52 protein-coding genes, 1 pseudogene and 1 riboswitch are annotated in these 55,769 nt (G+C 71.5%); of the genes and pseudogenes, 27 read left to right on the plus strand and 26 right to left on the minus strand.

The features are described 5' to 3' along the window. Positions 1-39: 39 nt before the first annotated feature. The 3 genes from ACFE7H_RS03675 to ACFE7H_RS03685 are packed head-to-tail and all read right to left on the minus strand — an operon-like array spanning position 40 to position 3,845. A complete protein-coding gene (locus ACFE7H_RS03675; RefSeq protein ID WP_375399856.1) occupies positions 40-921 on the minus strand; it encodes a glycosyltransferase family A protein in 882 nt (293 codons plus the stop codon). Beyond that, positions 914-2,392: a D-glycero-beta-D-manno-heptose 1-phosphate adenylyltransferase gene (gene rfaE2 / locus ACFE7H_RS03680; RefSeq protein WP_375399857.1), complete on the minus strand. Its 1,479-nt coding sequence runs from the start codon at positions 2,390-2,392 to the stop codon at positions 914-916. Before rfaE2 ends, ACFE7H_RS03675 begins: the two co-directional genes overlap by 8 nt. 25 nt (positions 2,393-2,417) lie before the next feature. Further along, positions 2,418-3,845, minus strand: coding sequence for an aldehyde dehydrogenase family protein (locus ACFE7H_RS03685; RefSeq protein WP_375399858.1), 1,428 nt, complete (start codon positions 3,843-3,845; stop codon positions 2,418-2,420). A 188-nt stretch (positions 3,846-4,033) separates the two neighbouring features. Between ACFE7H_RS03685 and ACFE7H_RS03690 the strand changes: the two genes are divergently transcribed. Further along, positions 4,034-5,146: a glycosyltransferase family 9 protein gene (locus ACFE7H_RS03690; protein ID WP_375399859.1), complete on the plus strand. Its 1,113-nt coding sequence runs from the start codon at positions 4,034-4,036 to the stop codon at positions 5,144-5,146. A gap of 345 nt (positions 5,147-5,491) precedes the next feature. Here the strand turns inward: ACFE7H_RS03690 and ACFE7H_RS03695 are convergent, their stop codons facing one another. The 7 genes from ACFE7H_RS03695 to ACFE7H_RS03725 form a co-directional block, all read right to left on the minus strand. After that, a complete protein-coding gene (locus ACFE7H_RS03695; RefSeq protein WP_375399860.1) occupies positions 5,492-6,199 on the minus strand; it encodes an SDR family oxidoreductase in 708 nt (235 codons plus the stop codon). 62 nt (positions 6,200-6,261) lie between these two features. Next, complete coding sequence (locus ACFE7H_RS03700) at positions 6,262-7,626, minus strand: PfkB family carbohydrate kinase (RefSeq protein WP_375399861.1); 1,365 nt, start codon at positions 7,624-7,626, stop codon at positions 6,262-6,264. Beyond that, positions 7,623-8,270, minus strand: a complete 648-nt coding sequence (locus ACFE7H_RS03705) for an SIS domain-containing protein (RefSeq protein ID WP_375399862.1) — start codon at positions 8,268-8,270, stop codon at positions 7,623-7,625. Before ACFE7H_RS03705 ends, ACFE7H_RS03700 begins: the two co-directional genes overlap by 4 nt. 17 nt (positions 8,271-8,287) lie before the next feature. Further along, entirely contained in the window at positions 8,288-9,535 is a 1,248-nt protein-coding gene (locus ACFE7H_RS03710; protein WP_375399863.1) for a glycosyltransferase, read from the minus strand. Between the two features lie 28 nt (positions 9,536-9,563). Continuing rightward, positions 9,564-10,568: a glycosyltransferase gene (locus ACFE7H_RS03715; protein ID WP_375399864.1), complete on the minus strand. Its 1,005-nt coding sequence runs from the start codon at positions 10,566-10,568 to the stop codon at positions 9,564-9,566. Next, positions 10,565-11,659, minus strand: coding sequence for a glycosyltransferase family 9 protein (locus tag ACFE7H_RS03720; protein WP_375399865.1), 1,095 nt, complete (start codon positions 11,657-11,659; stop codon positions 10,565-10,567). The genes ACFE7H_RS03715 and ACFE7H_RS03720 overlap by 4 nt, the downstream gene beginning before the upstream one ends. Continuing rightward, positions 11,656-12,207, minus strand: a complete 552-nt coding sequence (locus ACFE7H_RS03725) for a D-glycero-alpha-D-manno-heptose-1,7-bisphosphate 7-phosphatase (RefSeq protein ID WP_375399866.1) — start codon at positions 12,205-12,207, stop codon at positions 11,656-11,658. The genes ACFE7H_RS03720 and ACFE7H_RS03725 overlap by 4 nt, the downstream gene beginning before the upstream one ends. Positions 12,208-13,140: 933 nt before the next feature. Between ACFE7H_RS03725 and ACFE7H_RS03730 the strand changes: the two genes are divergently transcribed. Together ACFE7H_RS03730 and ACFE7H_RS03735 are read left to right on the plus strand one after the other, a co-directional pair. Next, the gene (locus ACFE7H_RS03730; RefSeq protein ID WP_375399867.1) at positions 13,141-13,539 is read left to right on the plus strand and encodes a hypothetical protein; all 399 of its coding nucleotides are present in this window, start codon (positions 13,141-13,143) and stop codon (positions 13,537-13,539) included. An 868-nt stretch (positions 13,540-14,407) separates the two neighbouring features. Further along, positions 14,408-15,385: a glycosyltransferase family 9 protein gene (locus ACFE7H_RS03735; protein ID WP_375399868.1), complete on the plus strand. Its 978-nt coding sequence runs from the start codon at positions 14,408-14,410 to the stop codon at positions 15,383-15,385. Positions 15,386-15,513: 128 nt separating this feature from the next. Here ACFE7H_RS03735 and ACFE7H_RS03740 read toward each other — a convergent pair whose 3' ends face one another. Next, on the minus strand, positions 15,514-16,839 hold the full coding sequence (locus tag ACFE7H_RS03740; RefSeq protein WP_375399869.1) for a winged helix-turn-helix domain-containing protein: 1,326 nt from the start codon (positions 16,837-16,839) through the stop codon (positions 15,514-15,516). Between the two features lie 95 nt (positions 16,840-16,934). On the opposite strand from ACFE7H_RS03740, the gene ACFE7H_RS03745 reads away from it, so the two are divergent. Next, entirely contained in the window at positions 16,935-18,119 is a 1,185-nt protein-coding gene (locus ACFE7H_RS03745) for an AI-2E family transporter (protein WP_375399870.1), read from the plus strand. Positions 18,120-18,225: 106 nt separating this feature from the next. Continuing rightward, the gene (gene ilvA / locus ACFE7H_RS03750) at positions 18,226-19,476 is read left to right on the plus strand and encodes a threonine ammonia-lyase (RefSeq protein ID WP_375399943.1); all 1,251 of its coding nucleotides are present in this window, start codon (positions 18,226-18,228) and stop codon (positions 19,474-19,476) included. Between the two features lie 141 nt (positions 19,477-19,617). On the opposite strand, the gene greA is transcribed toward ilvA, so the two are convergent. Together greA and ACFE7H_RS03760 are read right to left on the minus strand one after the other, a co-directional pair. After that, positions 19,618-20,109: a transcription elongation factor GreA gene (greA, locus tag ACFE7H_RS03755; protein WP_375399871.1), complete on the minus strand. Its 492-nt coding sequence runs from the start codon at positions 20,107-20,109 to the stop codon at positions 19,618-19,620. Between the two features lie 126 nt (positions 20,110-20,235). Continuing rightward, positions 20,236-20,697 carry a DUF4307 domain-containing protein gene (locus ACFE7H_RS03760; RefSeq protein WP_375399872.1) on the minus strand — a complete coding sequence of 154 codons (462 nt, stop codon included), beginning with the start codon at positions 20,695-20,697 and terminating at the stop codon, positions 20,236-20,238. Between the two features lie 95 nt (positions 20,698-20,792). Here ACFE7H_RS03760 and ACFE7H_RS03765 point away from each other — a divergent pair, with 95 nt between their 5' ends. Continuing rightward, a complete protein-coding gene (locus tag ACFE7H_RS03765; RefSeq protein ID WP_375399873.1) occupies positions 20,793-21,068 on the plus strand; it encodes a hypothetical protein in 276 nt (91 codons plus the stop codon). Between the two features lie 30 nt (positions 21,069-21,098). Here ACFE7H_RS03765 and ACFE7H_RS03770 read toward each other — a convergent pair whose 3' ends face one another. Next, complete coding sequence (locus ACFE7H_RS03770) at positions 21,099-21,821, minus strand: hemolysin III family protein (RefSeq protein WP_375399874.1); 723 nt, start codon at positions 21,819-21,821, stop codon at positions 21,099-21,101. 200 nt (positions 21,822-22,021) lie between these two features. Between ACFE7H_RS03770 and ACFE7H_RS03775 the strand changes: the two genes are divergently transcribed. The 6 genes from ACFE7H_RS03775 (at position 22,022) to ACFE7H_RS03800 (ending at position 27,400) form a co-directional block, all read left to right on the plus strand. Beyond that, on the plus strand, positions 22,022-22,783 hold the full coding sequence (locus ACFE7H_RS03775) for an isoprenyl transferase (protein WP_375399944.1): 762 nt from the start codon (positions 22,022-22,024) through the stop codon (positions 22,781-22,783). Between the two features lie 154 nt (positions 22,784-22,937). Beyond that, positions 22,938-24,068: an aminotransferase class V-fold PLP-dependent enzyme gene (locus ACFE7H_RS03780; protein WP_375399875.1), complete on the plus strand. Its 1,131-nt coding sequence runs from the start codon at positions 22,938-22,940 to the stop codon at positions 24,066-24,068. Positions 24,069-24,576: 508 nt separating this feature from the next. Then, entirely contained in the window at positions 24,577-25,917 is a 1,341-nt protein-coding gene (locus ACFE7H_RS03785) for a PhoH family protein (RefSeq protein ID WP_375399945.1), read from the plus strand. 72 nt (positions 25,918-25,989) lie between these two features. Beyond that, positions 25,990-26,517: a hypothetical protein gene (locus ACFE7H_RS03790; RefSeq protein WP_375399876.1), complete on the plus strand. Its 528-nt coding sequence runs from the start codon at positions 25,990-25,992 to the stop codon at positions 26,515-26,517. Positions 26,518-26,622: 105 nt separating this feature from the next. Next, positions 26,623-26,772, plus strand: coding sequence for a hypothetical protein (locus ACFE7H_RS03795; protein WP_375399877.1), 150 nt, complete (start codon positions 26,623-26,625; stop codon positions 26,770-26,772). A 55-nt stretch (positions 26,773-26,827) separates the two neighbouring features. Continuing rightward, positions 26,828-27,400: a prepilin peptidase gene (locus ACFE7H_RS03800; protein WP_375399878.1), complete on the plus strand. Its 573-nt coding sequence runs from the start codon at positions 26,828-26,830 to the stop codon at positions 27,398-27,400. A 47-nt stretch (positions 27,401-27,447) separates the two neighbouring features. On the opposite strand, the gene ACFE7H_RS03805 is transcribed toward ACFE7H_RS03800, so the two are convergent. From ACFE7H_RS03805 to xseA, 4 genes are all read right to left on the minus strand, one after another. Continuing rightward, positions 27,448-28,857, minus strand: coding sequence for a class II fumarate hydratase (locus ACFE7H_RS03805; RefSeq protein WP_375399946.1), 1,410 nt, complete (start codon positions 28,855-28,857; stop codon positions 27,448-27,450). A 221-nt stretch (positions 28,858-29,078) separates the two neighbouring features. Further along, on the minus strand, positions 29,079-29,768 hold the full coding sequence (locus ACFE7H_RS03810; RefSeq protein WP_375399879.1) for a DUF4245 family protein: 690 nt from the start codon (positions 29,766-29,768) through the stop codon (positions 29,079-29,081). A 31-nt stretch (positions 29,769-29,799) separates the two neighbouring features. Beyond that, positions 29,800-30,033 carry an exodeoxyribonuclease VII small subunit gene (locus tag ACFE7H_RS03815; protein ID WP_375399880.1) on the minus strand — a complete coding sequence of 78 codons (234 nt, stop codon included), beginning with the start codon at positions 30,031-30,033 and terminating at the stop codon, positions 29,800-29,802. A gap of 69 nt (positions 30,034-30,102) precedes the next feature. Then, positions 30,103-31,440: an exodeoxyribonuclease VII large subunit gene (gene xseA / locus ACFE7H_RS03820; protein ID WP_375399881.1), complete on the minus strand. Its 1,338-nt coding sequence runs from the start codon at positions 31,438-31,440 to the stop codon at positions 30,103-30,105. Between the two features lie 25 nt (positions 31,441-31,465). Between xseA and ACFE7H_RS03825 the strand changes: the two genes are divergently transcribed. Beyond that, positions 31,466-32,539 carry a 4-hydroxy-3-methylbut-2-enyl diphosphate reductase gene (locus tag ACFE7H_RS03825; RefSeq protein WP_375399882.1) on the plus strand — a complete coding sequence of 358 codons (1,074 nt, stop codon included), beginning with the start codon at positions 31,466-31,468 and terminating at the stop codon, positions 32,537-32,539. Further along, positions 32,467-32,937, plus strand: a pseudogene (locus tag ACFE7H_RS03830) (DUF6264 family protein); the annotation flags it as partial. The gene ACFE7H_RS03825 and the pseudogene ACFE7H_RS03830, both read left to right, overlap by 73 nt. Positions 32,938-33,047: 110 nt before the next feature. Here ACFE7H_RS03830 and fbaA read toward each other — a convergent pair. The 3 genes from fbaA to ACFE7H_RS03845 form a co-directional block, all read right to left on the minus strand. After that, positions 33,048-34,073 carry a class II fructose-bisphosphate aldolase gene (fbaA, locus tag ACFE7H_RS03835; protein WP_375399883.1) on the minus strand — a complete coding sequence of 342 codons (1,026 nt, stop codon included), beginning with the start codon at positions 34,071-34,073 and terminating at the stop codon, positions 33,048-33,050. A 52-nt stretch (positions 34,074-34,125) separates the two neighbouring features. After that, positions 34,126-35,466 carry a DNA recombination protein RmuC gene (locus tag ACFE7H_RS03840; RefSeq protein ID WP_375399884.1) on the minus strand — a complete coding sequence of 447 codons (1,341 nt, stop codon included), beginning with the start codon at positions 35,464-35,466 and terminating at the stop codon, positions 34,126-34,128. Between the two features lie 203 nt (positions 35,467-35,669). Further along, positions 35,670-36,305 (minus strand): exonuclease domain-containing protein, encoded by a 636-nt coding sequence (locus ACFE7H_RS03845; protein ID WP_375399885.1) that lies wholly within the window; start codon positions 36,303-36,305, stop codon positions 35,670-35,672. Positions 36,306-36,579: 274 nt separating this feature from the next. On the opposite strand from ACFE7H_RS03845, the gene ychF reads away from it, so the two are divergent. Then, complete coding sequence (ychF, locus tag ACFE7H_RS03850) at positions 36,580-37,650, plus strand: redox-regulated ATPase YchF (RefSeq protein ID WP_375399886.1); 1,071 nt, start codon at positions 36,580-36,582, stop codon at positions 37,648-37,650. Between the two features lie 108 nt (positions 37,651-37,758). On the opposite strand, the gene ACFE7H_RS03855 is transcribed toward ychF, so the two are convergent. Together ACFE7H_RS03855 and ACFE7H_RS03860 are read right to left on the minus strand one after the other, a co-directional pair. Further along, positions 37,759-37,992: a hypothetical protein gene (locus tag ACFE7H_RS03855; protein ID WP_375399887.1), complete on the minus strand. Its 234-nt coding sequence runs from the start codon at positions 37,990-37,992 to the stop codon at positions 37,759-37,761. Between the two features lie 256 nt (positions 37,993-38,248). After that, positions 38,249-40,357 carry a PQQ-dependent sugar dehydrogenase gene (locus ACFE7H_RS03860; RefSeq protein WP_375399888.1) on the minus strand — a complete coding sequence of 703 codons (2,109 nt, stop codon included), beginning with the start codon at positions 40,355-40,357 and terminating at the stop codon, positions 38,249-38,251. Positions 40,358-40,649: 292 nt separating this feature from the next. Here ACFE7H_RS03860 and ACFE7H_RS03865 point away from each other — a divergent pair, with 292 nt between their 5' ends. The 10 genes from ACFE7H_RS03865 (at position 40,650) to ACFE7H_RS03910 (ending at position 52,903) form a co-directional block, all read left to right on the plus strand. Next, a complete protein-coding gene (locus ACFE7H_RS03865) occupies positions 40,650-41,246 on the plus strand; it encodes an LON peptidase substrate-binding domain-containing protein (RefSeq protein ID WP_375399889.1) in 597 nt (198 codons plus the stop codon). A 110-nt stretch (positions 41,247-41,356) separates the two neighbouring features. Continuing rightward, positions 41,357-41,444: riboswitch (glycine riboswitch) on the plus strand. Positions 41,445-41,549: 105 nt separating this feature from the next. Continuing rightward, a complete protein-coding gene (gene gcvT, locus ACFE7H_RS03870) occupies positions 41,550-42,773 on the plus strand; it encodes a glycine cleavage system aminomethyltransferase GcvT (RefSeq protein ID WP_375399890.1) in 1,224 nt (407 codons plus the stop codon). A 2-nt stretch (positions 42,774-42,775) separates the two neighbouring features. Next, complete coding sequence (gene gcvH / locus ACFE7H_RS03875) at positions 42,776-43,159, plus strand: glycine cleavage system protein GcvH (RefSeq protein WP_375399891.1); 384 nt, start codon at positions 42,776-42,778, stop codon at positions 43,157-43,159. A 114-nt stretch (positions 43,160-43,273) separates the two neighbouring features. Next, complete coding sequence (gene gcvP, locus ACFE7H_RS03880; protein ID WP_375399947.1) at positions 43,274-46,228, plus strand: aminomethyl-transferring glycine dehydrogenase; 2,955 nt, start codon at positions 43,274-43,276, stop codon at positions 46,226-46,228. Positions 46,229-46,372: 144 nt separating this feature from the next. Further along, the gene (locus tag ACFE7H_RS03885) at positions 46,373-46,843 is read left to right on the plus strand and encodes an AtaL-like protein (RefSeq protein WP_375399892.1); all 471 of its coding nucleotides are present in this window, start codon (positions 46,373-46,375) and stop codon (positions 46,841-46,843) included. After that, complete coding sequence (locus ACFE7H_RS03890; RefSeq protein ID WP_375399893.1) at positions 46,840-47,295, plus strand: pyridoxamine 5'-phosphate oxidase family protein; 456 nt, start codon at positions 46,840-46,842, stop codon at positions 47,293-47,295. Before ACFE7H_RS03885 ends, ACFE7H_RS03890 begins: the two co-directional genes overlap by 4 nt. 31 nt (positions 47,296-47,326) lie before the next feature. Beyond that, positions 47,327-48,565, plus strand: a complete 1,239-nt coding sequence (locus ACFE7H_RS03895) for an acyl-CoA dehydrogenase family protein (protein ID WP_375399894.1) — start codon at positions 47,327-47,329, stop codon at positions 48,563-48,565. A 35-nt stretch (positions 48,566-48,600) separates the two neighbouring features. After that, positions 48,601-51,309, plus strand: coding sequence for a LuxR C-terminal-related transcriptional regulator (locus ACFE7H_RS03900; RefSeq protein WP_375399895.1), 2,709 nt, complete (start codon positions 48,601-48,603; stop codon positions 51,307-51,309). A gap of 83 nt (positions 51,310-51,392) precedes the next feature. Next, positions 51,393-52,292, plus strand: coding sequence for an NAD-dependent epimerase/dehydratase family protein (locus ACFE7H_RS03905; RefSeq protein ID WP_375399896.1), 900 nt, complete (start codon positions 51,393-51,395; stop codon positions 52,290-52,292). Further along, complete coding sequence (locus tag ACFE7H_RS03910; RefSeq protein ID WP_375399897.1) at positions 52,289-52,903, plus strand: flavin reductase family protein; 615 nt, start codon at positions 52,289-52,291, stop codon at positions 52,901-52,903. The genes ACFE7H_RS03905 and ACFE7H_RS03910 overlap by 4 nt, the downstream gene beginning before the upstream one ends. Before the next feature lie 117 nt (positions 52,904-53,020). On the opposite strand, the gene ACFE7H_RS03915 is transcribed toward ACFE7H_RS03910, so the two are convergent. Continuing rightward, on the minus strand, positions 53,021-53,611 hold the full coding sequence (locus tag ACFE7H_RS03915) for a 2'-5' RNA ligase family protein (protein WP_375399898.1): 591 nt from the start codon (positions 53,609-53,611) through the stop codon (positions 53,021-53,023). A 14-nt stretch (positions 53,612-53,625) separates the two neighbouring features. Next, positions 53,626-54,114, minus strand: coding sequence for a peroxiredoxin (locus ACFE7H_RS03920; protein ID WP_375399899.1), 489 nt, complete (start codon positions 54,112-54,114; stop codon positions 53,626-53,628). A 70-nt stretch (positions 54,115-54,184) separates the two neighbouring features. Here ACFE7H_RS03920 and ACFE7H_RS03925 point away from each other — a divergent pair, with 70 nt between their 5' ends. Both ACFE7H_RS03925 and ACFE7H_RS03930 read left to right on the plus strand, forming a co-directional pair. Further along, complete coding sequence (locus ACFE7H_RS03925; protein WP_375399900.1) at positions 54,185-54,445, plus strand: type II toxin-antitoxin system prevent-host-death family antitoxin; 261 nt, start codon at positions 54,185-54,187, stop codon at positions 54,443-54,445. After that, the gene (locus tag ACFE7H_RS03930; RefSeq protein ID WP_375399901.1) at positions 54,439-54,843 is read left to right on the plus strand and encodes a type II toxin-antitoxin system VapC family toxin; all 405 of its coding nucleotides are present in this window, start codon (positions 54,439-54,441) and stop codon (positions 54,841-54,843) included. Before ACFE7H_RS03925 ends, ACFE7H_RS03930 begins: the two co-directional genes overlap by 7 nt. A gap of 14 nt (positions 54,844-54,857) precedes the next feature. On the opposite strand, the gene ACFE7H_RS03935 is transcribed toward ACFE7H_RS03930, so the two are convergent. Further along, complete coding sequence (locus tag ACFE7H_RS03935) at positions 54,858-55,661, minus strand: CPBP family intramembrane glutamic endopeptidase (RefSeq protein ID WP_375399902.1); 804 nt, start codon at positions 55,659-55,661, stop codon at positions 54,858-54,860. Positions 55,662-55,769 lie beyond the last annotated feature (108 nt).

Consider the following 55,769-nt stretch of genomic DNA (forward strand, 5'->3'; position numbering starts at 1 on the left):
GTGCTGGTCTTAGTTCGCCTCGTCGGCGCGGTGCTGGTCTTAGTTCGCCTCGTCGGCGAACACCACACCGGGGGCGTCCACGGTGCGGTCGGGGATCGTGGTCGGGGTCTCCAGATGCACGGCGCCGCTCGGCAGCAGGCCCGCGCCGCCGAAGCGCTCCATCACCCGCCACTGGGCGGCCACGTCCTCGCCGGCGTGCTCGGGCGGCAGGTCGCGCCAGAAGTCGAAGCCGCCCGCCTGCAGCAGCGCCTCGCGCCGGTACAGCACGCAGCCCGCCACCCACGCGACGCGGTATGCCAGCCAGTCGTTCGGCTGCAGGTCGCTGTCCGCGGCGATGTGCACCAGGTTCGCGGCGTTGTGCAGGGTCCAGCGCTCGGTACCCGGCGTGCCGAGGCGCAACCGCTCGGGATGCACGCCGTCCACCCACGGCTGGAACGGGCGCTGCTCCTCAGGCCGCCGGTCGCGCAGGTAGGACAGGCCCTGCTGAGCGGCGCCGACGAAGCCGCAGTCGAGTTGCTCGATCGCCTCGGTGAGCGCCTGCAGGGTGCCCGGTTCCAGCCAGACGTCGTCGTCCAGGAACAGCACGTACTCGGCCGTCGCGCGTCGCAGTAGCCAGTCGCGGTGCTCGGCCAGGCCCCGCCTCGGCAGGTGCCGCACCACCTCCGGCGTCCGGCCCTGCACCGCGAGCACCCGCAGCATCGCCTGCACCGTCGGATCGTCGGCGAGGGCGTGCCCGTCGGACTGGTCGCTGACCGTGACGTGGAAGGCGGGGTCGTCCTGAGCGGCCAGTCCCGCCAGCACCGCGGCCAGCTCGGTGATGCGGCCGGAGGTCGGGACGAGCACGTCGATCACCGGCTCCCGCGGGCGCTCGTCCTCGCGCGCCCACTCGACCGCGCCGCGACGGCTGCGCGGTTCAGTCATCCGTCAGCTGCTCCGCGAGCGCCGACCGGGCGATGATGCGGCTGGTGGAGTGCGGGCTGACGTAGTCGACGATGCGCACCGTGCCGCCGTATCCGCGCACCACGTCGGTCTCCTGCAGCATCTCCGCCGTGTAATCGCCGCCCTTCGCGTAGATATCCGGCTGGATGCGCTGCAGCAGCGGGATGGGCGTGTCGCTATCGAACACCGTGACGTAGTCGACGGCGGGCAACTCCGCCAGCAGGTCGGCCCGATCGGCGGCGATGTTGATCGGGCGCCCCGGACCCTTCAGCCGCCGCACGGAGTCGTCGTCGTTGACCGCGACGACCAGCACGTCACCCAGCAGCTTCGCCTGCTTCAGATAGGCGGTGTGGCCCAGGTGCAGCACGTCGAAGCAGCCGTTCGTGAAGACGATGCGCTTGCCGGAGGCATGCTCCTCGGCTAGGCGGGCGACCAGTGCATCGGCATCGAGCAGGCGGGTTCCGGCCGTGGACACCGAGCGGAGCATCGCGGCCGTGCAGACGCTCGTGCCGGGCTGCCGCACCACCACGTCGGCGGCCGCCTGCGCGAAGCGGGCCGCGTCGGCCAGCGCCTCGCCGACCGCGAGGGCCAGGGTCAGCGCCGCGGCGAAGGTGTCGCCGGCGCCGCTGGCGTTCGCCTCCGACGCCGGCGCGGTGGTCGTGCGGGTGGTCCCGGTCGCGTCATGCACCACGGTGCCGTCGCGGTCCAGGGTGACGACGACGCCCGTCGCTCCGGAGGCGGCCAGCAGCACGTCCCGCGACTCCTGCGCGACGCGCACCCGATGTGCACCCGAACCGAGGCTGACGCCCAGCAGGCGCTCCGCTTCGGCCGAGTTCGGCGTGACGACGGTCGGCTCCAGCACGGCCCAGCCGGCCAGGTCGTGGGCATCGACGACGGAGACCGCGGGGCGGTTCTCGCGGCTGGCGAGCGCCTGGCGGACGGAACCGGTGCCGGCGCCCGCGCCGTAGTCGCAGATCAGCTCGGCCGCGGCGGACCCGGTCGCGGTCAGGGCGGCTTCAGTAAGGCGGTCCCTGCCGCCGTCGTCCAGCACGTCGCCCTCGTCCAGCCGGACCAGCACCTGCCCACCGCCGGCCACCCGGGTCTTCACCTGGGTCGCATACCCGGGCAGGCATACGAGGGCGTCGGTGTCGACCTGGGCGGTCGTCAGCAGGGTGGCGAGCCGCCGCCCTGCGTCGTCGTCGCCGACGGCTGCGGCGACGCGCACCGTCGCGCCGAGCGCCGCCAGGTTGACCGCGGCGTTGGCGGCGCCGCCCGGGGCGTCCACCCGGTCGGTCAGGCGCACGACGGGCGCCGGCGCCTCCCGGCTGATGCGCTCGGCGGTGCCGGTCCACCAGCGGTCCAGGATCACGTCGCCGACGACGGCGACCACCGGTGTCTGCGCCGCAACGGCGTCGAGGACCCGACGGATCAGCTGCGCGTCCTCGTCATTCATGCGCTGTGGTTCATGCACAGGCCGGTCATGCGCCCGCGCCGCCGGGCAATCCCAGGTGGACGACGGTGGTCGTGGTCATCTCGTTCAGCAGTTCGGGGCCGTAGCCGAACCCGGCGCCGCTGGCGCCGCGTGGCTGCGCGCTGCCGCCGGGAGCGCCGCCGAAGACGCCGTTCACCTTGATCGTGCCGACCGGCAGCACGGCGGCAGCGCGGTGCGCGTGCGCCATGTCGGTCGTCAAGACGCTGGCGGCCAGGCCATAACGGTCGGCGGCGGCCAGGGCGAGAGCCGTGTCGAAGTCGTCGACCACCCGCACGGGTGCGACCGGGCCGAACGTCTCCTCCGCCATGACGATCGCGTTGTCGGGAACGTCGGTGAGCACGGTGGCCGGGTAGAAGATGCCCGGACCGGTTGGCACAGCGCCGCCGGTGTGCAGCGTCGCGCCGGCGGCGACGGCCTGGCCGACCTGATCGTGCACGGCTCGCCGCATCCGCTCGTCCACCAGCGGGCCCAGTCGCTCCGTCCACGCCTGCGCCTCTGCGGTCAGCGCCGCCAGGAAGGGTTCGGCGACCGCTCGGTGCACGTAGATGCGCTCGACGGAGGTGCAGATCTGGCCGGTGTTCGCGAATGCGCCGAGCGCGGCCTGCCCGGCCGCCCAGACGGGGTCGACGCCCGCGTCCACGATGAGTGCGTCGTTGCCGCCGTTCTCGCGGATCACGTGGGCGCCGGTGGCGGCACCCACCAGCGCGAGTTGGCGGCCGGTGGCGGTGGAGCCGACGTGGGCGATCACCGCGACCCGGTCGTCTTCGGCGAGGGCCGCGCCGGTCGCTCCGCCGCCGGTCACGCTCACCAGCACGCCGTCGGGCAGCGCGCCGGCGAGGATCTCGTTCAGCAGCGCGCCGGTGTGCGGGCAGCGCTCGCTGGCCTTGTGAACCACGGTGTTGCCGCTGACGATCGCGGCGCCGACCAGGCCGGCCGCCACGGCGACGGGGTCGTTCCACGGCGTGAGCGCGACGACGACGCCCCTGGGATGCGGCAGGGCGTAGTCGACGGCCAGGCGGTCGCCGCGCAGCGCCTTGCCGCGGTGCAGTGGACCGAGCTCGGCGTACTGCAGCAGGGTGCCGACCGCGGCCTGCACGCCGCCGGCCGCGTCGCCGGCGGTCTTGCCGGTCTCGCGGGTGTTCAGTGCGGCCAGCTCGTCAGCCTGAGCGGCGAGCGCGGCTGCCGCGGCGCGCAGCAGTTCGCCCCGCACCGCCGGTGCCGTCGCTGCCCAGCCGGGGAAGGCGGCGTGGGCCGCAGCGACCGCGGAGGCGCACTCGGCGGCTCCGGCCGGGGTGAGCGATCCCACCGACTCGCCCGTGGCGGGGTCGGTGATGACGAGCTCGTGCTCGGCGGTCACGTCGCTGATGTCTGCATGGACATCGGCATGGACGGCGGCGGCGGCGGGCAGGGTCATGGGTGGTGTCTCTCAGTGCACATCTCAGTGCGTATCTCTCGGCGGGCATCTCGGTGCGCATCTCGCAGGCGAACCGCCGCAGGGCGGAACACGGGTGGCGCAAATCGTCAGCGTACGGAGCGCTGACTGTCAGGCGACTGGGCAGGAGCTGGACGGGTCGGCCTCGATCGTACTGCCAGAATAGGCCCGTGACCAGGCTGTCCATCGGTGCGCTCCCGCCACGTTTCGATGGCGTACGGCGCATCGCGGTGCTGCGGGCCGGTGGGCTCGGCGACCTGATCTTCGCCCTGCCGGCGATCGAGTCCCTCGCCGTGGCGTACCCGGACGCGACGATCACGCTGCTCGGGATGCCGGCGCACGCCGCGCTGCTCGACGGCCGGCCCGGGGTGCCGATCCACGACGTCGAGGTCGTCCCGGCTTCTCCGGGTGTGCGCAACGGCGACTCCGACCCCGGCGAGGTCCAGGCCTTCGCCGAGCGGATGCGGCACCGGCGGTTCGATCTGGCCGTGCAGGCGCACGGCGGTGGCCGCAACTCCAACCCGTTCGTGCTGCGGCTCGGCGCACGCTTGACCGTGGGGACCGCGACACCCGACGCGGCGGCGCTGACCCGCACGCTCGCGTACGACGTGCAGCAGCACGAGGTGCTGCGGTGGCTGGAGGTGGCCGGCCTGGCGGGCGCGCCCGCCGTGCAACTGGAGGCGACGCTCGCGGCGCGAGATAGCGAGGTGTTGCAGGCGCGGCGCCGGCTGCCTGCGGGGGAGCGACACCTGGTGATCCATCCGAGCGCCTCCGATCCCCGGCGTCGGTGGCCGCCGGAGCGCTTCGCGGCCGTCGCGGCGGCGGTCGTCCGCGAGGGTGCGCGGGTGCACGTCGTCGGTGACGCGGCCGACGTGCCGCTGGCGGACTCGGTGGTGGCGGCGGCCCGCGAGCTGCTGCCGCAGTCCCGCCGGGAGCGGGTCGGCTCGCTGGCGGGCGCCCTCTCGATGAGCGAGCTGGTCGGCGTGCTAGCGGTCGCGGATCTGCTGCTCGGCAACGACAGCGGTCCCCGTCACCTGGCGCAGGCGCTCGGGACACCCACGGTCGGCCTGTTCTGGGCGGGGAACGCGTTGAACGCCGCGCCCCTGTCGCGGTCGGCGCATCGCATGCTGATCGGCTGGATCACGCACTGCCCGATCTGCGGCGCCGACGTCACCCGTCCCGGCTGGAAGTCGCCGCGCTGCGAGCACGACCCCTCCTACCTGGCCGACATCGAGACCGACGACGTACTGGACGCGGTCCGCTCCCTCCTCCCGCCGTCCTGACGCCCGCCGCTCCCGCCCCTCCTCCTGCCCTGCCTGCGTTCCGAGGAATTCAGGAGATTTCGAGAAGTTGGCGCCCTGCGGCCACCGAATCGCCTGAATACCTCGATTTCTCCTGAATTCTTCGGCGCTGGCCCGGGCGAATCGGCGAGGCTGGGACGCCGGCCCACCTGCGACGACCGCCCGCTGGGGCCCTCTATCCAGTCGTCTCCGGCTGTCTGAGTCCCGAGGAATTCAGGAGATTTCGAGAAGTCGGCGGCCTGCGGGGCCCGGATTGCCTGAATTCGTCGAGTTCTCCTGAATTCCTCGCGGTGGAGGCGGAGGTGGCGGCGGAGGCGGAGGGCCGGGTCAGGGCCAGGAGGGCTCCTCCTCGTGCATCACCGAGATCTCGCGCACCTCGCTGCCCCGCGGCGACGTGAGGGCGAACACGACGGCGTTCGCGACGTTGGTGGGGTCGTTCAGGTTCGCGTCCTCGCCCGGCGCGTACTGGGCGGTGCGTCCGTCGAAGAAGCGCGTCTTCATACCCGCCGGGATCAGGGTCGTCACGCCGATCTGGCCCCGCGTCTCCGCCGCGAGCGCGCGGCTGAAGCCGATCACGCCGAACTTGGAGGCGGAGTAGGCGGTCGCGTCCGACACGGCGCGCACGCCGAGCGACGACGAGACCGTCACGACGCGGCCGTGCGACTCGATCAGCGCGGGCAGCGCGGCCCGCACCACGGCGGCGGTCCCGAACAGGTTGACGGCCACGACCCGCTCCCAGTCCTCGCCGCTGATGTCGGTGAGCCGCCCGGGGCGGTCGATTCCGGCCGCGGTGACGACGGCGTCCAGGCCGCCCTGCTCCTGCACGATGCGGGCGACCAGCTGCTCCACCTCCCGCGTCTTCGTCACGTCGCCGAGGTAGGCGGGGTACCCGGCGGCGGACGGTTCGCGGTCCAGCACGATCGGCGTGCCGCCCCCCACGGCGATCGCCTCGGCGACGGCGGCTCCGAGACCGGAGGCGCCCCCGGTGATCAGGGTGCGGCCGAGCGGCGTCGCGGTGGTCTCTGCGGTGGGCATGGTGCTCCTTCAGATGGTGCGGTGCGTGGTGCGGGCGCGGGTGCTGCGGTGGGTTCGGCTGCTCAGCCGACCCGGGCGAGCGCGGAGGCGAGGGAGGTGGTCGAGCGTCCCGGATAGAACGGCACGGTCATCGCGCGGCCGCCCCACTCCGCGATCACGGCCGCCTCGGGCAGCTCGGCGGTGACGTAGTCGCCGCCCTTGACCCAGATGTCGGGCTCGATGCGGCGGATCGCCTCGACCGGGGTGTCCTCGCCGAAGACGAGTACCGCGTCGACGCACTCCAGCGCGAGCAGCAGGTCGACGCGGTCGTCGGCGGGGATGATCGGCCGCTCCGGACCCTTCAGCCGCGTCACGGAGGCGTCGGAGTTCAGGCACACGATCAGGCAGTCGCCGAGCGCCCGCGCCGCGGACAGCGTGCGGGCGTGGCCGGCATGCAGCAGGTCGAAGCAGCCGCCGGTCGCGACGACCGTGCCGCCGGCCGCCCGGGTCGCCTTCGCGACCGCGATCGCATCCAGGTCGCTGCCGGGCAGCGCCCGGGCGTTCGGCGGCGAGGTCAGGGTCGCGACGCCGCCGGCCGCCAGGAAGGCGCCGGTCTCGGCGACCGCGGCCACCACCGCGTCGGGCAGGTTGGCGCCCGCGCCGACCGCCGCTGCGACGCTGGAGGCGAACCGGTCGCCCGCCCCGTTGGAGTCGGCGTTCGGGATGGCGTCCGCGTTCGCGACGAACGGCAGCCCGGAGCCGAACGACAGCAGCGCCCCGCGCTCACCGAGCGTCACGACGACCGCCTGTGCGGACCAGGCCGTCACGAGCGTCGACGCGGCTCGGTCCGCCACCGCGACGCCGGAGCCGGTCAGGTCGGCGGCCGCGCGCGCCTCCGCCAGGTTCGGGGTGACCAGCCGCACGCCGGGCACGGGTATCGAGCCGCGCGGATGCGGATCCCAGATCACCGGGATGCGCGCGGCGGCCTCGGTCAGCGCGGCACGCAGCGACTCGTCCTCGGTCAGCCGGCGCCCGTAGTCCGAGACGAGCACCACCTGCGCCTCGCGCACCGCGGCCAGCATCTCGGCCGTGACCTGCGGCACCGGCGGCGTGCCGCTGCCCTCGTCCAGGCGGGCGATCGGATGGGAGGGGGTGCGCAGGCGGGTCTTCACCGGCGTCGGCGCTCCGGAGCGGCCGGCGATCAGCCGCATGCCGGTCAGCCCGGCGCGCAGCCGGCCCGCCGCGTCGTCGTCGCCGAGGGCGGTCACCAGGGTGACGTCCTGCCCATCGCGGCGCAGCAGCACCGCCACGAGGCCCGCACCGCCCGGCCGTCGCTCCGGCTCGCCGATCTCGACCACCGGCACCGGCGCATCCGGGCTCAGGCGGTCGATGGAACCGGTCAGGTCTTGGTCGAGCAGCACATCGCCGACGACGGTGATGCGGGTCATCGCACGGCCTCGCGACCGTGCGCCGCAACGACGCGGGCGTCGAAGACGCGGCAGAGCGCGTGGACGGCGACCAGCTGCGCCTCCTGCACGTTGGCGCCGACACCCGGCAGGATCAGGGCGTCGTCGCAGGCCTCGGTGAGCGGATTGGGGCCCGGGCCGGTCATCGCCCAGGTGGTCGCGCCGGCAGCGCGAGCGGCCTGGGCGGCGCGCACCAGGTTGCGGCTGGCGCCGCTGGTCGACAGCAGCACGAGCACGTCGCCGGGAGCGGCGTGCGCGGTGACCTGCCGGGCGAACACCTCGTCCCAGCCGTAGTCGTTGGCGATCGCGGTGACGCTGGAGGTGTCGCCGTGCAGGCAGATCGCTGAGAACGCCCGCCGGTCGCCGTCGAATCGCCCCACCAGTTCGGCGGTCAGGTGCTGCGCCTCCGCGGCCGAACCGCCGTTGCCGGCAGCGAGCAGCCGCCCGCCGTCCAGCAGCCGCTCCGCCAGGTGCTCGCCCCAGGCCGCCAGCCGCGCGCCCTGGTCGCGCAACGCGGCGACGACCGGCAGCACGGCGGCGATGTGGTCGTCGACGATCGTGTCGGCGGCCCGCACCGGCTGCTCCGAACGGACGGCTGCGCCTGCACTGATGGGCTCTGTACTCACGGTCACCTCGCTCACGGTCACCTCCGACTCCATCGTGAGGCATCCACGTCGTCCATGCGCACGCGGTCGTATACCTGGGCGGTCTCGGCGGCGACGCGCGCCCAGGAGTAGCGGGTCTCGGCCCGCGCGCGGCCGGCCGCGCCGTATCGGGACCGGCGCTCCGGATCCGCCAGCAGACCGGCCAGCGCCGCGGCCAACGCGTCGGGGTCGCGGGTGGGCACGTGCAGGCCGTTGACGTCCTCCACCACGGTGTCGAGCAGCCCGCCGACCGCGGAGGCGACGACGGGCACGCCGCAAGCCATCGCCTCCAGCGGCACGATGCCGAAGGGTTCGTACCAGGGCGCGCACACCACCACGTCGGCCGATCGCAGCACGGCGGGCAGGGCGTCGTGGTCCACCCGCCCGGCCAGCACGACGCGGTCCTCGACCCCCTCCGCCCGGATCACCTCGCGCAGTCGCGCGACCTCGGGGTCGGCGTCCAGGTGGGTGGAGTCGCCTGCGCCGCCGACCACGACCAACTCGGCGTCGACGCCGGAGCGCACGAGGCGGGCCAGCGCCTCGATGGCGATGCCCACGCCCTTGCGCCGCACGAGGCGGCTGACCGTCATGATGCGCAGGCGCTCGCCACGGGGAGCGACGGGCCCGGTCGGCGTGAAGTGCTGCACGTCGACGCCGCAGGGGACCACCGCGATGCGGTTGGAGGGCACGCCGAACGCCTTCAGCTCGAACGCCTCATCGGAGCAGGTGGCGAGCACGGTGTCCACGCGGCGCGCGACATCGGGCTCCAGCCACGATCGCTCCGCGGGCGAGGTGTCGCGCAGCCCCTGCTGGCGCCGCTTCACGACGCCCAGGGCGTGGAACGTGTGCACGACCGGCAGGTGGCCGCCGAGTTCCATGTCCACGCGGTGCGCCGCGTCGAGCGTGGCGAGGGCGGACATCCAGAAGTGGCTGTGCACGACGTCGGGGGCCGCGGCGGTCCACTCCAGGGCGAGGGCGTCGGCGAAGGCGCCCATGTGCGGCAGCAGGTGGTCCTTGGGCAGGCGGGTCGGCGGTCCGGCGTCGACGTGCACCACCTCGACGCCGTCGCAGAAGACCATCCGCTCGTCCAGCGCGTCGTCGTCGCGTCGGGTGTAGACGGTGACCTCGTGATCGAGGGCCGCGAGCGACTGCGCGAGCGCGGCGACGTGCACGTTCTGCCCGCCGGCATCCACTCCGCCGAGCACCGCAAGCGGGCTGGCGTGCTCCGAGACCAGGGCGACTTTCATCGCGGCATACTTTCGGGGCGGCGGTCCCTCACGCAAGCCTCCGTTCGCGGGCCCGTCCGGTGCTGACGCCGGCGGCGCTGCCGGGGTGCTTGCCGGTGGTGTTCGTCAGCAGGGCGTCCCAATCGGCCAGGAACCGGTTCAGGGAGTATCGCGCCAGCGCCGCGGTGCGCGCCGCCCGGCCGCGTTCGAGCGCCTCGGCCGGATCGGCGATCAGCCGGGCGGCGACGCGGATCAGTTCGTCGACGTCGGCGGAGACGACACCCGCCTCGGGCGGCACCGCTCGGGCGGCGTCCGTCATCGCCAGGGCGACCACGGGCATCCCCAGGTGCATCGCCTCGATGAGCGACAGGCCGAGCGAGGTCCAACGCATGGGATGCAGATAGAGCCGCCGCTTCGCCATCGCCTCGCGCAGTGCCTCCGTGCTCAGGTCGCCGCCGGCTGCGATGCGCCCGCCCTCCGTCGGCAGCCGCTCGGTCCCCATGCCGTACACGTCGAGCGGAGCGACGGCGGCGAACCGCGGCAGCAGGTCGGTGCCGGTGACCCGCCCTCGGCGCACCGGTTCGTTAATGACGGCCGCGATGCGGGGGAGCGTCCCGGAGTACCGGTAGCCGGGATCGACCACGCCGTGCTCGATGACCGTCGTCGGCGCGGCTCCGCAATCCCACAGCAGATCGTTCACGTGCGTGACGTGCACCACGGTGATGTCGTCGCGGTCAGCGAGCGGATGCACGGTGTTCGGCACCTGCTCGCGCGGGGTGTTGTGCTCCACGTAGATCGCGGGGACGTCGCGGCCGGGGCGTCGGCCGAGCAGCCGCTCCGCCTCCGCCAGCTCGGCCGGCCGCTGCAGCACGACCACGTCGACGTCGGTGTCGCGCAGCGCCGCCGGATCGATTTCGACGGCCGGCCAATCGCGGCCGCCGCGGCCCAGGCCCCAGCCGTCGCGCGCCGGCGTGGTCGGCAGCAGGTACTCGTGGCCGCCGCGTACCAACGCGTCCGTCCAGCCGCCGTGCACGTGCCAGAGCAGGATCCTCATGCCAGCACCGCCCCGGGCAGTCGCGTTCCGGCGAGCAGCCGCTCGCAGGCGGCGACGACCTGATCGGGAGTCACGGAGGCGAGGCACGGGTGACCCGGCACGGGGCAGACGCGGGCGCGGGTGCCGGCGCACGCCGCGTGCTGGTCGCCGAGCAGCTCGACCGGCACCCCGTACGGCGCCCAGCGCGCGGCCGGTACCACCGGGGCGAACAGGCTGACGACCGGCGTGCGCACGGCGGCGGCCAGGTGCGCCGGCCCCGTGTTGCCGCTGATCAGCACTGCCGCGTCGCGGATGAGTGCGGCCAGCTGGGGCAGGGAGAGCCGCCCGCCCAGGTCGAGGGCGTCCGTGCCGGCGACGCGTGCGGTGAGCGCACGTTCGCCCGCGCCGCCCGTGACGACCACGCGGTGCCCGGCCGCGGTGAGCGCCGTGACCGCGGCGGTGGCCTGCTCCGGCGGCCAGGCGCGCGAGGGCACCGCGGCGCCCGGATGCACGACGACGTATGGAGTAGGCAGAGCGGGAGTAAGCAGAGCGGGAGTAAGCGGAGCAGGAGTAGGTACGTCGGGAGTGCTCGGTCGCTCCGCGCCGGACAGGCGGACCGCCAACCCTCCGTCGTCCTCGTCCGGCAGCACGAATCCGGCGGCGGCGGCGATGGTGCGGGCGCGCTCGGGTTCGGGCAGGTCCTCCGAGAAGTCCTCGCCCGGGATCAGGCGGGTGTCGAGCAGGCCGCCGGCCGCGTCGACGGAGGCGCCGGTGATGCGCGGCACGCCGGCGAGGCGCAGCAGCAGGGCCAGCGGCAGCGGCGACTGGTGGAACGAGGTCAGGATCACGGCTTCGTCCGGCGCGCACTCCCGCACCACGGCGGCGAGTTCGGCGGTCAACGTCTCGTCCACGGGGCGGTCGGAGTCGGTCGCCCACGGCGCCGTCCATACCCGGACCTGGCGCACGCCCGGCAGCAGTTCGGCCGCTGCCGCGCCCTGCGGTCCGCAGAGCAGCCACACCTCGGCCTTGGCGGCGATCGCCCGGATCGCCGGTCCCGAGACGAGTACATCGCCCATGCTGTCCAGCCGGGCGACGAGGATCCGGCGGGTCATGCCCGGTTCGCCGTTCGGTCCAGCACCAGCCGCACCGCGTCGAGCAGGGTCGGGGCGGTGACGTCGGCGTCCTCGACCTCCTGCGCACGGGTCGCGTCGGTGGGGACGAGCACCGACCCGGCGCCGGCGGCACGCGCGGCACCCACATCCGCGCCGATGTCGCCGATCACCACGGTGTCGGCCACGCGGACGCCGAGCGCGGCGGCCGCCTGCAGCACCAGGCCGGGAGCGGGTTTGCGGCAGACGCAATGGTCGTCCGGGCCGTGGGCGCACACGCACCAGGCGTCGAAGGCGCCGAACAACTCGTCCACGCGGGCGTTCACGCTGGCGACCTGCTCCGCGGTCAGCAGCCCTCGGGCGACTCCGGACTGGTTGGAGACGACGGCGGTCGGAATGCCCGCCGCACGCACGGCGGCCACCGCCTCGAGCGCGGTCGGCATCGGCTGCACCAGGTCGGGGTCGCCGTTGTACGGCACGTCGCGCACCAGCGTGCCGTCGCGGTCGAAGAGGATCGCGGCGGGCAGACGGGTGCCACCGAGTCCACTCACAGCAGACACTCTGGCGCAGAAAAGCTGCGAATTCGACATCCGACCTGCGAATCGGTGCGCACTCCCCGGGTGTCGGCCGGGGCTGGAGTCGCGCTGCACCCGGACCTCGACGTGGTACTCGACCATCCGGAGACGGCCAGGTCGCTACCATAGGTTCGTAATTGTCGTAGAACGGCATGTGCGATATCAGTAACCTCCTCTCGTATCGTCTCCGTCTTCAGGACCCATTACCGCGATCCCTTGGACCAGTTCAGTTCGTCAGGCGTCGAAGAAGACCTCACCGCCGTTACCTCGAACCCGAGCGCGTTCGCTCCTGAGGTGGAGAAGAAGGTTCAGGGGATCGCTCCGTCAAGCCTAGGACTGGGCTCCGCGGATCAACGAGCCGCGGCTCGACATCGTCCGCGCATTATTGCGGTAGGTGGATTGAATGCACCTACCGACATTGCACTGCAGGAGACGCGCGCGCCGTAGGGCAGCAGGCTCGGAGCGCCGGGTATGACGCTCTAGGCCGATAACTCCGAGCTAACAACGAGGCAGGCTCGCGAGGTCGCGGCGACGATGCTCCGTCTCGCCGACATCGCGGACGAGATTCATGTCCCGGCGGTGGCGACCCCGAGGCGTACGAAGTCGGCGCCGACAAGAGGGCGACAGTGCGTTCTTCATCCACCGCAGGTCGCGGATGGGCGCACTCGGGCTGCAACTGCGGCTGAGTTGCAGTCCACGGCCGACGATCAAGCGCCGGCTCAACACTGACAATCTTCTGATGTGCAGGCTCTACAGACGTTGGAAGCTGTTAAGAATCTCACTCGAAGAGATCTCGGGCCTGACGGCGCGAGGCAGGTCCGGGCGACCGTTGATGGCGTCGCACGCTGAACCTTGCTGTAACTGGTTCTGGGGGTCGTAGTCCATGCATGTCCCGCATAACGTGATTGCATGACGGAAACAAGCACGAGAAGCTCGGGTTGGTACGACTTGGGCGGGAAACGTCAGTGGTGGGACGGCACGAGTTGGCAAAAGGTCCCGAAGAGCAGCGAAGCTCTACACGACAATCCCTATCTCCCGGGACTGGCCGTTGCGGGTTTCATTCTTTTTATCGTAGGCGGCGGCTTTCTTATTGCAGGATCAAACGCAACTTCCGATTCGGATAGCAGCATCGTCAACTTTCCTTCGATGTTCATGCTCGATGGAATTGGTATCTGTACGTGCATTCTCGGCGCAGCGTTCCTCATCGCGTGGTGCGTCGCAGGAGCAGTCGGTTGGTACTTGAAGCGCCTCACGGACGTCTTCAGCGTCGAAGCGACCGGTGGTCGACGTGCCGATGCACACAACTGAGGCTTCGACGCTGCCAACAGGCCTAGGCTCCGTTCGCTGGGCCCTTATTGCACTTCCGACTTGCTGCAAAGGCTGACAACTCTTTCGACGCACCGAGCTGCGTCGACGACGTCATGCTGCTCGACGCGGCTGGGACGACGGAGGACTCGTACCGGGAATGCAGAGTTTGTCCTCGATGAAGCATCGTCGTTGGAGTTCACTCTGTTGTGACCTCGCTTTTGGTGGTCTTACCTTCTCGGAGCACATGCCAGGCTGGACTAATGCTCATATGTTGTCATCGATTGCAACAACAGCTCCATGAGGCCGTTGAGGGGCGGGCTTGACATCGCGACTGCAGTACTTGCTCTCTCATGGTGGCTATTGCCGTAGTTATTTCCGGTTCTTCAACATCGCCTCGTCAGTACGCGTCGATCACTGCTCTGAGGGACGCATACATAGCTGGTGGAGGAGATTGCTCATCCTCGAATCTGTCAGACAGCGATGCCATCGACCTCGCCCAAAGGACGCGGAACTTGTGACGACAGCAAAGCTCTCGCTGTTTTCGCCTCCACGTCTGCGGTGGATCAGCAGGTCAAGAATACGCGCCGCAAGTACGGTACCGTGTTCGAGCTCAATTAGCTTGTCGATTACAACTCGGAAGTGATAGACGATATGAAGGTGCTGAACAAGTCGCAGAAGACCATGGGTGGCACTACCTACACGTTCGGCAAGGGTGTAAACGGGGTTCGGAAGAGCTGAATGCACGGGCGGTTCGTCGGTCGCTCGTGGTGACGTCCGCAGCCAGGACGAGGGACCCGATGGAGCAGGTGTGAGTCGCTCAGGTCCGCTTCTATCTGGCCGCGCAGGGGTAGTGAACGGGCTCGGCAGGATGGGCGCCGTGGACCAGCGCGACGGGCTTGATCAGGACCATCGGCCGGTGGCGGTCGCGCTGCGGGCGCTCGGGCTGGGTGATCTGCTGACCGCGGTCCCGGCGCTGAAGGCGCTCCGCACGGCGCTGCCGGAGCATCGGCTGTTGCTGGCGACCTCGGCGTGGCTGGCGCCCGTGGTCGCGTTGCTGCCGGGGGAGGTGCGGCTGCTGCCGACCGTCGGACTGGCCGGGCCGCTGCCGCTCGCGCGCGGCTCCGTCGACGTAGCGGTGAACCTGCACGGCAACGGGCCGCAGTCGCGGGCGATCGTCGACGCGCTCGGGGCGCGGCTCACGATCACCCACGCCCTGCCCGGCGAGGCGGGTACGGCGTGGCGGCCGGAGTCGTCCGAGCGCGAGCGGTGGGTGCGGCTGCTGCAGGAGGCCGGGATGCCCGGCGACCCCGACGACGTGCGCATCCAGGCGCCGGCCGAACCGCCCCAGGTCGCCGGCGCCGCGGTCGTGCACGTGGGGGCCGCATTCGGCTCGCGCCGCTGGCCGGTCGAGCGCTTCGCCGCGGTCGCCCGGGCGCTTGCAGGCGCGGGCCTGCCGGTCGTGTTCAGCGGCGGTGCGGAGGACATGTCGCGCGCCCGGCAGGCGGCGGTGCTCGCCGGGCTGCCGGAGGAGCGGGTGCTTGCCGGCCGGCAGCCGCTCGGGGCGTTCGCGGCGCTGGTGGCGGCCGCCCGGGTGGTGGTGAGCGCCGACACGGGCGCCGGCCACCTGGCCTCGGCGTTCGGCAGCCCCTCCGTGGTCCTCTTCGGGCCCGCCAGCCCCGAGCAGTGGGGGCCGCCGCCCGGACCGCACATCGCACTCACGGATGCCCGGGTGCGGGCCGGCGACATCTTCGGCGACGAGCCCGACCCGGCGCTGCTGGCGGTCAGCGTCGCCGACGTGCTCGCCGCCCTGGCCCGCCTCGGCGTGCTGCCGCCCAGCCCCTCTTGACCCCGCCCGCCGCCCCGCCCGCCCGCCCGCCGCCCCTCCGGCGCGGCGCGCTCCCTCCGCGCGGTACCTGTGGCCTTCCCGCGGTATGCGTGCCTACCGCGCGAAGGCACAGCTACCGCGCGGAGGGGTCAGCGGAGCGACGTGGCCAGCGCGGCGGCGAGTGCCGGCGCGAGGTCGCCGCGGCCCGCGACCTGCATCTCGGGCAGGCCCTGCCAGGCGGCCGCAGCGCGGATGACCGGAGCGAGCCGCTCGGCGGTCTCCGGCGGCGCATCCGGCTCCGCCCAGGCCGCCTGCACGCGCAGCACGCCCGCCTGCCGGTCGGACTTCAGGTCGATGCGGCCGACCAGGGCGTCGTCCACGAGCGCCGGCAGCACGTAGTAGCCGTGCTCGCGCTGCGCCTGCGGCGTGTAGATGGAGATGCGGTACCGGAAGCCGAACAACCGCTCGGTGCGGGCCCGCTCCCACACCACGGGGTCGAAGGGGGAGAGCAGGGCGGCCGCCTCGATGCGCCGCGGCACGCGTGCCGCCGCGTGCCGCCACACCGGCAGGGGGCGGCCGCCGCGGGACCAGCCCCGCACCGTGACCGGGATCAGCTCGCCCGCGTCCTGCAGCTCCAGCACCGCCGCGCGGGCGTCGGTGACCTTCAGTCGGTAGTAGTCGGCGAAGTCGGACAGGGTGCCGATGCCGAGCGCGGCCGCGCCCCGCCGCATCAGCTCGCGGATCGCGTCCGCCTGTGGCACCGCGGTGTCGGTCGACGTGCCGACCCCGCCTCCCAGTCCACTTCCGAGTCCCGCGGCGGCGGAGTCGCCGAGCACGTGCTGCGGCAGCCCGTACCGGCGTTCGAATCGCCGCCGTCCCGCGGTGACCAGGTCGCCCTGCAGCCACAGCAGTTCCAGCGCCGTCTTCACATCCGACCAGCCCCACCACGGCCCGGTGCGCTCGTTCGGCTGGCCCCGCACCTCGCTCGCGGTCAGCGGACCGCGGTCGGTCAGCTCGTCGCGCAGCAGCCTGACGGTCTTCTCGTGCTCGGCCATCCACTCCGCGTACTTCCGTCGGTAGAAGTCGGTGCGGAAGCCGAACAGCGGCAGGTCGGCCACCTTGATGAAGGCCGCCTGATGCGCCCAGTACTCGGTGTACCGGGGCTGTGCCGACCGGGGCTGTGCCGACCGGGGCCGTGCCGACCGGGACTCCGCTGACCACGCCTCGGTGGTCCGACTGTGCGTCCGCAGAGTGAGCGCGTCGAGCAGCGACCGGTCGTAGGCGCCCAGCCGGGCGAACGCGGGCAGGTAGTGGCTGCGCTCGAAGACGTTCACGGAGTCGATCTGCAGCAGGTGCAGGCGCTCGATCATCCCGTTCAGCTGCCGGGTGCCGACCGCGGCCGGATGCGGTCGGCAGAAGCCCTGCGCCGCCAGCGCGATGCGGCGCGCGGCCGCGATGCTGAGCTGCTCCGTCATCCCGCCTCCCATCCCGCCTCCGGTGCCGCACATTCCCGAGCGCCGTCCAGTGATCCCGACTCGGGCCCGTCGCGGCCGGCTTCTAGACTCGCGGAATGGCACGACACTCCGACCCGGAAGAAGCGGCGCCGGATCCGGTGACTGCGGCCCTGCCGTTCGCAGTGCGGCTGGCCGGCGCCTTCTCGTGGCGGATGCTGGTGGTGGCCGGTGCCGCGGCGGTCGTCGTCTACCTCGTGATCCTGCTGCACATCGTGGTCGTCCCGCTGCTGGTCGCCATCCTGCTGACCGGCCTGCTGATGCCGGTGCGCAATCGGCTGCGGCGCGTGATGCCCAAGGGGATCGCGGTCGCCATCACCTTCGTCGGCCTGCTCGTCGCGCTCGCGGCGCTGATCCTGCTCGTGGTCGTCACCATCCGCAGCGGTCTGGCGCAGTTCGAGTCGGAGGTGACCAAGAAGGTCGACGCCCTGCACGACGCGCTGTCGGCGTTCGGGATCAGCGATACCGACCTGCAGAACGCGATCGCCACGGTCACCAAAGAGGTGCAGTCCAGCTCCGGCGCCATCGCCAGCGGCGCGCTCGCGGGTGCATCCACAGTCGGGGACATCGTGATCGGGCTGCTGCTCGCGCTCTTCAGCACCCTGTTCTTCCTGATCGACGGCGAGGGCATCTGGCGCTGGGTCGTGCGGCTGGCGCCGCGTGGAGCGAGGGCGGCGGTCGACGGCGGGGGCCGGGCCGCGTGGCTCTCGATCGGGGAGTACGCCCGCGTGCAGGTGGTCGTTGCGCTGATCGACGCGATCGGCATCGGCCTCGGCGCGGCGATCCTGCATCTGCCGTTCTTCATCCCGATCGCGGTGCTGGTCTTTCTCGGCGCCTTCATCCCGTTCGTCGGTGCAGTCGTCACCGGTGGGCTGGCGGTGATCATCGCCCTGCTCTACATCAACCCGGTGACCGCGCTGATCATGCTGGGCATCGTGATCCTGGTGAATCAGTTGGAGAGCCACGTGCTGCAGCCCCTGCTGATGGGCGGCGCCGTTCGGCTGCATCCGATCGCGGTGGTCGTGGCCGTCGCCAGCGGGTCCGTGCTCGGCGGCATCACCGGCGCCGTCTTCGCCGTGCCCCTGGTCGCCGCAGCGAACTCCCTGATCAAGTACCTGGCCGGCGGGGCCTGGAAGTCCGCGGCGCCGCCCCCGGACGGCCCGGTGCCGCAGCAGCCGGAGGGCGGATCCCGACCACGCCGACGGCGCCATCCGAAGCCGCAGGATGTGACCACCGTTGCCTGACATCGACACCGATGTCGCCACCGCAGGCACTGCCACCGCCCGCGCCGCCGCGGACACCGCGGTGACCGAGACGACCATCGGCACGACCCCGCAGGCCGTCGAAGCGCTGCAGGGGCCGCCCGTCGACGCCCATGCCGTGCCGACGCTGCAGCAGATCGAGGCCGCCCGCGAGGTCGTGCAGCGCATCGCGGTGCACACGCCGATGGAGGGCTCCCGTTTCCTGGGCGCGGTCTCGGGCGTCCCCGTGCACCTGAAGTGCGAGAACCTGCAGCGCACCGGCTCGTACAAGATCCGGGGCGCCAGCTACCGCCTCTCCCGCCTGACTGCGGAGCAGCGGGCGCGCGGCGTCGTGGCGGCCTCCGCCGGCAACCACGCGCAGGGCGTCGCGCTCGCCGCCCGCGAGCTGGGCATCGCCGCCACGATCTTCATGCCGATCGGCGTGCCGCTGCCCAAGCTGGAGGCCACCCGCGACTACGGCGCGGACGTGCGACTGATCGGCCACGCGGTGGACGAGGCGCTGCTCGCGGCGGCGCAGTTCGCCGAGTCGACCGGTGCCGTGCTGGTACCGCCCTTCGACCACGAGGACGTGATCGCGGGCCAGGGCACGCTGGGCCTCGAGATCCTGGACGACGTGCCCGAGGTCGAGACGGTGATCATCCCCACCGGCGGGGGCGGACTGATCGCCGGAGTCGCGGCGGCGGTCAAGCAGCGCGCGGCGCAGCAGGGGCGCACCATCCGGGTGATCGGCGTGCAGGCCGAGAACGCCGCCGCCTATCCCGCATCGCTGCAGGCCGACGCGGTGACGACGATCGCGACCAGTCCGACGATCGCCGACGGCATCGCCGTGGCCACGCCGGGGCGCATCAACTTCGCGATCATCCGCGAGCTGGTCGACGAGGTCGTCACGGTCACGGACGACGAGACGGCCAGCGCGATGCTCGTGCTGCTGGAGCGGGCCAAGCTGGTGGTCGAGGCGGCGGGCGCCGTCGGGGTGGCGGCGCTGATGACCGGCCGCATCAAGCCGACCGGCAGCACCGTCGTCGTCCTCTCCGGCGGCAACATCGATCCGCTGATGATGGAGCGGGTGATCAGCCGCGGCCTGATCGCGAGCGACCGCTATCTGACCCTGCGCATCGGGCTGCCCGACAGACCTGGCCAGTTGGCCGCGATCTCGGCCCTGATCGCCGAAGCGAACGCCAACGTGGTCGAGGTGCTGCACACCCGGCATGGCGCCGGCACCCAGATCAGCGAGGTGCAGATCGACATCAGCGTCGAGACCAGGGGTGCTGCCCACCGCGACCTGGTGATCGAGACCCTGCAGGCCGCCGGCTACGAGCCCCGGCCGATCGCCGGCTGACCGCCCGCGTCACGCTGATGACGCACCGGCCGACGGTGTCTCTACAGCTCCGGGACTGCGGTCCTGGCCCCGGCATGCACTCCAGTCCCTCCGCTGCACGGATGCGGGGTCTGCGCGGACCCGGATTCGCGCGGCTGTGGCTCAGCCGGTGTAGGACTCGACCAGTTCGATGCGGACGCTGATCGCCCGGCCGTTGGGCGCGGTGTAGCTGACCGTGTCGCCGACGGAGGCGCCCAGGATCGCGGCACCCAGCGGGCTCTGCTCGCTGTAGACGTCGAGACCGGAGTCGCCCGCGATCTCGCGGCTGCCGAGCAGGAAACGGTTCTCGGCGCCCGCGATCGTCGCGGTCACCACGGTTCCCGCAGCGACGTGGCCGTCGGCCGCCGCCGCAGCGCCCACCTGCGCGTGCCGCAGCAGCAGGGTGAGCTGGCGAATGCGGGCCTCGATCTTGCCCTGCTCCTCCTTGGCCGCGTGGTAGCCGCCGTTCTCCTTCAGGTCGCCTTCCTCGCGGGCCTGCTCGATCTTCTTCGCGATCTCGGTGCGGCCGCTGCCGGTCAGCTGCTCGAGTTCGGCGGCGAGCCGGTCGTGCGCCTGCTGGGTGAGCCAGGTGACGGTGGGCGCTTCGGTGGCCATGGGAACACTCCAGTGGAACCGGGCCGCTTCGGCGCCGGTTCGTGTCTCGATCGGGGGTCGACCCGGAGCCGGTGGCGGCGGGCGGACGCGACGGACGCCTGTCGGCGCTCGCGTGAACAGGCGATGTTAGGCGCGGCGGCAGGACGAGATCAAGCCGGTGACCGCCGGGCGCACCACCTTCACGACGCTCGTGCCGGAGCGGACGGCACTGCCCGTGGGGCGCAGCCGGGCCGTCGTCACGCCGACCACGCCGTGGTCGGAGCCCTGCGCCTGGATCACGCAGTCGAGCGCCTCCGCGTCGCCGGATACCTGCCAGGTGACCGACACCGAGCGCGCCTCGATCCGGTAGGAGGTCGTCTGCAGGTCGAGGGTCGTGGCGGTCGTGCCGCCCAGTCCGCTCCACACCGCCCAGGCGATCGCCGCCACGCCGATCGCCGCGGCGAGCAGAATCACTCCGAGCCGGCTGCGTCCCCGACGCCGTACCGTGCGCCCGTAGCGGTCGTCCAGCCGATCGCCGTTCGGGGCTGCTCCGGCTACTGCGCCGCCGGGCGCCGACTCCCCGGGCGCGGTGCCGACAGCACGTGACACGGCGGCCTCCGGGAAGCGATCGGCTAGGTTTTCGCTGAAGGCCCTCAGGGTACCGGCGCGCCGCGGCGGCCGTCGGCGTCGGACGGAGGTGCACGGTGCGATTCACCGCCGCCCTGCCAACTCCGTCGCCGAGCGCTTCGGTGAACGCCGACCTGATCACGCCCGGCGTGCTGGGGTTCCTGGCCATCCTGTTCGTGACGGCGGTGACGGTGCTGCTGATCATCGACATGAACCGGCGCATTCGCCGCGTGCGCTATCGGGGCGAGTTGCGCGAGCGGCTGGAGCAGCGCGATCGACCTGGCCGCGATCGCCCGGGCCGTGATCGACCTGGGCGCGATCGACCCGGCGACGACCGTCGCCCCGGCGCCTGATCCGCTCCGCCGACCCGGCCCGCGGACCCGTCAGGCGACGGGATGCAGCGCGATCAGCAGGGTCGCGGTCCAGTGGCAGGCGAACGCCAGCACCGTGCAGGTGTGGAACACCTCGTGAAAGCCGAATCGGCCGGGGAACGGGTTCGGACGCTTCATCGCGTAGGCGAGCGCCCCGATCGTGTAGAGCACGCCGCCGACCGTGAACAGCACCATCATCGCCGGGTTCGCCGCGAACAGGGCGGGGAACTGGCTGACCGCGGTCCAGCTGAGGGCCAGGTAGGCGAACACGTAGAGCCAGCGGGGCGCGCCGATCCACAGGATGCGGAAGGCGATCCCGAGCACCGCGACGCTCCACACCACGATGATCAGCGGCACTCCGGTGGACCGCGGCAGCCCCAGCAGGGACAGCGGCGTGTAGGTGCCGGCGATGAGCAGAAAGATGTTGCTGTGGTCGATGCGCTTTAGCAGGCGCTTCACCTTGGGCGACCAGGCGAAGCGGTGATAGAGCGCCGAGTTGCCGAACAGCAGCAGGCTGGTCACCGCGAACACCGCGCTCGCCCACTTCGCCTGCGCGCCGTCCGCCAGGCAGATCAGCACGATGCCGGCGGCGACCGCGACCGGCGTCGTCCCGGCGTGCAGCCAACCGCGCCAGGTCGGCACGGGCTCCGTCTCGGTCGCCTCCAGCATTGGCAGGGGCGCCGGCTCGGCGTCGTCCGCCGGCGAGAACAGCGCATCTGGTCGCCGTGACGTCATCGCGATTCCGCCATCGGCCCAGGGTAGAGCAGCCCCGATCCGAGCGGGAGTGGCGGCCGGATGGTGCCGGGCGAGGGCCGAGAGGCGGCCGAACAGGACCGGAAGCGGCGCCGAGCACCGGGCGTAGCCTGGCCGTCGTGCAGGACGAGGGTTCGGACGCGCGCGCGCGCCGCTCGGTCGCCCTCCGGTCGCGACGTCGCCTGCGCCGCTCGCTGGAGGGCCTCTACCTGCGGCGGCTGCAGGCGTCGCTGGATCGCTCCGCGCTGCCGAAGCATGTGGCGATGATCATCGACGGCAACCGCCGGTGGGCCAGGCAGCTCGGCCACGACACCGCGGCGCACGGCCACCGGGCGGGGGCGGACCGCATCCGCGAGTTCGCCCGCTGGTGCGATGAACTCGGCATCCAGGTGGTGACGCTCTATCTGCTCTCCACCGACAACCTGCGCGGCCGTGACCAGGAGGAGTTGACGGCGCTGACCGACATCATCGCCGACCTGGCGACCGATCTCTCCGAGGTGCGCCGCTGGCGGGTGCAGCACGTCGGGTCGACGGCGGGGCTGCCCGACCAGCTGGTCGCCGCGCTCGCCGCCGCTCAGGAGCCGGGACGGGCGGGCTCGGGCCTGCACATCAATCTGGCCATCGGCTACGGCGGTCGCACCGAGATCGCGGACGCCATGCGCAGTATCGTGCGCGCCCACGCCGCGGGCGGCGGGGCGCTCGACGAGCTCGCCGAGGTGCTGACTCCGGAGCTGATCGGCGAGCACCTGTACACCGGTGGTCAGCCCGATCCCGACCTGGTCATCCGCACCTCGGGGGAGCAGCGACTGTCGGACTTCATGCTGTGGCAGAGCGCGCACAGCGAGTTCTACTTCGTGGAGGCGCTCGGTCCCGACCTGCGCGAGATCGACTTCCTGCGCGCGATGCGCGCCTACACGCAGCGCCACCGCCGCTTCGGCGGCTGACGCACGCCGCGGCTGCTGACCGCGGCCGCCGAAGAATTCAGGCGATCTCGAGGAATGCAGGCGATCCGGCCCCTTGCGGGACTGAATCCCTCGAGTGCTCCTGAATTCCTCGGAACTCAGGCGCCCGCGGCGCGCCGCTACGCTGACGACGCCCATGGACCGCCTGCTGACGTACCTCACCGGCTTCGACGAGGAGCCCGGGTACCTGGACGTCGCCGCCTTCGGACCGCTGTCGGCGCCGGTGCTGGCGGAGTGGGATGCGCACCGCGACCTGCTGGCCCGCGGCCGCTACGGCGCGCTGGGTCGCCTGACCGAGAACGTCGACCGCATGCGGGCGGCCGCTGCGACCCTGACCGGCTTCCGCGACGACCAGATCGTCTTCCAGCCGGGTGCCGTGGAGGGACTGACCCAGGCGGTCTTCGGCGTCACCGGCGGCATCCTGGTCTCGCCGGGGGAGCACCCGGGGCTGGCGGCTGCGGCCGTCCGCGCCTCCGAGGCGTTGAAGGCGACCGCGCCGATCTGGCTCGACACGGACCACGGCCGGGTCACCCCCGGGCAGATCAAGGAGCAGCTCACCAGCACGACCACCGCTGTGGCCGTGAGCCTGGTCGACCCGCGCACCGGCTACCTCGCCGACCTGGAGGGCATCCGGCAGGTGATCGGCGATCGACTGCTGCTGGTCGACGCCACCTACGGACTCGGCGCGGTCGACGCGCCGGTCGCGCAGGCGGACGTGTTGGCCTGCGGCGGCCACACCTGGCTGCGCGCCGGCTACGGGTGCGGGTTCCTCGCCGTCTCCGACCGGGCCGGCGCCAAGCTGACCCCGGTGCTCTCCGGCCCGCCCGGCTTCGCGGGCGGCGAGACCGTGTGGGACCAGGTGCCGGATCCGGCCGACGGAGCCGCCGGCCTGCAGCTGGGCGATCCCGATCCGGTCGCCGCCGCGCAACTGGCCGCCGCCATCGAGGACCTGAACCGCGCGGGTGTGCCCGCGGTCGCCGATCGCCTGCGGTCGGTGGTGACGGAGGTGATCGCGCTCGCGGACGAGTACGCGGTTCCGGTGGTCAGCCCCCGCAACGTCACTGAGCGCGCCGGCATCGTGGTGCTCGACCCCAGCGAGGATCAGTTGACCGCCCTGACGGCGGCGCTGTTCAACCACGGTGTCTCCGCGACCGTGCAGGCCGGCCGCGTGCGCCTCTCCGCCAGCGCGGGCACCACCTCCGACACCCTGGAGCTGCTGCGTGCCTCCCTGCTCTCGTTCGCGATGGCCGCCCGTACGGTGCACTGAGGGGCGAGACCCGGCCCGGGCAACCCTGCGCGACGACGGAGTGGCAGCCCAACTACGGAGCTACCTGCGCAACTACGGACGATTCGCCCGCGAACGCGGCGTGTCGGGCGGGACCTCCGTAGTTGGGGAGGATCTCCGTACTTGGGGAGGATCTCCGTAGTTGGGCTGGGTCGCGTCGAAGCGGTGATCGCCGGCCACGCGCCGCCCCGGATGACGGCGGCGTGACGGCCGCATGTCCGGCCGGAAACACCCTCGGTGTCAAGCCGTCCCGCTGTCGTATCGCTGGCCTAGATTGACGCCATCGGGTACCTCACCCGGTCGCGGGACGGCATCGCACGGCTCGAGACGAGGAGGCGCAGTCCCCGCGGGAACGTACGGATCCGCACGAAGTCCGGCAACGGGCTGGTGCGGGGTGGGAGGCAATGTGCCCGATTCAGTGCCGCAGTCCGAGCAGGTCGACCGAGGCGAGTCCGAGCAGATCGAGTCCGAGCAGATCGAGTCCACGCGGATGCAACCCCGGCGCAGGGAGTTCCGAGCGTCGGGCGGCGAGCCTCGCACGGGCGAGCGCACGTTCGTGCTCGACACCTCGGTGCTGCTGTCCGATCCGCGAGCCGTGTTCCGGTTCGCCGAGCACGCGGTCGTGCTGCCGGTCGTCGTCATCTCCGAGCTGGAGGCCAAGCGGCACGACCCCGAGATCGGCTACTTCGCCCGCGCGGCGCTCCGCAACCTCGACGATCTGCGGCTCGCGCACGAGCGGCTCGACTTCCCGGTGCCGGTCGGTGACGGCGGTTCGCTTCGGGTCGAGCTGAACCACTCCAACATGTCCGTGCTGCCGAACGGCCTGCAGCTCGGCGGCAACGACTCCCGCATCCTGGCGGTCGCGCAGAACCTGGCGAACGACGGCCTGGCCGTCACCGTCGTGTCCAAGGACCTGCCGATGCGGGTCAAGGCCGCCTCCATCGGCCTGACAGCGGAGGAGTACCGGGCCGAGCTGGCCGTCGACGACGGGTACACCGGCGTCGCCGAACTGGCCCTGTCCGCCGAGCAGATGAGCCGGCTGTACGGCGACGAGCGACTCAGCAGCCGGGCGGTCGCCGACCTGCCGATCAACACGGGCGTGGTCGTCACCTCCGAGCGCGGCTCCGCCCTCGCGCGGGTCGTCAGCCGCGGCGAGGTGCGCCTGGTCCGCGGCGACCGCGACGTGTTCGGGCTGCACGGCCGCAGCGCCGAGCAGCGGCTGGCCATCGATCTGCTGCTCGACCCCTCCGTCGGCATCGTCTCTCTGGGCGGCCGCGCCGGCACGGGCAAGAGCGCCCTCGCCCTGTGCGCCGCCCTGGAGGCGGTGTTGGAGCGCCAGCAGCATCGCAAGATCATGGTGTTCCGGCCGCTGTACGCGGTCGGCGGTCAGGACCTGGGCTACCTGCCGGGCGACGCCGCCGAGAAGATGAACCCCTGGGGGCAGGCCGTCTTCGACACCCTGGGCGCGGTCGTCTCGCCGAACGTGGTGGAGGAGGTGCTGGAGCGGGGCATCCTGGAGGTGCTGCCGCTCACCCACATCCGCGGCCGCTCGCTGCACGACGCGTTCGTAATCGTGGACGAGGCCCAGTCGCTGGAACGCAATGTGCTGCTGACGGTGCTGTCCCGCATCGGGCAGAACTCGCGGGTGGTGCTGACGCACGACGTGGCGCAGCGCGACAACCTGCGCGTCGGCCGCCACGACGGCGTCGCCAGCGTGATCGAGACGTTGAAGGGCCATCCGTTGTTCGCCCACGTCACCCTCACCCGATCCGAGCGCAGCGCGATCGCGGCCCTGGTCACCCAGATGCTGGAGTCCACCGAGGTTCCCTGACCAGCCTCCGCCGATCTGCACTGCCGGCGGCCGGAGCGACGCACGGGGCCCCGCGGTGGATACGCTGCGCCGGTGACTCGGAACATGATGAGCCGCCGGATCGTGGTGGCGACGGTCGGCGTGCTGCTGGCAGCCCTGCTGGTGCTGGGCACGATCGACACGTTCCTCTGGTTGCCGCAGTACCTCGCGCCGGGCATCCCGCTCAGCCGTATCTATGCCGCGCTCGCGGCATCGAGCGATCTGCCGTCCTGCATCCTCTCTCCGGTCATCTGGCTGGTGTTCTGGGGAGTGCTCGCGGCCGGATACGTCGCCGTGATGCTGCCGGTCCACGCCACCTTCGCACCGGTGACCGACGCTGCGCGCCTGCTCGGCACGACGGCCATCGGCGTCCTGCTGATCGGCGCCACCGGCTTCTTCCACTTCTGGAGCGCGTTCGCCATGGGGATGTCCGTGTCCGACGAGCTGCCGCCGGGTGCCGGAGGCACGACGCCGCTCGGCACCGTGATCGTCACCGGCGGAATGCTGGCCGGAGTCGCCGGGCTGCTGCTCGGCGTCGTCGCGCTGGTAACCAGGCGGAGGAGGTCGCCCGCCGCCGCGTGAGCACTTCGTGAGTCGGCTCAGATCGGACGGAGCGATGCGAGTCCGGACGCTCGCCCGCCGTGGGTCACGACGCTGTGGGCGGGCGGCGGCTTCGTCCTCGCCGGTGTGCTGCAGCTGCTCGGCGTGCTCGGTGTCGCGATCCCGATCACCGAGGAGTACATCTTCCCGTTCTCCAGCACGGTCCCGTATCGGGTGTCCATCGTCGTCCGGCCGATCGCCGCGTGCCTCGCGGCCATCGGTGTTCACGGTGACTAGTGCTGCCTGTGGACAGCGTGGGCGAGACGGAGTCCAGTCACGTACCGTCTCGCGAATGACCTCGCTCGCCCTGCCGTCGGTGCGCACACGACTCAGCCGGGCGCGCGCGGCAACGGCCCGTCTCGGTGCGGCGGAGTCGGCGGTCGTCGCGCTGCTGGTGCTCGGTGCGATCACGGTCGGCGGCGTGCGGCCCCTGACGGTCGGCCTGCTCTGGCTCGCCCTCGTGACTCCGCGCCTCATGGCGGTCGACATCGCTGAGCATCGCCTGCCGGACGCGATCGTGCTGCCCGGTTACCCGATCGTCCTGCTGGCCGTCGGCGCCGACGCGATCTGGGGGCGGACCGACCTGCGGGCCGCGTTGGTCGCCGGGATCGCGTACGGCGGCACGCTGCTCGTACTGCATGCCCTGGGCGGCATGGGACTGGGCGACGTGAAGCTGGCGCCCGTGCTCGGCCTGCTGCTCGGCGGGATCGGCCCGGTCGCCGCCGTGGTCGGTCCGCTCGCCGCCATGTTCGCCGGAGGCGCCGCAGCCGTGGTCGCGCTGATCCGGTTCGGGCCCCGCGCCCACATCCCCTTCGGGCCGCCGATGCTGCTCGGCGCCTGGGCCGCGCTGCTGCTGCCGGTCTGAGCCGCCCGACCAGCGGGGTCGCCGATCCGCGAGGGCGTTGCCGCCGGTCAGCCCGGGCGGGTCATCGAGAGCACGTCGAGCGCAGCATCCAGGTGCGCCTCGTCGACCTCGCCGCGCTCCACGAAGCCCAGATCGACGACCGCCTGTCGCACGGTCACGCCCTCGGCGACGGCGTGCTTCGCCACCTTCGCCGCGGCCTCGTAGCCGATCACCCGGTTCAGCGGCGTGACGATGGACGGCGACGACTCCGCCAGCGCCCGCGCTCGCTCGACGTTCGCCTGCAGCCCGTCGATCACCTTGTCGGCCAGCAGCCGGCTGACGTTCGACAGCAGACGGATCGACTCCAGCAGCGCGGTCCCCATCACCGGGATGCCGACGTTCAGTTCGAAGATGCCGGAGGCGCCTGCCCAGGTGATCGTCGCGTCGTTGCCGATCACCCGTGCGCAGACCATCAGGGTCGCCTCGGGGATGACTGGATTCACCTTGCCGGGCATGATCGACGAACCCGGCTGCAGGTCGGGAATGTGCAGTTCGCCGAGCCCCGTGTTCGGCCCGGAGCCCATCCAGCGGATGTCGTTGCAGATCTTGGTCAGGCTGACCGCGATCACCTTGAGCACCCCGGAGGCCTCGACCAGGCCGTCGCGGGCGCCCTGCGCCTCGAAGTGGTCCGCCGCCTCGGTCAGCGGCAGCCCGGTCGTCTCGGCGACGATCTGGATCACCCGCTCCGAGAACCCGGCGGGGGTGTTGATGCCGGTGCCGGTGGCGGTGCCGCCCAGCGGAACCTCGGCCAGCCGCGGCACCGCCGCGTGCAACCGCTCGATGCCGAGGCGGATCTGCCTGGCGTAGCCGCCGAATTCCTGACCGAAGGTGACCGGCGTCGCATCCATCAGGTGGGTGCGGCCGGGCTTCACGGTCTGCGCCCACAGCGCAGCCTTCGCCTGCAGCGACTCCGCCAGGTGCTCCAGCGCCGGCACCAGATCGTCCAGCACCGCCTGCGTTGCGGCGACGTGCACGGAGGTGGGGAAGACGTCGTTCGACGACTGCGACGCGTTCACGTGGTCGTTCGGGTGCACCCGGCCCCCGAGCGACGCCGAGGCGATCGCGCCGATCACCTCGTTCGCGTTCATGTTGGAGGAGGTGCCGCTGCCGGTCTGGTACAGGTCGATCGGGAACTGGTCCAGGTGCGAGCCGGCGATGATCTCGTCGGCGGCGGCAACGATCGCCGCCGCGATGTCGGAATCGATCACGCCCAGGTCGCCGTTCACGATCGCCGCCGCCCGCTTGATGCGCGCCAGGGCGACGATCTGCGCGTCCTCCAGCCCGACCCCCGAGATCGGAAAGTTCTCTACCGCGCGCTGCGTCTGCGCGGCCCAGAGCGCCGCGGCGGGCACCCGCACCTCGCCCATCGTGTCGTGCTCGATGCGGTACTCGGGTGCGGCGTCGGCCACGTCGGTCAGCTCCTTCAGGTGGTTGGCGCAGTGCGCCGGACGGATGCTCCACGGTACTGCCGGCCCCGCAGAGCGTCCGCCGAGTCCGCCTGCGCTGTATAGCTCCGCACCCCGTCCGTATCTCGCCGCACCTCGCGCGGTCGGTGAACCTGCGCGCGGTGTGCACACCTACCGCGCTCGGGCGTCGGTACCGCGCGAAGGCGGCCCCGGAGTGGGCTTGGGCGGGGCGCTCAGCCCGTGGGCGGGCCGCCCGGGGCGGCTGCGGTGCCGGTGATCCCCGACGCCTGTGCGCTGGCGACCAGGCGGGCCGCCAGTGACCGGATCGCCGACGGGTCGGTGGTGCCGTAGGTGACCAGGTACGTGGAGCCGATGCGGGTCGCGAGCGCGTACTGCGCGTTACCGGCCGCCTGCCCCTGGCTTCGCTGGTCGTAGACCCGCCAGGGGTGCCCGCCGATCGTGGTGACGCTGTCGCTGCGCGCGCCGTTCACCAGGTCGGACAACCACGTGTCGTTGGCGCGGAGACCCTGGTTGTAGCCGATATAGCCGCTGTCCGGAGTGACGAAGCCCACGTACCAGGAGGTGACGCGATCGCTCACCCGCAACTCGGCGGCGTTCGCGGTCCAGCCGGCCGGCACGGACGGCGCCAGTAGGGGATCGCTGACGGAATTCTGGGCCTGCGAGGCGAGCTGCCGGTAGTCGACCGCCGGAGCGGTGACGCCGGTGCCGCGCGGTACGACGGCCACGATCACGACGACCAGCCCCAGGCAGACCAGCAGCGAGTAGACCAGGTTGCGCCAGGTCTGCCGCACCCGGTGCAGCCGGCTGTTCTCGGCCCTGCGTGCTGCGGTTTCCTCCGGCGTCTCGGGGCGCCCCAGCTCCGCGACGACCCGCGGCGCTCTCGGCGGCTGAAGACCGCTCACGAGCCGGACTCCCTCACGAGCCGGACGCCCCTCACGAGCCGGACGCGGCGCCGCGGGCGGCGTCGAGTCGGGCCCGTGCACCGATCAGCCACGTCTCACAGCGTGCGGCCAGCGCTTCGCCGCGCTCCCAGAGTGCGAGGGACTGTTCCAGGGTGGTGCCGCCGCGCTCCAACTCGTCCACCACGGCGACCAGCGCGTCGCGCGCCTGCTCATAGGAGAGCGAGTCGATCTGGGGCTCGTCGACGGCAGCGCGGGGGTCGCTCATGGGCGCCAAGTGTACGAGCGGTCGGCGACACTGTTGCGGGAGGTGATGAGCCGCCTCGCTCGCGGCAGATCAGACCCCGGCCGGCTGGGGCTGGGCGCGGCGCCGCTCGGCCCCGGTGGGTAGCGGACCCCGGCTGACCGCCTCGACCGCGCCGTCCGCGACCCGCACCGTGAGGGCCGATCCGTCGGGAGCGTCGGCCGCGTGCCGCAGGGCGGCGCCGCGACTGTCCAGCACGATCGCGTAACCGCGGTCCAGAGTGCGCACCGGCGAGAGCGCACGCAGCTGGCCGCGCGCCTCGAGCAGGCGGCGCTCCGCGAGGTCGAGGCCCCGGTGCACCAGCTCCACGCCGCGGGCGGCCACCCGGGTCAGCTCGTCGGCGCGCACATCGACGATCCAGGCGGTGCCGGCCAGCGACGGGCGGGAGCGCAGCGCCTGCACACGGTCGATCTCGGTCGCGACCCGGTGTGTGACCCGGGCGGTGATGCGCGCCCGAGCCTGCGCCACCTGGTTCAGCTCCTCCGTCACGTCTGGCACGACGCGCTTCGCGGCGTCGGTGGGTGTGGAGGCACGCAGGTCGGCGACCTCGTCCAGCAGCGGCCGGTCCGCCTCATGGCCGATGGCGCTGACCACCGGAGTGGTCACGGCCGCGACCGCGCGCACCAGACGCTCGTCGCTGAAGCCGAGCAGGTTCTGAAAATCGCCGCCGCCGCGAGCGATGATGATGACCTGCACCCGCGGGTCGGCGTCGAGCACCCTGAGCGCGGCGAGCACCTCCGGCACCGTCCGATCGCCCTGCACCGCGGCGTACTCGATGCGGAAGTCGACTCCGGGCCAGCGCAGTTGCGCGTTGCGCAGCACGTCCTTCTCGGCGTCGGAGTCCTTGCCGGTGATCAGCCCGATTCGGCTGGGCAGGAACGGCAGGCGGCGCTTGCGGTCCTGCCGGAACAGGCCCTCGGCGTCCAGGGTGCCGCGCAGCCGCTCCAGCTTCTCCAACAGCTCGCCGAGCCCCACATGCCGCATCGCGTAGACCTGCATGGTGAGCGAGCCGGCCTTCAGCCAGTAGTCCGGCTTGACCAGGGCGATCACCCGGTCGCCCTGCTTCAGGTCGGCCGGCATCGTGGCGCGGGTGGAACCCCAGATGGAGAAGGAGACGGTCGCCTCGCGGTCGCAGTCCTTCAACTTGCCGTAGACGGTGCCGCCGCGATCGCTCCACTGCGTGATCTCACCCTCGACCCACACCTGGCCCAGGCGGTCGATGTAGGCGCGCAGCTTCTCCGCCAGCACGGCGACGCCCCAGGGCGCGTCGGTGGTGCCGCCGGCGCTCACAGCGCCCGCTGCGCTCGATCCGCCGACTGTGCTTGCCGCACCGCTCGTGCTCGCACCGACCGCTGCGCTCGCTCCGCTCATGCGCCCGCCTTCTACACTTGTCTGGATGACCACCACCGCGCCGGCCGCCGTGCCGCCCGCGGCGCGGTCCACGGTAACCGCTCACCCCGACACCGCGACCCCGCCCGGTCCGGTGGCGGCGGGTGCGAAGCGCGTGCTGCTGGCGGCTCCCCGCGGCTACTGCGCCGGCGTCGATCGTGCCGTCATCGCGGTGGAGAAGGCGCTGGAGCGCTACGGCGCTCCGGTGTACGTGCGCAAGCAGATCGTGCACAACCGACACGTGGTCGAGTCGCTGGAGGCGCGCGGCGCGATCTTCGTCGACGATGTGGCTGAGGTGCCGCGCGGCGAGCACGTGGTGTTCAGCGCGCACGGCGTCAGCCCCGCCGTGGTGCGCGCCGCCGCCGAGCGCGGCCTGCAGGCGATCGACGCCACCTGCCCGCTCGTCACCAAGGTGCATCGCGAGGCCGTGCGCTTCGCCCGGGACGACTTCCAGATCCTTCTCATCGGCCATCACGGCCATGAGGAGGTGGAGGGGACCGCCGGCGAGGCGCCCGACCGCGTCACCCTGATCGGCTCGCCCGACGAGGCCGACACCGTTGAGGTGCGCGATCCGACCAAGCTCGTCTGGCTCTCGCAGACCACCCTGTCCGTGGACGAGACCATGGAGACCGTGCGTCGCCTGCGTGCCCGATTCCCGCAGTTGGCCGATCCGCCGTCCGACGACATCTGCTACGCCACGCAGAACCGGCAGGTCGCCATCAAGCAGGTCGCTCCGCAGGCCGACCTGGTGCTCGTGGTCGGCAGCGCCAACTCCTCCAACACCGTCCGGCTGGTGCAGGTGGCGCTGGAGGCCGGCGCGGGTGCCGCGCACCGCATCGACGACGCGGGCGAGCTGGACCCCGCCTGGCTGGAGGGCGTCACCACGATCGGCGTGACGAGCGGAGCCAGCGTGCCGGAGGAGCTGGTGCAGCGCCTGCTCACCCGGCTCGAGCAGGCCGGCTTCCCCGTCGCCGACGAGGTGCGCACCGCGGAGGAGGACCTCGTCTTCTCGCTGCCGCGCGAACTTCGGCAGACCGCCGCAGGCGTGCGCGATCCGCGCGCTCTGGGCGGCCGGGCCTGACGCGTCCCGCGATGCCCGAGCAGCGGCAGGGCCCGCCCCGGGATGCGCCGATCACCGTCGCGCTGCTGGTCGGTGGACTGGTGACGGTGACGCAAGCGGTGGCCGCCGCTCGGATGCTGCCGGCGTCGCTCGACGAGTCCTACGCGAGCGCCGGGATCGGCCACTACACGAACGTCGCGCTGGCGACACCGGTCGGCTCGGCGATCGTCATCACGCAGATCGTGTCGCTGGTGATCGCGATCGCCGCGTCGGTGCACCGCCTGCGCCACCGACGCCGGTCGTTCTGGATCCCGCTGGTGGTCGCCGCCGGTTGCTGGCTCGTGACCGGAGCGCTGTACACCGTCGCCATCCTCGGCGATCCGGCGTTCGCGAAGGCCATGACGGCGATGTCTGGTTGAGCAGAGTCGGGTTGAGCGGAGCCGGGTGAGCGGGGCCGGGTTGAGCAGAGCCTGGTTGAGCAGAGCCTGGTTGAGCGGAGCCGGGTGAGCGGAGCTCCCGGGAGCCCTGATCAGGACTGCGAGTGTCCGAAGGAGCCGAGCTGCTTGGTGGCCGCCACGACGCGGGCGGCCATGTCGGTCTCGGCGATCTTGCCCCAGGCGCGGGGGTCGTAGATCTTCTTGTCGCCCACCTCGCCGTCGATCTTCAGCACGCCCTCGTAGTGGCTGAACATCGTCCCGGCGACGGAGCGGGTGAAGGCGTACTGCGTGTCGGTGTCCAGGTTCATCTTGACCACGCCGTTGCCGACCGCCTCCTGGATCTCGTCGTCGCTGGAGCCGGACCCGCCGTGGAAGACGAGGTCGAGCGGCTTCGGCCCGTGCCCGAACCGCTCCGCGAGGCCGGCCTGGATCTGGCCGAGCAGCTCGGGCCGCAGCTTCACGTTGCCGGGCTTGTAGACGCCGTGCACGTTGCCGAAGGTGAGCGCGGCCATGTAGCGGCCGTGCTCGCCGAGCCCGAGCGCCTCCACGGCGTGGGTGGCGTCGGCGAGGGACGTGTACAGCTGCTCGCCGCCCTCGCCGCTGACACCGTCCTCCTCGCCGCCGACGACGCCGATCTCCACCTCGAGGATCGCGTGGATGCCGGCGGTGCGCCTGATGATGTCCTTCGCGATCTCGAGGTTCTCGGCCAGCGGTACGGCCGAGCCGTCCCACATGTGCGACTGGAAGATGGGGTTGCGGCCGGCGCGCACCTCCTCCTCGGAGGCGGCGATGAGCGGCAGTACGAAGGTCTCCAGCGCGGGCTTGGGGCAGTGGTCAGTGTGCAGCGCGACGGTGACGGGGTAGTTGCGGGCCACCTCGGTGGCGAACTTGGCGAACGCGATGGCGCCGGTGGCCCTGGCCTTGACCGTGTGCCCGGCGAAGTAGTCCGCCCCTCCGGTGGTCACCTGCACGATGCCGTCGGAGCCGGCCTCGGTCAGCCCCTGCAGCACCGCGTTGATGGTCTGGGAGGACGAGACGTTGACGGCGGGGTAGGCGAACCCGCCCGCCTTGGCGCGGTCCAGCATCTCGGCGTACTGCTCAGGGGTCGCAACGGGCATGCGGCGCAGTCTATTCAGCGCGTCGGACGTCCCGCCGGGAGCCGGGTCCGGCTCAGGCGACCTCGACCACCCGCTGCGACTCGCCCACCCGCTCCAGCTCGGCGACCAGTTCGTATGCCGCCAGCTCCCGCCGCGGCTCCTCGATGGGCGGAGGCGCGCCGATCTGCTTGGCCGGGTCGAGGCCGGCCAGCTTGCGCGCCGACGGCAGCACCTGCCGTTCCAGGGAGCCGACGAACCCGTTGTACGACTTCACGCTGCCCTCGATCGCCCGGCCCAGCTTCTCGACGTGCGCGGCCATCGTGGCGAGCCGGCCGTGCAACTCGCGGGAGACGTCGAACAGGGCCTTCGCCTCCTCGGTCACGACGTCCTGCTGCCAGCTGAACGCGACGGTCTTCAGCACCGACCACAGCGTGACGGGGGATGCCAGCGCGACCCGCCTGCTGAAGGCGTACTCGATGATGCCCGGGTCGGTCTCGAGCGCGGACGACAGCAGCGACTCGCTGGGCACGAACGCGATCACCATCTCGGGACTGACGTCCAGGCCGTTCCAGTACGCCTTGCTGCCGAGCGCGGTGATGTGATCGCGCAGCGCCTTAACGTGCGACTTCATCAGCGTCGCCCGCCTGGCCTGGTCGTCGGCGGAGCCGGAGGCGGGCACGGCGACCGCCTCCAGGTACGAGTTGAAGGGCACCTTGGCGTCGACCGCCATGCACTTGCCACCGGGCAGTCGCACCACCATGTCGGGCCGGCCGATCCCTGCGTCGGACACGATCGACTGCTGCATGTCGAAGTCCACGTACTGCAGCAGACCGGCCGCCTCGACGACGCGGCGCAGCTGGGTCTCGCCCCACACCCCACGGGTGCTGTTGGAGTTGAGGGCCGAGGCGAGCGTCTCGGCGGTGCTGCGCAGCCGCTCCTCGGACTCCAGTGCGTGCCGGAGCTGGGAGGCGAGCTGCCCGTGCTGCTCCGCCCGCTGCGACTCCAGGCGCGTCACGGTGCCCTGCATCGACTCCAGCGTGGAGGCCACTGGCGCGAGCGCCTGCAGCACGCGGCTCTCCGTCTGCTGCCGCGCCTGCTGCTCGGCCTGCTGGCGCGCGTGCCGATCGACCAGTTCGTCATAGCGCCGGTCGGCCGCCTCCAGCTCGCCGGTCAGCGACCGCACGCCGGCCTGCAGCCCGGCGAGTTGCTCCCGCAGCTCGGAGCGGAGTGCCGCTTCTTCGTGCCGCACCTGCAGCACCTCGGTCGCATGCCGCGCGGCGGCGAGCGCCGGATTCTGGGCGGCCGGCACACGGGCGGCCCGCCGGGCCGCGAGCGCACCGGCCAGCAGTACGCCGACGAGCACGCCCAGCAGCACGCCGACCAGCAGCGCGAGCAGCAGGGGCATCACATCCATGGGCGCGAGGCTGGCAGATCCCTCCGACACCGCATCAGTGACGACACCCCCGGATCGCCCCAGCTCGAGCACAACAGCAGGACCGCGTCCCGATCGCAGGTTCCCTGTCGACAGGGAACCTGCTGTCGCGACCTGGTCCTGCTGTCGCGACACGGCGTGCTGACTGGTCCGAGCGGGCAGCGCGAGGTCGCGGGCGGCCGCGTTCAGCCGAAGACGACCGGCTGCAGCACCGCCTCGTCGGCGGGGACCACCGCGCAGAGGGCGCCGCCCACCGCGGCGAGCAGTGCGGGCACATCGTCGGTGTCGTGGCGCCGCGAGGCGTGCACCACGATGGCGGCGCACGCCTCGGCGTCGCCGACCGCGTCGTGGTGCCGGAAGTCCGTGAAGCCCGCGGCCATGGCGGCGACCGGCAGCCGGTAGGAGTCGAGGTCGTACGTACGACGGGCGATCTGCAGGCTGCAGAAGTACTCCAGCGGCGGGGTCCGGACGCCCGTGACCGCGCACGCCGCTCGGATGACGCCGATGTCGAAGCGGGCGTTGTGCGCGACCACCGGACGGTCACCGATGGCTGCCAGCAGTTCGCCCAACTGCTCCGCCCAGCCGGGCGCCTCGATCACGGTGTGCGGGGCGATGCCATGGATGCGCACGTTCCACTCCATGAACACGTCGTGGCCGAGCGGCGGCCGGATGAGCCAGCCGACGCGGTCGACGACCTGCCCGTCCTCCACCGTCACGACGCCGACCGAGCACGCGGAGGCACTGGAGGCGTTGGCCGTCTCGAAGTCGATGGCGGTGAAGGTCAACGGCACGGCGGCGACACTGCCAGCGCCCTCCGACACCGCCCGAGCGCACGACCCACCTCCCACCCGACCTCGTCCACGGGAGCGAAGGCGGGTTCCCCGCCGGAGCGGACTACTCACGACGGGCCGCCGCAGAAGCGGCGGCGGCACCATAGGCACCGTGAAGGCGGGTTCCCCGCCGGAGCGGACTGCCCACGACGTGCCGCCGCACCCGACCTCAAGTTCGGGAGCGAAGGCGGGTTCCCCGCCGGAGCGGACTGCCCACGACGTGCCGCCGCAGGAGCGGCGGCGGCACCATAGGTACGTTGGCACTGTGGTTCTCACGATCGGCATCGTCGGCCTGCCGAATGTCGGCAAATCGACCCTGTTCAATGCGCTCACCCGCAACGCGGTGCTCGCGGCGAACTACCCTTTCGCCACGATCGAGCCGAACGTCGGTGTGGTCGACCTGCCCGATGCCCGGCTCGGCGCGCTGGCGGAGCTGTTCGCCAGCGAGCGGATCGTCCCCGCCGCGGTCTCCTTCGTCGACATCGCCGGCATCGTGAAGGGCGCGAGTACCGGCGAGGGCCTGGGCAACCAGTTCCTGGCGAACATCCGAGAGGCCGACGCGATCGCCGAGGTCGTGCGCGGCTTCGCCGATCCCGACGTGGTGCATGTGGCCGGCGCCGTCGATCCCGCCGGCGACCTGGAGACGATCGGTACCGAGCTGATGCTCGCCGACCTGCAGACTCTCGAACGCGCGGAGGGACGCATCGAGAAGGATGTGCGGGGCCGTCGCGCGACTCCCGAGGCATTGAAGGCGGTTCGCGCGGCGATCGCGGCGCTGCAGGCCGGCACCCGCCTGAACGCCTCCGGGCTCGACCTCGCCCCCATCCGGGACCTGGGCCTGCTGACCGCGAAACCGGTGCTCTATGTCTTCAACGTCGACGAGGCGCTGCTGACCGACCAGGCCAGGCGGGCCGAGCTGGCCGCGCTCGTCGCTCCGGCGCCGGCGGTGTTCCTGGACGCCCAGGTGGAGAGCGAGCTGATCGACCTCGACCCCGACGATGCGGCCGAGCTGCTCGCCAGCACCGGCCAGGAGGAGAGCGGCCTGAACCAGCTGGCGCGCATCGGCTTCGCGACCCTGGGCCTGCAGACCTACCTGACGGCGGGCCCGAAGGAGTCGAGGGCCTGGACGATTCCGCAGGGCTCGACCGCGCCGAAGGCGGCGGGCGTCATCCATTCCGACTTCGAGGCCAAATTCATCAAGGCCGAGGTGATCGGCTTCGACGACCTGGTCGCCGCCGGCTCGATCGCGGAGGCCCGCTCCCGCGGCCGCGCCCGCATCGAGGGCAAGGACTACGTGATGCAGGACGGCGACGTCGTGGAGTGGCGGCACGGGTAGTGCTCCCGTTTCGACGTCCGTGCGTCGTCTGAAGGCGCAGTCCGGCTGGTCGATGCCAGGTCGTGCCCGCTCGGTTCCTCTATCGTCCTCGCCGGGTGTCGGACCTGTTCAGAAGACCCGCTCGGCGTCGAACAGCGGTGGCTCGGCCTGCTTAATGACGATTGGGGCGCGCAGCGCGACCGCTGACTTCTTCAGGATGCCCTTCCAGGTGAACGGCTGCACCAACACGATGGTGAATTCCGCCATGGAACCGTACGCTTCGACCGTCAGCCCCTCCACGCGCCTTCCGTTGTGGTGGACCCAGGCTTCGTAGGCGAGCACGGCGTGGGTCAGACCCGGCATATTGGCAAGGACCTCCCGACCGCGGGCCATAGGGCCATACCCTCTTCGACGCGCTCGGCGGCCATGCGGTGGATTTCGAGGCCGCCACGTCCGGGGCTAACGGATAACAGGAACGGGTGCATAGGCCCCCCTGGACTCACCGAACCAAGGGCGCGCTCGGATGCCATATCGATCAATGCGCCGAGTCCGGCCGAAACTCCTTGCTGCACGGTTGATTCTCCACAAGCGTCGAGGGCGCGAACGTGCGCCCGGCCGCTCAGCCCAGGTTCACGTGCAGGATCTTCTCGTCGCTGTTGTCGGCGATGCTGTCCTTGTCGCCCTCGTTGGTGGTGGTGAGCCAGAGGCCGCCGTCCGGGGCCGGTTCGACGGTGCGCAAGCGGCCGTACGTGCCGACGAAGTACTGCTGCACGTTGGTCAGCGAGCTGCCCGAGATCACCTCGCGGTAGAGGCGGGTGCCGCGCTCGCACGCCACGTACAGGGCGTCCTTCACGATCGCGATTCCCGAGCACGACCCGTCCGAGGTGGGATAGGTGTACTTCGGAGCGATGAACCCGGCAGTGCCGCAGGTGCCCGAGGTGCCCTCGCATGCCGGCCAGCCGTAGTTGCCGCCCTTCACGATCAGGTTCGTCTCGTCCATGATCCCGTTGCCGAACTCCTGCTCCCACAGCCTGCCCTGCGAGTCGAACGCGAGGCCCTGCGGGTTGCGGTGCCCGTAGCTCCACACGGCGTTGCCGAACGGGTTGTCGCCCGGGATGCTGCCGTCCGGATTGATACGCAGCACCTTGCCGTTCAGGCCGTTCTTGTTCTGGGCGTTGTCGCCGTTCTGAGCGTCGCCGGTCGATGCATAGAGCTTGCCGTCCGGGCCGAACCGCAGCCGGCCGCCGTCGTGGAACTTGTTGCGCAGGATGCCCGAGAGCAGCACCTGCTCGCTACCGAGGTCGAGTTTGTCGTTCGTCAGCTTGATGCGCACGATCCGGTTGTCGGTCGGCGAGGTGTGCATGATGTACAGCCAGTGGTCGCTGGAGTAGCTGGGCGCGATCGCGAGGCCGGTCAGCCCGCCTTCCCCGTCGGTGTTCTCGACGTTCGGCACGGTACCGACGGTGACCTTCGCTCCGGTCGTCGGATTCAGGTGCACGATGGTGTGCGCATCGCGCCGGTTGTACAGCACGGTGCCGTCGGGCAGGGTCGCGAGGCCCCACGGGATGTCGGTGTCCGTCGTGACCTGTCGCACGTCGCAGACCGGGTTGGTGCAGGCCGCGCCGGTCGTGACGGAGATCGTGGCGCTCGACGGCGAGACGTTGCCTGCCGCGTCGCGCGCCACGACCCGGTACTGGTACGTCGTGTTGGCGTTCCGGCCGCTGTCGATGTAGGTGGTCGGCGGGGGCGTGGTGGACGTCGTGGCGACGGAGGCGACCTCGGTGCCGTCGCGCAGCACCCCGTATGACTTCACGCCGACGTTGTCGGTGGAGGCCGTCCAGTTCAGCGCGACGCTCGTCCCGGAGGCGCTGCCCCGTAGGCCCGACGGCGCGGTGGGCGCCTGTGGGTCGTCCTGACAGGCGGGCGGAGTGATGCGCACGGTGTCGCTCGCCTGTGACACGTTGCCCGCGGCGTCTCGAGCGTTCACGTACAGCCCCCACGTTGCGCGGGCGACGACGGTGAGCCCGGTCGACAGGGTCGTGCCGCTCACCGACTTGATCAGCTGCCCGTCGTGGTAGACGTCATAGAACGCCACTCCGGTGTTGTCGCTCGCGGCGTTCCAGGCGAAGGTGACGGTGGAGCAGGTCAGGCCGCTGACCCGTGGATTGCCGGGAACCGTGGGTGGCTGCGTGTCCCCACCGCCTCCGCCGCCCGCGAGCGTGGTCGTCCACTTCTGATTCGAGCCCCCGTTGCAGGTCCACAGCTGCACGACCGTGCTGTTGGCGGTTCGGAGGCCGACCACGTCGAGGCACAGGCCCGACTCGACCCCGCGGATGGTGCCGTCTGTCCCCAGCGTCCAGCGCTGGTTGGCCCCGCCATTGCAGGTGTAGATCTGCACTCGGGCGCCCGGGGCGGTGGAGCGGCCCTGCACATCCAGGCACTTGGTGGCGTCATAGACGCGCAGCTCCCCGCTGGCAGTTGTCGACCACTGCTGGTTCGCGTTCCCGGTGCAGTCGTAGATGTTGATCCCGGCCTTGTCGGCGGTGCTCTGGCCGATCACGTCCAGGCATCGGCCGGAGCCGACGCCCGTGATGCTCGCGCCGGTCGCCGCCGACGCCGACTTCGCCCATAGGGGCGAGAGCGCGAGAGCGATGGCGATCAGCACGGCCAGCGCGGAGACGAGCCGTCGGCGCGACGTGGTGTGGCGGGATGCACTGGCGTCGGACATGGCACCTTCCTCGGCCGGGCTTCGGCCGGTGTGCGCTCGCCTCCGGGCGCCCGAGATCGTGGGTCCGGTCCCGAAGCGCCAAGGCGTGCGGGCCGGTTCTGCGGCCGTCAGAGGCCCGGGGTCACTAGACCACCCGGCGAGACGGGCGCGCAAGTGAGTCGCCGATCGTTCTCTCTCCCGTCACCCGGCGGGTGATACACCTGTACCACCCGCCCCTCCCGCAGCAAGAAGGGAGGTGTGCGACCGCCGCAAGGGGGGCGGACGGTCGGGCGCAGCGTGGTTCCCTTGACTCGTGAGTCCGCTGCCGATGTTCCCGCTGGGCTCGGTGCTGTTCCCGCACATGCCCCTGCCCTTACGCATCTTCGAGCCGCGGTATCTCGCGATGCTCGCCGACATCCTCGGTGCGGAGCCGAGCGAGTTCGGGGTGGTGCTCATCGAGCGCGGGCAGGAGGTCGGAGGCGGCGACAGCCGGGTCGACCTCGGCACCATCGCGCAGGTGGTCGAGCTGGGCACGTCCGAGCAGTCCGTGATGCTGATCGCGCGCGGCAGTCGGCGCATCGCGGTGACCAAGTGGCACGAGGACGACCCGTACCCCAGGGCCGAGGTGGAGCCGATCGGCGACATCGAGTGGTCCGATGCGCTGCAGCCGCTGCGGGATGAGGCGGAGCGCGTCGTGCGCCGTGTGCTCGCGCGGGCCAGCGAGTGGGGCGAGTATCCGTGGCCGGCGGACGTCGAGCTCTCGGACGAGCCCGTGCCCGCGCTCTGGCAGCTGGCCGCCATCTCGCCGCTCGGCACCTTCGATCAGATGCAGTTGCTGCGGGCGACGTCGGCGGAGGAGCTGCTGCGCTCGATCGTGCGCCTGGTCGGCGAGGCCGAGCAGACGTACTGATCCCGGCTCGTCCCTCCCTCCCTCGTCCCTCCTGCGACCCGGATGCGGGCGCGGGCCGGGCGCTGTCGGTGCCGCCCGGTACGCTACAACGCACAACCAAAGACGGCCCATTGGCCGATGCGGGAGAGCCCGGCACGCCGGGCACCGAAGGAGCAACCGCCCCGGAATCTCTCAGGTCCACGGAACCGCATCGGGCAGGCCACTCTGGAACGTGTATGCGCCTCGGCAGGCGACGCGTGACAGAGGGGGAGCACACTCGCACACGTCGCCCGTACCCGGAGATCCGACGCCAGGAGAGCTCTTGTGACCGACTCCGAGCCCCGCCGCTCACCGCTCGACGCCGCCCACGCTGCAGCCGGCGCCATCTTCACGACCTTCGCCGGCTGGCGCATGCCGCTGAAATACGGCAGCGAGCTGGCCGAGCACGCCGCCGTGCGCACCGCCGCCGGTCTGTTCGACCTGTCCCACATGGGCGAGATCCTGGTGCTCGGCCCCGGCGCCGCGGAGGCGCTGGACGCGGCCCTGCCGAGCGACGTGCCGGCGATCGCGGTCGGCCAGGCCAAGTACACCCTGCTGCTCGACGACGACGGCGGCGTGCTGGACGACCTGGTGCTCTACCGCACCGGCGACGACCGCTTCCTGGTCGTCGCGAACGCCGCGAACCGCGCGCTGGTCGCCGCCGTGCTGCACGAGCGGGTCGCCGCCTCCGCCCTCGCCTCCGTGTCGGTGCAGGACGAGTCCGACGACTTCGGACTGTTGGCGCTGCAAGGCCCCATCGCGCTCGATGTGCTCACCGAGGCGCCCGGGTTCGCCGCCGACGAGGGCGGTCGTGACGGCGGCCATTTCGCCGACGCCCTGCGCGCGCTGAAGAACTACCGCTTCTTCGCCGCGTGGTTCGAGGGGCACCCCGTGCTCGTCGCCCGCACCGGGTACACCGGCGAGCTGGGCGTGGAGCTGTTCGCCTCGCCCGGCCTGCTGCCCGCACTGTGGGACGTGCTGCTCACCACCGGCGCGGGCTCCGGAGTGACGCCGGTCGGGTTGGCGGCGCGCGACACGCTGCGGCTGGAGGCGGGCATGCCGCTGCACGGCAACGAGCTGACCGACCAGATCCGCCCCGCCCAGGCCGGGCTCGGCCGCCTGCTCCCGCCGGACAAGCACATCGACTACCCGGGTCGCGCCGCCGCACTGCACCCTGATCCGCAGGCGCGGGTGCTGGTCGGGCTGCTCGGCGAGGGGCGACGAGCGGGCCGGTCCGGCTATCCGGTGCTCGCGGGTGAGGCGTTGGGCGAGGTATCGGGCGAGTCATCGGGCGGCGACCAGGGCGGGAACCCCGGCACGGGACCAGCCGGCGAGCCCGTCGGCGTCGTCACGAGCGGTGCGCTGTCGCCGACCCTCGGCCGCCCCATCGCCATGGCCTACGTCGACCCGTCGCTCGCGGCGGTCGGCACGCCCCTTGCGATCGACGTGCGCGGCACGCCGATGCCCGTGCAGGTCGCTCCGCTTCCCTTCTACCGACGAAAGGCCTGACGATGGCTGCTCCCGAGGACCTGAAGTACACCGCCGACCACGAGTGGATCGACGGTGACGACGTCGCGACCGTCGGGATCACCGCCTACGCCGCGGCCCGGCTGGGCGACATCGTCTTCGTCGACCTGCCCGGCGTGGGCGACGAAGTGACCGCCGGCTCGGTCGTCGGCGAGATCGAGTCGACCAAGAGCGTGGGGGAGCTGTTCTCGCCTGTCACCGGCATCGTCGAGGCGGTCAACGACGAGCTCGCCGCAGCGCCCGAGACGGTGAATCAGGATCCGCTGGGTGCCGGCTGGCTGATCCGGGTGCGGGTCAGCGAGGCGCCCGCGCTGCCCGATGCTCCGCTGCTCGATTACGCGGCCTATCGCGCGCTGACGGAGGAATGAACCGTGACCGACACCGCAGTCCGGCCCGTCGCAGCGGGCGCCGCGTTCACCCGGCAGGGCGACCCGTCCTTCGCCGGCCGGCACATCGGCACCACCGCCGACGCGCACCAGCGGATGCTGCAGGCCATCGGCGTCGACTCGCTGGACGAGCTGCTCGCGCGAGCGGTGCCCGAGAGCATCCAGCTGCCGACCGGGGGCCCGCCCGGCGCGCCGTCCGTGCTGCCGCCCGCCGCGTCCGAGACCGCGGCGATCGCCGAGTTGCGCACGCTGGCGGCCAAGAACACCGTGCGCACCTCGATGATCGGGCTCGGCTACAGCGGCACCATCACTCCGGCGGTCATCCAGCGGAACGTGCTGGAGAACCCAAGCTGGTACACCGCGTACACGCCCTACCAGCCCGAGATCGCCCAGGGCCGGCTGGAGGCGCTGCTCAACTTCCAGACGATGGTCGCCGACCTGACGGGCCTGACCACCGCGAACGCGTCGATGCTCGACGAGGCGACCGCGGTCGTGGAGGGCATGCTGCTGGCCCGCCGCGCCAGCAAGGTGCGCTCGAACCGCTTCGTGGTCGACGCGGATGCGCTGCCGCAGACCAAGGCGGTGCTGGCCGGCCGCGCGGCCGCGGTGGGCATCGAGCTGGTCGAGGCGGATCTGGCCGTCGACGGGCTGCCCGAGGGCGACCTGTTCGGCGTGCTCGTGCAGTACCCGGGTGCCTCCGGACGCGTCGCCGACCCCTCCGCGGTGCTGCTGGAGGCCACCGCCCGCGGTGCGCTCGGCGTCGTGGCGGCGGACCTGCTGGCGATGACCCTGCTCACCCCGCCCGGCGAGCTGGGCGCCGACATCGCCGTCGGCACGACGCAGCGGTTCGGCGTGCCGATGGCGTTCGGCGGTCCGCACGCCGGATACCTTGCCGTTCGGGCTGGCCTCGAACGGCAACTCCCAGGCCGCCTCGTCGGTGTCAGCGTCGACGCCGATGGGGCTCGCGCGTACCGCCTCAGCCTGCAGGCGCGCGAGCAGCACATCCGCCGCGAGAAGGCGACCAGCAACATCTGCACCGCTCAGGTGCTGCTGGCGGTGATGGCGTCGATGTACGCCGTCTACCACGGGCCGGCGGGGCTGCGGAGAATCGCGCGCGACGTGCACGCCGCGGCGGCCGAGGCGGCCTTCGCGCTCCGATCCCGCGGAGTGACGGTGCTGACCACGCACTTCTTCGACACGATCGTCGTCCAGGTTCCGGATGCGCAGGCGCTCATCGAACGCGCTCGCTCGCTCGGCTACTGGCTGCGCTCGGTCGGCGACGATGCGGTCGCGCTCGCCTTCGACGAGGTCACCGCATCCACCGGCATCGATGTCGTGCAGCTGTTCGACCTCCAGGACCGACCGGTGCGCGACCGCCCATCGCTGCGCTGGCGGTATCCGGCACCGGCCGACGCCGAGCTCGCGGTGATCGCTCCGGAGTCCGTTGCCGAGTTTCCCGAGCACCTCGCGCGCACGAGCGAATACCTGACGCATCCCGTCTTCAACTCGTTCCACAGCGAGACGGCGATGATGCGGTACCTGAAGTACCTGGCCGACCTCGACTACGCGCTCGACCGCGGCATGATCCCGCTCGGCTCCTGCACGATGAAGCTGAACGCGGCCACCGAGATGGCGGCGATCAGCTGGCCTGAGTTCGCGAACCTGCACCCGTTCGCACCGGCGCAGGATGTGGCCGGGTCGCTCGAGCTCATCGGACAGCTGGAGGGCTGGCTGGCCGAGGTGACCGGATACGACGCGGTCAGCCTGCAGCCGAACGCCGGCAGCCAGGGCGAGTTGGCCGGGCTGAACGCCATCCGTGGATGGCACGACGCGAACGGCGACCCGCAGCGCACCGTCTGCCTGATCCCCTCGAGCGCCCACGGCACGAACGCCGCGAGCGCGGTGCTCGCCGGGTTCCGGGTGGTCGTCGTCGCCTGCGACGAGCTCGGCAACGTGGATCTGGCCGACCTGCGTGCGAAGATCGCCGAGCACGCCGACCGGCTCGGCGCGCTGATGATCACCTACCCCTCCACGCACGGCGTCTACGAGCACCAGGTGCGCGCTGTCACCGACGCGGTGCATGTCGCCGGCGGCCAGGTGTACGTGGACGGCGCCAACCTGAACGCCCTGCTCGGTCGGGCCCGGTTCGGCGACTTCGGCGGCGACGTCAGCCACCTGAACCTGCACAAGACCTTCTGCATCCCGCACGGCGGCGGCGGTCCCGGAGTCGGGCCGGTCGCCGCGAAGGCGCACCTGGCGCCGCACCTGCCGTCGCACCCCATGGCGCAGGTACCCGCGGGCGGGGCGGGGGGAGCAGCGGCGGCGGCTTGGAGTGGTCACGCGCCGGGCCGCTTCGGCGGCAAGGCGGTCTCGGCGGCGCCCTTCGGCTCGCCGGGCATCCTGCCGATCTCGTGGGCCTACATCCGCATGATGGGGACGGAGGGCCTGCGCGCGGCGACCGACGCGGCCGTTCTGGCGGCCAACTACGTCGCCGCGCGGCTGCAGGACGCGTTCCCCGTGCTCTATCGCGGGGAGGGCGGCCTGGTCGCCCACGAGTGCATCCTCGACCTGCGGCCGATGACCGCCGCGACCGGCGTGACGGTGGACGACGTGGCGAAGCGCCTGATCGACTACGGCTTCCATGCGCCGACGATGTCGTTCCCGGTGCCCGGCACCCTCATGGTCGAGCCGACGGAGAGCGAGGACCTGGCCGAGATCGACCGGTTCGTCGCCGCGATGCTCGCCATCCGCGCGGAAGCCGACGCGGTCGGCGCGGGGGAGTGGCCCGCGGACGACAACCCGCTGCGCGGCGCCCCACACCCGGCGCGGGTGGTGACGGCGGACGAGTGGACGCATGCGTACTCGCGGCAGACGGCGGCGTACCCCTTCGAGTCGGCAGGGTTCGGGACCGGGGCCCCGGGACCCGACCCTCTGCGAGCGGTGCGCGGCAAGTACTGGCCGCCGGTGCGCCGCATCGACCAGGCATACGGCGACCGCAATCTGGTGTGCGCCTGCCCGCCTCCGGAGTCCTTCGCGGATCCATCCGCCTGAGTTGCTCGCGCGGCGAGGTCCGGCTTCGGAAAGGTCGCGGGATCACAGGCTCGGTCCCGCACCCGTTCGGGTGATGATCCGACCGCCGCACCGGCATACCGTCGTCGCGCAGGCCGAGATCGGCCCTCGACGACGAGGATGTGCATGTTCACGACGAGCACCAGCGTGCGGTTCAACACGGGTGACCTGCCCGAGTTGACGCCGGAGCAGGTGTGGGCGGGCCTCGTCATCCGGGCGCGGAACGGAGACGAACGGTTCGCTCCGCCGGGTCACCGGTTCGAGGTGATCGACGACAGCGACGCCGCGGTGGTGCGACGCGCATACCTGGCCGACGGGCGCGAAGAACTGCAGCGCATCACGATGCACGGCGAGCGCGTCATGGTGTTCGAGTTCATCGAGGGCCCGCAGAAGTCGGTGATCCTCTGCGCGATCGAGACCGACGACGAGGGCGAATACCGCCTGCGCCTGACGTTCCTCACCACGTTCCCGGAACTCGTGCATCACAGCGTCGAGGAGCAGGAATTCGCGGCCCGCCGCCGCCCGCTGATGCAGGGCCAGCCGAACCACATTCTCGGAGTCGTCCGCCAACTCGTGAACGAAGGAGTTCTGCAATGAGTACATCGACAATGCAATTGGAATTCGGCGACATCCGCACGCTGACCGTCGCCCTCGGCCCCATGACGACATTCGCATCGGTCGACACGGACGGTACTCCGCACATCATCCCGGTGATCCCGGCCTGGGTCGGCGACGCGCTGGTGTTCGCCACCCACGCGATGAGCCACAAGGTGAAGAACCTCAGGTCGAGGCCGAAAGCCAGCATGCAGTTCCTGACCCCGGGAGAAGCGTTCCCGAACGCTCTGCTGATGAAAGGGATCACGCGCATCATCGAGGGCGACGAGCGGGCGACCCTGTGGGACAGCGGCTCCTTTCCGTGGCTGCCCATGATGTATTCCGGCTCCGACGACGCGATGCTGCGCTTCGTCGAGTTCACCCCGACCCGCGCGACCGTCGTCCGCGACGGGGGCCGGGGACCGGTGGAACGTTGGCGCGCCCAGCATTCCTGACCATCGCAGCTTCGAACCAGGAGGACAATTCGTGACCAGCACAATCACTCGTGAGAACACGGCGCTTGAGAACACGGCGTTTGAGAATAAGGCGCCCGTGAAGACGCAGCCGCGGGAGCAGGGCGTGCCGCGTCGCAGTCCCGAGCGTGACGAGCTCTTGGCGTCGGTCGAGCGCCTCGCGCCCTTCCTGCGGGAGAACGCACTGAAGGCGGAAGAGGGACGCACGCTCCCACGGCCCGTCGTGGAGGCGATGAAGGACGCCGGGCTGTTCCGCATCGCGGCCCCGCAGGTGGTCGGCGGGTACGAAGTGGATCCACTCACCCATCTGGAGGTCATCGAGGCGGTGGCCCGGATCGACAGTTCAGCGGCGTGGACCCTGATGATCGGTGCACAGGGAGCGGCGATGATCGCGACCTTCGCCTCCGATGCGGTGGTCGACCGCATGTTCGGGGGCCCGACGTGGCCGATCGCCGGATCGCAGATGAACCCGGCCGCCGGGCGGTTCCGCCGGGTCGACGGCGGCTATGTCGTCAGCGGACGGTGGTCCTTCGCATCCGGGATCCGGCACGCCGACTGGTCGATGTTCACCGCGACCGCGAGCGAGCCGTCCGACGATTCACCGAAGGTGATCGCAGGCGTTCTTCCGGTCTCCGAGGTGACGGTCCACGACAACTGGTTCGTGTCGGGACTCAAGGGAACCGGCAGCTCTGACTATTCGCTCGATGAGCAGTTCGTCCCCGACGACATGGCGTGGCCCATGCCGCCGGCGATCCTGCGGGGCGGACCGCGCTACCGCATCAAGATCCCGCAGGCGACGCTCTCCGCCTTCGCGCTCGGAATCGCCCGCCGGTCGATCGACGAGATCGCCCTTCAGTCCCGGGCAAAGCTGCGCCCGGGGTCCACGACGGCCGTGGCCGCTCGCCCGTACTTCCACCATCAGCTCGGCGAGTTCGAGATGCGTCTCGCCGCAGCCCGCGCCGGGCTGTTCCAGCTCGTGGAGCAGCTGTGGGAGGCCGCCCGCAGCGGCGGTGCGATCCCGCCGGACCTGGACATGCGCCTGACCGCCACCCCGGCCTACGTGCACTCGGTCGCCGCGGACATCACCTCGGCGGCGTTCCGCTTCGGCGGATCCGGCGCAGCTCGGCTCGACAACGTGCTGCAGCGCAACTTCCGGGACATGGCCGTCGCAGCGCAGCACATCCAGGCGAGCGAGCAGGCCTATGAGGCACTCGGCCGATACGTGCTCGATGCCGCGGTCGACCCGGCCTGACCCGTGAGACGGCGGTTCGCTAAGCTCCGCGGACGATGGGTTCCGACGCAGCACTCGGTCGGCTGCGGCGCGCGCAGCCGCTCGCCCGTGGGCACGTCGGCCGGCCGCGGCTGACGGCGGCGCTCGAGAACGCCGGCGGTCACATCACGACGGTGACGGCCCCGGCGGGATACGGCAAGTCGGCACTCGTCACCGAGTGGCTGACCACCGATTCCGCACGTGTACGGGGCTCGGTGGTCCTGCAACTCGAACTCCGCGACAACGACCCCGTACGGTTCTGGGGTCATGTCGCGCGTGCCGCGTCGGCGCTCGGGGCGCTCGTCCCCGATGGGACGGACACACTGCTTCGCGATGAGATCCGCGCCGCGCCGGGCGTCGCACCCGAAGCGTTCCTCGCGACCGTGATCGAGCACCTCGAAGCGGCCGACCGACGGGGCATCCTCGTGCTGGACGACATCCACGTCATCACGAACCCGGAGATCGGCGAGGGCCTCTCCGTGCTGCTCGCCACCCTGCCGCACACCATTCAGACGCTGCTCGTGGGCCGATCACTGCCGGTCGCGCTGCGCCTGCAACGCCTCGGCTCCAGCGGGGCGCTCACGCGGATCACGGCGAGCGACCTGTCCTTCACGGACGATGAGGCGCTCGACCTGCTGAACGGACTGGTCGATACCGACCTGGATGCATCGGAGCTGACTCCGCTCCTCTCGCGGACCGGAGGATGGGTGACCGGGCTCCGGTACGCCGCGATGGCGATACGGGACCCCGCCGACCTGCGCAGTTACGTGCAGCACTTCTCGGGGCACAGTCGCGGCGTGTCCGAGTTCCTCACCGACGAGGTGTTCGAGCAGCAGCCGCTTGAACGGCAGCGCTTTCTGGTGGATGCGTCGACGGTGTCGACTCTCACCGGCCCGGTGTGCGACGCCCTGACCCTGCGGACGGACTCGCTCGCCCTCCTCCGCGACCTGGAATCGGCGGGGGTCTTTCTGACGAGCGTGGACCAGCAGCGGACCCGCTTCACCTTCCAGTCGCTCTTTCGCGACCTCTTGCTCGACCGGCTCGCCTCCGCGCCGGCCGAGCACGCGATGCGGCTGCATGCGCGGGCGTCGGACCACTACGCGGCATCCGGCGAGCCGACCCTGGCGGTCGAACACGCCCTGGCCGCGGGGGACAGCGCCCGAGCCGCGGAGCTGATCGTTCCGCTCGTCGGGGACCTGCATCGGCAGGGACTCGATCGCACGCTGCAGCACTGGTTCGATGCCATCCCGCCCCGCGTCCTGGCTCAGACACCCGCACTCGCCTTGACGCAGGCCTGGATCCGCACGTACGCCGACGATCCGGTGGGCGCCATCGACTGGTGCGAACGCGCCGATCGTGCCGAACTCGCGGGCATCGGGAGCCACGCCGCGTCGCCGATCGAGGCGCGAGTCGCCGCGGAGTCGGCCTGCCTCCGTACGATCGCCTACCGCACACTGGGCACTCTCGAGGCCGCGATCACCTGGGGCGAGCGTGCACTGGTGCTCCTCGACGGCCGGGAGCGAACTCACCGCTACGTCGACAGCTACGCGCGTCTGGCGATGACCGACGCACTCGCGGAGGCGTACGGCCTGGCCGGCACGCCCGAGAAGGGCATGGCGCTGCTGCGAGGTGGCATCGAGCGCGCCCGGGACGGCGACAACGTGTTCGCGGCAGTGGCGCTGCCGGGCAAGATGGCCACCCTCGCCAGCTCCGTCGGGATGTTCGACATCGTCGTCCGCTACGTCGACGAGGCGTTCCACGAAGCCGAACGCTACGGGCTGGAGGGCAAGCTCCCCACCGCCGACGCGTACGTCGCCCGCGGCGAGCTGCTGTGGGAGCGGAACGAGCTGGCGGCGAGCGCCGACGCGTTCCAGGCCGCGATCGACGCCGCCATCCTGTCTCGCAGCACCTGGATCCGGGCGCGCGCCCTGCTCGGCCTGGCGAAGTGCCGATCGGCGCAGCGTCACTTCGCTGAGGCCGCTCTCATACTCGACACCGCGGAGCAGGGGTCCGGCCGGGGGACCCTGCCGGAGTTCCTTCTCGCCCAGCTCGCCGAACGCCGGATCCTGCTGGCGGTGCGCAGGGGCGACCTCGACAGCGCGACCGCCTCGCTCGACCGCTTGCGCCTGCTCTCCGTCCAGAGGGACCGGCTGACCTACCTGACCGCCGTCGTCGCACTGCTCGGTGGACGCGCCGACCGCGTCGCCGATCGCCCCGACCCGGCACCGAAGCCGGACGACCCGCGGCGCGAGCTGGAGTGGGCGGTGCTGCAGTTCCGAGCGGCGGCGGCACGGGACGAACGCCCGAGCATCGTGCCGGTGCTGGAACGAGCGCAGCGCGGCCCCTTCATCCGCACGGTCATCGGGCCGGATCCGATGGCGATCTCCCGCGGCGTGCGATCGCTGCGCGCAGCCGACCGCGACGCGAACGGGATATCGCCGGCCTACCTCCGGCAGCTGGACGATGCGGTTCGACGAGAACTCGGCATGACGAACGACTCCGTGCCCGAGCATCGACGTCCGACCCTGGATGAACCGTTCTCCGACGGAGAACTCGCCGTCGTCCGCTTCCTGCCGACGGATCTCACCTATGCGGAGATCGCGGCGCACCGTCACGTCTCGGTCAACACCGTGAAGACCCAGCTGAAGAGCATCTACCGCAAGCTCGGCGTCACCACACGATCCGGCGCCGCCGAGCGGTCGCGGCGGCTCGGGCTGCTGCCTTGACCGGGATCACCCGTCGAGGTGATGCCCCAACCCCGGTCGCGTCCCAGACTGGGATCAACGAATTCGACGACGGGGTTGGATGCATGAGCACACACACGGTTCTGGTCATCGGAGGAACCGGCTTCATCGGCAGACGGGTGTGCCGCACCCTGGCCGAAGCCGGATTCTCCGTCCGTTCGACCGCTTGGACCGACGAGGGCGTCGCATCGCTCGACCTCGCCGGCATCCCGTCGGTCCGCGTCGACATCCGCTCGCCGCAGACGGTGGTCGCCGCCGCCAAGGGCTGCGATGCGGTCATCAATCTCGCGTTCGCAGCCGACGATCCCGGGGCGGCCGAGATCGGGCTGGCGCAGGAGCTCGTCACCGCCCTGGCCGACTCCGGCGCGACCCTGCTCTGGACCTCGGGCGTCGGCGTGGTCGGACCGAGCAGCGATCGGACGACCGACGAGTCCGCCGACCTGGTGCTCGATGGTCCGGTGGGCTGGCGCGCGAAGGCGGAGTCGATCGTCCGCGCCGGCAACGGTGCAGGCCTCCGCACCGTCGTCATCCGGCCATCCATCGTGCACGCGGACGGCGAGGCAGCCGTGCTGGGCCTGCTCGCCTTCGCCGCGCAGGGCGGCGACGCGGTGCCGTACCCGCTGGACGGCGACGCCGAGTGGTCCACCGTGCATGTCGACGACCTGGCCGACCTCTATGTGCGCGCGCTCACCGCGGGTGTCGGTGGATCGACCTACATCGCCTCCTCCGACCACTTCGTTCGCGTCCGGGAGTTGGCCGAACTCGTCAGCACCACCATCGGGTTGGGTGGTCGCACGGTGTCGCTCGGCCTCGACGAGATGCGCGGCAGGATCGGCCCGATGGCGGACCTGCTCGCGACGCCCGCCGCCTTCTCCAGCGCGAAGGCGCGCGGCGAGCTCGGGTGGGCGCCATCGCGCGCCCCCCTCGTGACCAGGGAGAGCGTTCCCTCGGGAGGAGTCAGATGAATCAGGTGCGTCGCGACGAGTCGGCCGCGCCGGCCACGCTTCGGCGTGCGTCGCCGGACCACGGCAGGCTGATCCAGCTCCAGGGCCAGCACCCCGTCTCGCCTGAGGAGTTCAAGGCTGCGTTCCGCAATCATCCGGCCGGCGTCGCGGTCATCACGGCGGATGCGGGCGACGGCCCGGTCGCGCTCACTGCGACGTCCGTGTTCTCGGTCAGCGCCGATCCGCCGATCCTCGTGTTCTCCCTCTCGGTCCTGTCCTCCAGCACCGAGACCATTCGCAGGGCGGACACGGTCGTCGTGCATCTGCTCGGCGCGTCACAGCTGCACATCGCGAAACTCGGCGCCACCAGCGGAATCGACCGCTTCGCCGATACATCGATCTGGAAGCGCCTGCCCACCGGCGAGCCCTACTTCCCCTCGGCACACGCGTGGATCCGCGGCCGGATCATCCAGACCATGGATGTGGGCGGCTCGATCGTCGTCGCGGTGCACGGGCTGCAGACCATGGCGCCGCCCCCCGGCGCCGACGCGGCCGACGCCGGGCAGGCTCATCCGCTCGTCTACCACAATCGCACGTGGCACCGTCTGGGCGAGCACTCGAAGATCGAATAGCCCGCCCCCTCCGACCACCCGGGGCGATGAAGCGCGACAGCAGGACAATGTCGCGCGGGCAGGACCAAAGCGCCTGTGTGGTCATGCCCAAGGGACGCTGTCCTGCTGACGTGCTGATCAGGGCCGCGATTCCGGTCGGGGTCGTCCGTCGGGGCGGTCCAGGGTCATGACCGTTGCGGAGGGGCTGTCCCACAGTCGCGCGCCGACGAGCCGGCAGGCGAGCGGCTGCGGGTCGAGCAGGGCCAGCGCCTGCGGCAGCCGGTCGGCGGGCATCCGCCGCGCCAGGGAGACGTGCGGCGTCCAGGCATCCGGCTCGCTGTGCGGATCGACGCTGTGGGGATCGACGCTGTGCGTATCGCGGCTCGCTCCCGTCGCGGCCTCGACCACCTGGTGCACCGCGGCGTGCAGCGCGAGCAGGGCCCGGGAGGGGACCACCTGACGCGTCAGCACCCATCGCCCGCGGTGGCCGCCGAACAGCAGCGGAGCGCCGAGCACCGCGGGCAGGTCCACCTGCTCCAGCAGCTCCCGCAGCTGCGACATGGACCCCTCCAGGCCCGACTCCGCGGCCAGCAGGGTCAGATGGGGACGGTTGGACACCCCGCGATGGTCGGCCAGGCTCGGCAGCCCGGCCGCTGCCAATAGATCCCAGGTCGCCCGCACCGTGGCCTCCGACTCCGGATCGAGCAGCAGCTCGATGCTCTGCACCACGCGATCAGGCCGGATCAGGCCGCGACGGCCTCGAGCTGCCGCCGGATCACGTCGACGCTGCGGAACGTCGCGCCGACCAGGGCGACGTGCTTCCAGCGCAGCACGCCCTGGGCGTCGACCACGAAGACGGAGCGGCGCAGGCCGAGGCCCGCCAGGCCGATCCCGTAGGCGGCCACCGCGATGCCCTGCGTATCGGACAGCAGCGGGAAGGACAGTCCCTCCTTGCGGGCGAAGCGCTCGTGACTGTCGATGCCCTGCTTGCTGATCGCGAGCACGGCGGCGCCGAGGTCGGTAAATTGCGACAGCTCCGCCTGGTAGGAGCACAGCTGCGCGGTGCAGACCGCGGATTCGTCGCCGGGGTAGAACACCACGACCACTGGATGCCCGCGCTCGGCGGTCAGGGTGAAGTCGCTGCGCACGAATCCGCCCGCCGCGTCGGCGTCGCGCCGGATGCCGGGTAGGGCGAAGTTCGGCGCCGGCTGTCCGACGACTGCAGTAGCCATGCGGCGAACGCTACCCGGCGCCACCGACGAATTCGACGACTTCGTGTAGCAGTCCTGCTACCCTGAATCGATGACGTCGATCCCTTCCCGCGAGTTGCGCAACGACGTGAGCGCCGTGCTGCGTCGCGTGGAGGCCGGCGAGCGGCTGACGATCACCGTCAGCGGCCGGGAGGTCGCCGAACTCGTCCCGCTCGACCGTCGCCCGCGCTTCGTCTCTTGGGAACGATTTGCGTCCTCCTTCGAGCGAGCTTCCGCGGACCCTGAGTTGTCCACAGAACTGCGTGAGGCTCTTCCGGACACGACAGACGACGATCTGCCGCCCGAATGGTGATCAGCTCAGAGAAGGCTTCGCCGGCATTGGCCGACACGTCCCTCTTCATCGCTGTGGAAACTGGACGACCGCTCGCATCGGCTTCACTGCAGGCCGTGGCGGTGTCGATGGTGACGATCGGTGAGCTCCGTTTCGGCGTGCTCTCGGCGAAGACCGACCTCGTGCGCGCACGTCGGCTCGAGACTCTGTTGTGGGCCCAGCAGTACGACCCGATCCCGATCGACGATGCGGTCGCTGCCGCGTGGGCTCGACTCCGCGTGGACCTGCGCGCCGCGGGTCGACGACTTCCGATGAACGACTCCTGGATCGCGGCCACAGCGATCGCACACGGTCTGTCCGTGGCGACGCAGGACGGGGACTACGACGACGTGCCGGGTCTCACGACGATCCGGGTCTGAGATACCCGCGTGCCTCACTTCGGCAGCAGTTGCGGTGCGACGACGGACAGCACCGCGACCCCCACGAAACTGACCACGTCCAGGATGAAGTGCGCCACCACGAGCGGCGCCGTCCGGCCGTACCGCTGGTAGAAGAGGCCGAACACCACGCCCATCGCCGCGTTGCCCAAGAACCCGCCCCAGCCCTGGTACAGGTGGTACGAGCCGCGCAGCAGTGCGGGCGCCAGCACGATCGCCCAGGTGCGCCACCGCAGTTCGCGCAGCCGCTCGGCCAGATAGCCGATCACGATCACCTCCTCCTGCAGCGCCGCCCGCAGCGCGGACACGATCAGCAGGGGCACCGCGTACCAGGCGCCGCCCAGGCCGTCGGTCGAGACGTGCAGGTTCTGCCCGAGGGCACGCGCCAGCTCGTACAACCCCAGCCCCGGAATGCCGATCAGCGCGGTCAGCCCGACGCCGGCGAGCAGGTCGAACCGGGGTCGCCGCAGGTCCAGCCCGACCCGGCGCAGCCCTCCAAGCGCCGGAGTGGCCAGCAGATACAGGGCCAGCAGCACCGGCACGATGTCGAAGAACCAGCCGAGCAGGTTGTAGGCGATGTCGAAGAAGGCGCGGTTGCTGAGGGATGGATTCAGCGGCGCGGTCGACTGCTGCCCGATCGGTCCGCGCGTGGCCGCGTCGATGAACTCCAGAACCGAGTACACCGCGGAGGCGCCGAGGGACAGCCCGAGCACCAGCAGGATCTCGCGCCGCGTCGACGACGCGGTCCGCGCGGCCGGGACCCCGGTGGGTCCTTCCGGCGCCGACTCGTGCAACAGCATCGGTCCATCCTTGCGGTGTCAAGCGGTCCGCCGCGCGTCTGTGCAACCGATCGCGCAGCCTGATTTCGGGCGTGTAACGAATTCCGCTGGAACTTTGAGTGTCGTGCG

The sequence above is a fragment of the uncultured Amnibacterium sp. genome, assembly GCF_964250715.1.
GTDB lineage: Bacteria > Actinomycetota > Actinomycetes > Actinomycetales > Microbacteriaceae > Amnibacterium.

Coding starts and splice junctions, on each gene's coding strand:
- ACFE7H_RS03675 (WP_375399856.1), bottom strand. CDS start 921: ATGACTGAACCGCGCAGCCGTCGCGGCGCGGTCGAGTGGGCGCGCGAG.
- rfaE2 (WP_375399857.1), bottom strand. CDS start 2,392: ATGAATGACGAGGACGCGCAGCTGATCCGTCGGGTCCTCGACGCCGTT.
- ACFE7H_RS03685 (WP_375399858.1), bottom strand. CDS start 3,845: ATGACCCTGCCCGCCGCCGCCGCCGTCCATGCCGATGTCCATGCAGAC.
- ACFE7H_RS03695 (WP_375399860.1), bottom strand. CDS start 6,199: ATGCCCACCGCAGAGACCACCGCGACGCCGCTCGGCCGCACCCTGATC.
- ACFE7H_RS03700 (WP_375399861.1), bottom strand. CDS start 7,626: ATGACCCGCATCACCGTCGTCGGCGATGTGCTGCTCGACCAAGACCTG.
- ACFE7H_RS03710 (WP_375399863.1), bottom strand. CDS start 9,535: ATGAAAGTCGCCCTGGTCTCGGAGCACGCCAGCCCGCTTGCGGTGCTC.
- ACFE7H_RS03715 (WP_375399864.1), bottom strand. CDS start 10,568: ATGAGGATCCTGCTCTGGCACGTGCACGGCGGCTGGACGGACGCGTTG.
- ACFE7H_RS03720 (WP_375399865.1), bottom strand. CDS start 11,659: ATGACCCGCCGGATCCTCGTCGCCCGGCTGGACAGCATGGGCGATGTA.
- ACFE7H_RS03730 (WP_375399867.1), top strand. CDS start 13,141: ATGACGGAAACAAGCACGAGAAGCTCGGGTTGGTACGACTTGGGCGGG.
- ACFE7H_RS03735 (WP_375399868.1), top strand. CDS start 14,408: ATGGGCGCCGTGGACCAGCGCGACGGGCTTGATCAGGACCATCGGCCG.
- ACFE7H_RS03740 (WP_375399869.1), bottom strand. CDS start 16,839: ATGACGGAGCAGCTCAGCATCGCGGCCGCGCGCCGCATCGCGCTGGCG.
- ACFE7H_RS03745 (WP_375399870.1), top strand. CDS start 16,935: ATGGCACGACACTCCGACCCGGAAGAAGCGGCGCCGGATCCGGTGACT.
- greA (WP_375399871.1), bottom strand. CDS start 20,109: ATGGCCACCGAAGCGCCCACCGTCACCTGGCTCACCCAGCAGGCGCAC.
- ACFE7H_RS03770 (WP_375399874.1), bottom strand. CDS start 21,821: ATGACGTCACGGCGACCAGATGCGCTGTTCTCGCCGGCGGACGACGCC.
- ACFE7H_RS03780 (WP_375399875.1), top strand. CDS start 22,938: ATGGACCGCCTGCTGACGTACCTCACCGGCTTCGACGAGGAGCCCGGG.
- ACFE7H_RS03785 (WP_375399945.1), top strand. CDS start 24,577: ATGCAACCCCGGCGCAGGGAGTTCCGAGCGTCGGGCGGCGAGCCTCGC.
- ACFE7H_RS03800 (WP_375399878.1), top strand. CDS start 26,828: ATGACCTCGCTCGCCCTGCCGTCGGTGCGCACACGACTCAGCCGGGCG.
- ACFE7H_RS03815 (WP_375399880.1), bottom strand. CDS start 30,033: ATGAGCGACCCCCGCGCTGCCGTCGACGAGCCCCAGATCGACTCGCTC.
- xseA (WP_375399881.1), bottom strand. CDS start 31,440: ATGAGCGGAGCGAGCGCAGCGGTCGGTGCGAGCACGAGCGGTGCGGCA.
- ACFE7H_RS03825 (WP_375399882.1), top strand. CDS start 31,466: ATGACCACCACCGCGCCGGCCGCCGTGCCGCCCGCGGCGCGGTCCACG.
- fbaA (WP_375399883.1), bottom strand. CDS start 34,073: ATGCCCGTTGCGACCCCTGAGCAGTACGCCGAGATGCTGGACCGCGCC.
- ACFE7H_RS03840 (WP_375399884.1), bottom strand. CDS start 35,466: ATGGATGTGATGCCCCTGCTGCTCGCGCTGCTGGTCGGCGTGCTGCTG.
- ACFE7H_RS03855 (WP_375399887.1), bottom strand. CDS start 37,992: ATGCCGGGTCTGACCCACGCCGTGCTCGCCTACGAAGCCTGGGTCCAC.
- ACFE7H_RS03860 (WP_375399888.1), bottom strand. CDS start 40,357: ATGTCCGACGCCAGTGCATCCCGCCACACCACGTCGCGCCGACGGCTC.
- gcvH (WP_375399891.1), top strand. CDS start 42,776: ATGGCTGCTCCCGAGGACCTGAAGTACACCGCCGACCACGAGTGGATC.
- gcvP (WP_375399947.1), top strand. CDS start 43,274: ATGCTGCAGGCCATCGGCGTCGACTCGCTGGACGAGCTGCTCGCGCGA.
- ACFE7H_RS03885 (WP_375399892.1), top strand. CDS start 46,373: ATGTTCACGACGAGCACCAGCGTGCGGTTCAACACGGGTGACCTGCCC.
- ACFE7H_RS03890 (WP_375399893.1), top strand. CDS start 46,840: ATGAGTACATCGACAATGCAATTGGAATTCGGCGACATCCGCACGCTG.
- ACFE7H_RS03900 (WP_375399895.1), top strand. CDS start 48,601: ATGGGTTCCGACGCAGCACTCGGTCGGCTGCGGCGCGCGCAGCCGCTC.
- ACFE7H_RS03905 (WP_375399896.1), top strand. CDS start 51,393: ATGAGCACACACACGGTTCTGGTCATCGGAGGAACCGGCTTCATCGGC.
- ACFE7H_RS03910 (WP_375399897.1), top strand. CDS start 52,289: ATGAATCAGGTGCGTCGCGACGAGTCGGCCGCGCCGGCCACGCTTCGG.
- ACFE7H_RS03920 (WP_375399899.1), bottom strand. CDS start 54,114: ATGGCTACTGCAGTCGTCGGACAGCCGGCGCCGAACTTCGCCCTACCC.
- ACFE7H_RS03925 (WP_375399900.1), top strand. CDS start 54,185: ATGACGTCGATCCCTTCCCGCGAGTTGCGCAACGACGTGAGCGCCGTG.
- ACFE7H_RS03930 (WP_375399901.1), top strand. CDS start 54,439: ATGGTGATCAGCTCAGAGAAGGCTTCGCCGGCATTGGCCGACACGTCC.
- ACFE7H_RS03935 (WP_375399902.1), bottom strand. CDS start 55,661: ATGCTGTTGCACGAGTCGGCGCCGGAAGGACCCACCGGGGTCCCGGCC.